This is a genomic window from Streptomyces sp. NPDC047017 (genome assembly GCF_040644175.1).
Classification (GTDB): Bacteria; Actinomycetota; Actinomycetes; order Streptomycetales; family Streptomycetaceae; genus Streptomyces.
In genome coordinates, this window is the sequence record NZ_JBEYVW010000014.1 from 56,468 (window position 1) to 113,233 (window position 56,766).

The 56,766-nt window shown below is 72.8% G+C and carries 50 protein-coding genes and 4 pseudogenes (2 of these 54 only partly in view); 35 read left to right on the forward strand and 19 right to left on the reverse strand.

The window, feature by feature from the left end; all coding sequences use genetic code 11:
• The 13 genes from ABZ858_RS23220 to ABZ858_RS23280 all read left to right on the forward strand — a co-directional run.
• Positions 1-450: the final stretch of a beta-ketoacyl-[acyl-carrier-protein] synthase family protein gene (locus tag ABZ858_RS23220; protein ID WP_361381684.1), read on the forward strand. 816 nt of this gene lie to the left of the window's left edge; only the last 450 of its 1,266 coding nucleotides appear in the window; its start codon lies off the left edge, out of view; it ends in the stop codon at positions 448-450.
• Positions 447-1,712, forward strand: a complete 1,266-nt coding sequence (locus tag ABZ858_RS23225) for a ketosynthase chain-length factor (protein ID WP_361381687.1) — start codon at positions 447-449, stop codon at positions 1,710-1,712. Before ABZ858_RS23220 ends, ABZ858_RS23225 begins: the two co-directional genes overlap by 4 nt.
• Positions 1,713-1,813: 101 nt before the next feature.
• Entirely contained in the window at positions 1,814-2,077 is a 264-nt protein-coding gene (locus tag ABZ858_RS23230; protein WP_361381690.1) for an acyl carrier protein, read from the forward strand.
• 143 nt (positions 2,078-2,220) lie between these two features.
• The gene (locus tag ABZ858_RS23235) at positions 2,221-3,768 is read left to right on the forward strand and encodes an AMP-binding protein (protein WP_361381693.1); all 1,548 of its coding nucleotides are present in this window, start codon (positions 2,221-2,223) and stop codon (positions 3,766-3,768) included.
• A 2-nt stretch (positions 3,769-3,770) separates the two neighbouring features.
• The gene (locus ABZ858_RS23240; RefSeq protein WP_361381695.1) at positions 3,771-4,031 is read left to right on the forward strand and encodes a phosphopantetheine-binding protein; all 261 of its coding nucleotides are present in this window, start codon (positions 3,771-3,773) and stop codon (positions 4,029-4,031) included.
• 2 nt (positions 4,032-4,033) lie between these two features.
• A complete protein-coding gene (locus tag ABZ858_RS23245; RefSeq protein WP_361381698.1) occupies positions 4,034-5,071 on the forward strand; it encodes a hypothetical protein in 1,038 nt (345 codons plus the stop codon).
• Entirely contained in the window at positions 5,064-5,903 is an 840-nt protein-coding gene (trpA, locus tag ABZ858_RS23250; protein ID WP_361381701.1) for a tryptophan synthase subunit alpha, read from the forward strand. The genes ABZ858_RS23245 and trpA overlap by 8 nt, the downstream gene beginning before the upstream one ends.
• A gap of 24 nt (positions 5,904-5,927) precedes the next feature.
• On the forward strand, positions 5,928-6,302 hold the full coding sequence (locus ABZ858_RS23255) for an ectoine synthase (RefSeq protein WP_361381704.1): 375 nt from the start codon (positions 5,928-5,930) through the stop codon (positions 6,300-6,302).
• Positions 6,302-7,441, forward strand: a complete 1,140-nt coding sequence (locus tag ABZ858_RS23260; protein WP_361381707.1) for an acyl-CoA dehydrogenase family protein — start codon at positions 6,302-6,304, stop codon at positions 7,439-7,441. The genes ABZ858_RS23255 and ABZ858_RS23260 overlap by 1 nt, the downstream gene beginning before the upstream one ends.
• Before the next feature lie 100 nt (positions 7,442-7,541).
• Positions 7,542-8,246 (forward strand): transglutaminase-like domain-containing protein, encoded by a 705-nt coding sequence (locus ABZ858_RS23265; protein ID WP_361381710.1) that lies wholly within the window; start codon positions 7,542-7,544, stop codon positions 8,244-8,246.
• Entirely contained in the window at positions 8,246-8,914 is a 669-nt protein-coding gene (locus tag ABZ858_RS23270; RefSeq protein WP_361381713.1) for an N-(5'-phosphoribosyl)anthranilate isomerase, read from the forward strand. The genes ABZ858_RS23265 and ABZ858_RS23270 overlap by 1 nt, the downstream gene beginning before the upstream one ends.
• Complete coding sequence (locus ABZ858_RS23275) at positions 8,911-9,600, forward strand: indole-3-glycerol-phosphate synthase (protein ID WP_361381716.1); 690 nt, start codon at positions 8,911-8,913, stop codon at positions 9,598-9,600. Before ABZ858_RS23270 ends, ABZ858_RS23275 begins: the two co-directional genes overlap by 4 nt.
• Positions 9,601-9,779: 179 nt before the next feature.
• Positions 9,780-10,640, forward strand: coding sequence for a methyltransferase domain-containing protein (locus ABZ858_RS23280; RefSeq protein WP_361381719.1), 861 nt, complete (start codon positions 9,780-9,782; stop codon positions 10,638-10,640).
• A gap of 113 nt (positions 10,641-10,753) precedes the next feature.
• Here ABZ858_RS23280 and ABZ858_RS23285 read toward each other — a convergent pair whose 3' ends face one another.
• Positions 10,754-11,518, reverse strand: coding sequence for an SDR family oxidoreductase (locus ABZ858_RS23285; protein ID WP_361382160.1), 765 nt, complete (start codon positions 11,516-11,518; stop codon positions 10,754-10,756).
• 8 nt (positions 11,519-11,526) lie between these two features.
• A complete protein-coding gene (locus tag ABZ858_RS23290; protein ID WP_361381722.1) occupies positions 11,527-12,552 on the reverse strand; it encodes a serine hydrolase domain-containing protein in 1,026 nt (341 codons plus the stop codon).
• Between the two features lie 248 nt (positions 12,553-12,800).
• Here ABZ858_RS23290 and ABZ858_RS23295 point away from each other — a divergent pair, with 248 nt between their 5' ends.
• Positions 12,801-13,220, forward strand: coding sequence for a nuclear transport factor 2 family protein (locus ABZ858_RS23295; RefSeq protein ID WP_361381725.1), 420 nt, complete (start codon positions 12,801-12,803; stop codon positions 13,218-13,220).
• A 160-nt stretch (positions 13,221-13,380) separates the two neighbouring features.
• Positions 13,381-14,325, forward strand: coding sequence for an MBL fold metallo-hydrolase (locus tag ABZ858_RS23300; RefSeq protein ID WP_361381728.1), 945 nt, complete (start codon positions 13,381-13,383; stop codon positions 14,323-14,325).
• A gap of 24 nt (positions 14,326-14,349) precedes the next feature.
• On the opposite strand, the gene ABZ858_RS23305 is transcribed toward ABZ858_RS23300, so the two are convergent.
• Positions 14,350-15,354 (reverse strand): Gfo/Idh/MocA family oxidoreductase, encoded by a 1,005-nt coding sequence (locus ABZ858_RS23305; RefSeq protein ID WP_361381731.1) that lies wholly within the window; start codon positions 15,352-15,354, stop codon positions 14,350-14,352.
• A gap of 205 nt (positions 15,355-15,559) precedes the next feature.
• Between ABZ858_RS23305 and ABZ858_RS23310 the strand changes: the two genes are divergently transcribed.
• Positions 15,560-17,011 (forward strand): NDP-hexose 2,3-dehydratase family protein, encoded by a 1,452-nt coding sequence (locus ABZ858_RS23310; RefSeq protein ID WP_361381734.1) that lies wholly within the window; start codon positions 15,560-15,562, stop codon positions 17,009-17,011.
• Here ABZ858_RS23310 and rfbC read toward each other — a convergent pair.
• Positions 17,002-17,637 carry a dTDP-4-dehydrorhamnose 3,5-epimerase gene (rfbC, locus tag ABZ858_RS23315; protein WP_361381737.1) on the reverse strand — a complete coding sequence of 212 codons (636 nt, stop codon included), beginning with the start codon at positions 17,635-17,637 and terminating at the stop codon, positions 17,002-17,004. The two genes, ABZ858_RS23310 and rfbC, sit on opposite strands and share 10 nt — an antisense overlap.
• A gap of 199 nt (positions 17,638-17,836) precedes the next feature.
• Between rfbC and ABZ858_RS23320 the strand changes: the two genes are divergently transcribed.
• Together ABZ858_RS23320 and ABZ858_RS23325 are read left to right on the forward strand one after the other, a co-directional pair.
• Entirely contained in the window at positions 17,837-19,495 is a 1,659-nt protein-coding gene (locus ABZ858_RS23320; protein WP_361381740.1) for an FAD-binding protein, read from the forward strand.
• Positions 19,492-20,811 carry an activator-dependent family glycosyltransferase gene (locus ABZ858_RS23325; RefSeq protein WP_361381743.1) on the forward strand — a complete coding sequence of 440 codons (1,320 nt, stop codon included), beginning with the start codon at positions 19,492-19,494 and terminating at the stop codon, positions 20,809-20,811. Before ABZ858_RS23320 ends, ABZ858_RS23325 begins: the two co-directional genes overlap by 4 nt.
• Here the strand turns inward: ABZ858_RS23325 and ABZ858_RS23330 are convergent.
• On the reverse strand, positions 20,760-21,530 hold the full coding sequence (locus ABZ858_RS23330) for an SDR family oxidoreductase (protein ID WP_361381746.1): 771 nt from the start codon (positions 21,528-21,530) through the stop codon (positions 20,760-20,762). The two genes, ABZ858_RS23325 and ABZ858_RS23330, sit on opposite strands and share 52 nt — an antisense overlap.
• A gap of 183 nt (positions 21,531-21,713) precedes the next feature.
• Between ABZ858_RS23330 and ABZ858_RS23335 the strand changes: the two genes are divergently transcribed.
• Genes ABZ858_RS23335 through ABZ858_RS23345 form a run of 3 tightly spaced genes read left to right on the forward strand, consistent with a single transcriptional unit; the run spans position 21,714 to position 24,520 of the window.
• Positions 21,714-23,201 carry an MFS transporter gene (locus ABZ858_RS23335; RefSeq protein ID WP_361381749.1) on the forward strand — a complete coding sequence of 496 codons (1,488 nt, stop codon included), beginning with the start codon at positions 21,714-21,716 and terminating at the stop codon, positions 23,199-23,201.
• An 18-nt stretch (positions 23,202-23,219) separates the two neighbouring features.
• Complete coding sequence (locus tag ABZ858_RS23340) at positions 23,220-24,176, forward strand: EamA family transporter (RefSeq protein ID WP_361381752.1); 957 nt, start codon at positions 23,220-23,222, stop codon at positions 24,174-24,176.
• Between the two features lie 53 nt (positions 24,177-24,229).
• Positions 24,230-24,520 carry an antibiotic biosynthesis monooxygenase family protein gene (locus ABZ858_RS23345; RefSeq protein WP_361381755.1) on the forward strand — a complete coding sequence of 97 codons (291 nt, stop codon included), beginning with the start codon at positions 24,230-24,232 and terminating at the stop codon, positions 24,518-24,520.
• Between the two features lie 108 nt (positions 24,521-24,628).
• Here the strand turns inward: ABZ858_RS23345 and ABZ858_RS23350 are convergent, their stop codons facing one another.
• On the reverse strand, positions 24,629-25,717 hold the full coding sequence (locus tag ABZ858_RS23350) for a cytochrome P450 (protein ID WP_361381758.1): 1,089 nt from the start codon (positions 25,715-25,717) through the stop codon (positions 24,629-24,631).
• Between the two features lie 187 nt (positions 25,718-25,904).
• Between ABZ858_RS23350 and ABZ858_RS23355 the strand changes: the two genes are divergently transcribed.
• From ABZ858_RS23355 to ABZ858_RS23380, 6 genes and pseudogenes are all read left to right on the forward strand, one after another.
• A complete protein-coding gene (locus ABZ858_RS23355; RefSeq protein ID WP_361381761.1) occupies positions 25,905-26,936 on the forward strand; it encodes a thiamine pyrophosphate-dependent dehydrogenase E1 component subunit alpha in 1,032 nt (343 codons plus the stop codon).
• Positions 26,937-26,948: 12 nt separating this feature from the next.
• Positions 26,949-27,986 (forward strand): transketolase C-terminal domain-containing protein, encoded by a 1,038-nt coding sequence (locus ABZ858_RS23360; RefSeq protein WP_361381764.1) that lies wholly within the window; start codon positions 26,949-26,951, stop codon positions 27,984-27,986.
• A gap of 105 nt (positions 27,987-28,091) precedes the next feature.
• Positions 28,092-28,522: pseudogene (locus ABZ858_RS23365) on the forward strand (ATP-binding cassette domain-containing protein); the annotation flags it as partial.
• A gap of 185 nt (positions 28,523-28,707) precedes the next feature.
• The gene (locus tag ABZ858_RS23370) at positions 28,708-29,772 is read left to right on the forward strand and encodes an alpha/beta hydrolase (protein ID WP_361381766.1); all 1,065 of its coding nucleotides are present in this window, start codon (positions 28,708-28,710) and stop codon (positions 29,770-29,772) included.
• A 29-nt stretch (positions 29,773-29,801) separates the two neighbouring features.
• Positions 29,802-32,711 carry a DEAD/DEAH box helicase gene (locus tag ABZ858_RS23375; RefSeq protein ID WP_361381769.1) on the forward strand — a complete coding sequence of 970 codons (2,910 nt, stop codon included), beginning with the start codon at positions 29,802-29,804 and terminating at the stop codon, positions 32,709-32,711.
• Entirely contained in the window at positions 32,708-33,970 is a 1,263-nt protein-coding gene (locus ABZ858_RS23380; protein WP_361381772.1) for a hypothetical protein, read from the forward strand. Before ABZ858_RS23375 ends, ABZ858_RS23380 begins: the two co-directional genes overlap by 4 nt.
• Positions 33,971-34,024: 54 nt before the next feature.
• Here the strand turns inward: ABZ858_RS23380 and ABZ858_RS23385 are convergent, their stop codons facing one another.
• The 4 genes from ABZ858_RS23385 to ABZ858_RS23400 form a co-directional block, all read right to left on the reverse strand.
• Positions 34,025-35,500 carry a PDR/VanB family oxidoreductase gene (locus ABZ858_RS23385; RefSeq protein WP_361381775.1) on the reverse strand — a complete coding sequence of 492 codons (1,476 nt, stop codon included), beginning with the start codon at positions 35,498-35,500 and terminating at the stop codon, positions 34,025-34,027.
• A gap of 275 nt (positions 35,501-35,775) precedes the next feature.
• Positions 35,776-36,645: an NmrA/HSCARG family protein gene (locus ABZ858_RS23390; RefSeq protein WP_361381778.1), complete on the reverse strand. Its 870-nt coding sequence runs from the start codon at positions 36,643-36,645 to the stop codon at positions 35,776-35,778.
• Between the two features lie 41 nt (positions 36,646-36,686).
• On the reverse strand, positions 36,687-37,532 hold the full coding sequence (locus ABZ858_RS23395) for an NAD(P)H-binding protein (RefSeq protein ID WP_361381781.1): 846 nt from the start codon (positions 37,530-37,532) through the stop codon (positions 36,687-36,689).
• Positions 37,529-37,963, reverse strand: coding sequence for an ester cyclase (locus tag ABZ858_RS23400; RefSeq protein WP_361381784.1), 435 nt, complete (start codon positions 37,961-37,963; stop codon positions 37,529-37,531). Before ABZ858_RS23400 ends, ABZ858_RS23395 begins: the two co-directional genes overlap by 4 nt.
• A 254-nt stretch (positions 37,964-38,217) precedes the next feature.
• On the opposite strand from ABZ858_RS23400, the gene fabG reads away from it, so the two are divergent.
• The 6 genes and pseudogenes from fabG to ABZ858_RS23430 form a co-directional block, all read left to right on the forward strand.
• Positions 38,218-39,003, forward strand: coding sequence for a 3-oxoacyl-ACP reductase FabG (gene fabG / locus ABZ858_RS23405; protein WP_361381787.1), 786 nt, complete (start codon positions 38,218-38,220; stop codon positions 39,001-39,003).
• 228 nt (positions 39,004-39,231) lie between these two features.
• The gene (locus ABZ858_RS23410; RefSeq protein ID WP_361381790.1) at positions 39,232-39,576 is read left to right on the forward strand and encodes an acyl-CoA carboxylase epsilon subunit; all 345 of its coding nucleotides are present in this window, start codon (positions 39,232-39,234) and stop codon (positions 39,574-39,576) included.
• A 107-nt stretch (positions 39,577-39,683) separates the two neighbouring features.
• Positions 39,684-41,258: an acyl-CoA carboxylase subunit beta gene (locus ABZ858_RS23415; protein WP_361381793.1), complete on the forward strand. Its 1,575-nt coding sequence runs from the start codon at positions 39,684-39,686 to the stop codon at positions 41,256-41,258.
• 99 nt (positions 41,259-41,357) lie between these two features.
• Positions 41,358-42,425, forward strand: coding sequence for a glucose-1-phosphate thymidylyltransferase (locus tag ABZ858_RS23420; protein WP_361381796.1), 1,068 nt, complete (start codon positions 41,358-41,360; stop codon positions 42,423-42,425).
• A 7-nt stretch (positions 42,426-42,432) separates the two neighbouring features.
• Positions 42,433-42,626 (forward strand): annotated as a pseudogene (locus ABZ858_RS23425) (dTDP-glucose 4,6-dehydratase); the annotation flags it as partial.
• Positions 42,627-42,817: 191 nt separating this feature from the next.
• A pseudogene (locus ABZ858_RS23430) lies at positions 42,818-43,323 on the forward strand (IS5 family transposase); the annotation flags it as partial.
• Positions 43,324-43,458: 135 nt separating this feature from the next.
• On the opposite strand, the gene ABZ858_RS23435 reads toward ABZ858_RS23430, so the two are convergent.
• From ABZ858_RS23435 to ABZ858_RS23450, 4 genes are all read right to left on the reverse strand, one after another.
• Positions 43,459-43,614: a DUF6233 domain-containing protein gene (locus ABZ858_RS23435; protein ID WP_361381799.1), complete on the reverse strand. Its 156-nt coding sequence runs from the start codon at positions 43,612-43,614 to the stop codon at positions 43,459-43,461.
• A 72-nt stretch (positions 43,615-43,686) separates the two neighbouring features.
• Positions 43,687-43,968, reverse strand: coding sequence for a hypothetical protein (locus tag ABZ858_RS23440; protein WP_361381802.1), 282 nt, complete (start codon positions 43,966-43,968; stop codon positions 43,687-43,689).
• 574 nt (positions 43,969-44,542) lie between these two features.
• Positions 44,543-47,467, reverse strand: a complete 2,925-nt coding sequence (locus ABZ858_RS23445) for an AAA family ATPase (protein ID WP_361381805.1) — start codon at positions 47,465-47,467, stop codon at positions 44,543-44,545.
• 263 nt (positions 47,468-47,730) lie between these two features.
• Positions 47,731-49,512, reverse strand: a complete 1,782-nt coding sequence (locus ABZ858_RS23450; RefSeq protein WP_361381808.1) for a M4 family metallopeptidase — start codon at positions 49,510-49,512, stop codon at positions 47,731-47,733.
• Between the two features lie 949 nt (positions 49,513-50,461).
• On the opposite strand from ABZ858_RS23450, the gene ABZ858_RS23455 reads away from it, so the two are divergent.
• On the forward strand, positions 50,462-51,412 hold the full coding sequence (locus ABZ858_RS23455) for a helix-turn-helix transcriptional regulator (protein WP_361381811.1): 951 nt from the start codon (positions 50,462-50,464) through the stop codon (positions 51,410-51,412).
• Positions 51,413-51,616: 204 nt separating this feature from the next.
• On the opposite strand, the gene ABZ858_RS23460 is transcribed toward ABZ858_RS23455, so the two are convergent.
• From ABZ858_RS23460 to ABZ858_RS23475, 4 genes are all read right to left on the reverse strand, one after another.
• On the reverse strand, positions 51,617-52,498 hold the full coding sequence (locus ABZ858_RS23460; protein ID WP_361381814.1) for a hypothetical protein: 882 nt from the start codon (positions 52,496-52,498) through the stop codon (positions 51,617-51,619).
• Between the two features lie 5 nt (positions 52,499-52,503).
• Entirely contained in the window at positions 52,504-53,157 is a 654-nt protein-coding gene (locus tag ABZ858_RS23465) for a papain-like cysteine protease family protein (RefSeq protein WP_361381816.1), read from the reverse strand.
• Positions 53,158-54,066: 909 nt separating this feature from the next.
• Positions 54,067-54,366: a hypothetical protein gene (locus ABZ858_RS23470; protein WP_361381819.1), complete on the reverse strand. Its 300-nt coding sequence runs from the start codon at positions 54,364-54,366 to the stop codon at positions 54,067-54,069.
• 136 nt (positions 54,367-54,502) lie between these two features.
• Positions 54,503-55,330, reverse strand: a complete 828-nt coding sequence (locus tag ABZ858_RS23475) for a sugar nucleotide-binding protein (RefSeq protein WP_361381822.1) — start codon at positions 55,328-55,330, stop codon at positions 54,503-54,505.
• Positions 55,331-55,787: 457 nt separating this feature from the next.
• On the opposite strand from ABZ858_RS23475, the pseudogene ABZ858_RS23480 reads away from it, so the two are divergent.
• A pseudogene (locus ABZ858_RS23480) lies at positions 55,788-56,031 on the forward strand (Rid family hydrolase); the annotation flags it as partial.
• 98 nt (positions 56,032-56,129) lie between these two features.
• Here ABZ858_RS23480 and ABZ858_RS23485 read toward each other — a convergent pair.
• Positions 56,130-56,766 carry the 3' portion of a LysR family transcriptional regulator gene (locus ABZ858_RS23485; RefSeq protein WP_361381825.1) on the reverse strand. Its footprint extends 344 nt past the window's final position, so only the last 637 of its 981 coding nucleotides appear in the window; the start codon falls outside the window, past its right edge — the gene reads right to left on this strand; the stop codon is at positions 56,130-56,132.

Sequence of the window (56,766 nt, forward strand, 5' to 3'; positions counted from 1 at the left end):
ATGACCGGACTGCGCACGGACGGCGTGGAGATGGCCGAGGCCATCACCGCCGCCCTGGACGAGGCCCGGCTCGACGCCGGCGCCGTCGACTACATCAACGCCCACGGCTCGGGCACCAAGCAGAACGACCGGCACGAGACCGCGGCCTTCAAGCGCGGCCTCGGGCAGCGCGCCTACGAGGTGCCGATCAGCTCCATCAAGTCGATGATCGGCCACTCCCTGGGGGCGATCGGCTCCCTGGAGGTGGCCGCCAGCGCCCTGGCCATCGCGCACGGCACCGTGCCTCCCACGGCCAACCTGCACGAGCCGGACCCCGCGTGCGACCTGGACTACACCCCGCTCGTGGCCCGCGAACAGCGGACCGACACGGTGCTCACCGTGGGCAGTGGCTTCGGCGGGTTCCAGAGCGCCATGATCCTGACCCGCCCGCACCTGGGAGCCACTGCATGAGCGACGCGTCCACCCTCGCCCGCCCCCGCGAGGACGGCCGGAGCACCCCGGACCGCCCGCGGGCCGTGGTCACCGGAATCGGCGTCGCCGCCCCCAACGGGCTCGGCGCCCGCGCCTGGTGGGACGCCGTCCTGCGGGGCGAGAACGGCATCCGGCCGCTGACCCGCTTCGACGCCTCCGGCTACCCGGTCCGCCTCGCGGGCGAGGTGCCCGGCTTCGTCGCGGAGGACCACGTGCGCAGCAGGCTGCTGGCCCAGACCGACCAGGTGACCCGGCTGTCCCTGGCCGTCGCCCAGGAGGCGCTGGACGACGCGGCGGTCGACCCGGCGGCACTGCCGCGGTACGCGGCCGGGGTGGTCACCGCCAGCTCCGCCGGCGGCTTCGAATTCGGTCAGCGCGAGCTCCAGGCCCTGTGGAGCCGGGGCGGCCAGCACGTCAGCGCCTACCAGTCCTTCGCCTGGTTCTACGCCGTCAACACCGGCCAGATCTCCATCCTGCACGGACTGCGCGGTGCCAGCGGTGTACTGGTCACCGAACAGGCGGGCGGGCTCGACGCCGTGGCCCACGCCCGCCGCCAACTGCGCAAGGGTTCCTCGCTCGTGGTCACCGGCGGCGTCGACTCCGCCCTGTGCCCGTGGGGCTGGGTCGCGCACGTCGCCGAGGGCCGCATGAGCCCGCGCACGGACCCCGACCGTGCCTTCCTGCCCTTCTCCGCGGACGCCAGCGGCTACGTACCCGGCGAGGGCGGCGCCCTGCTCGTGCTGGAGGACGCCGGGAGCGCCCGCGCCAGGGGCGCCCGCGTGTACGGGTCGATCGCCGGATACGCCGCCACCTTCGACCCGCCTCCCGGGTCCGGCGGGACCAGGCTCGGCGCCGCCGCCGAACTCGCCCTGGCCGACGCCGGGGTGCGGCCCGAGGAGGTCGACGTGGTCCTCGCCGACGCCGCGGGCGAGCGCGCGGCCGACCGCGCCGAGGCGCGGGCGATCTGCGCGCTGTTCGGCGAGCGGGGCGTACCCGTCACCGCGCCCAAGAGCATGACCGGCCGGCTCTCCGCCGGGGGGTCCTCCCTCGATCTGGCCGCGGCGCTGTTCTCGCTGCGCGACCAGGTGATCCCCCCCACCACCGGCACCGGGCGCCCGGCTGACGACTGTCCCCTGGATCTGGTCACCGGTGCCCCGCGCACCGGGGTCCGGCTGCGCACGGCGCTGGTGCTGGCGCGCGGCCGGGGCGGTTTCAACGCCGCCGTCGTGGTGCGCGCCTGAGCCCTGCCGTGCCGTGTCCCCCCCCCCCGCCGCCGCGGGCGGACCGCTTCCCCACCCCGTGCACCGCACGGATTCCGAACTCCCAGAGACGAGGTATCGACATGACCCGGTTCGAACTCACCGACCTGACCGCCCTGCTGCGCGAGTCCGCGGGCGCGGACGAAGGCGTGGACCTGGACGGCGACATCAGGGACGTCCCGTTCGACGACCTCGGCTACGACTCGCTCGCCCTGCTGCAGACCACGGGCCTGGTCGAGCGGCAGTGGGAGGTGGTCCTGGACGAGGAGGCCGTCTCCGAGGCCCGTACGCCGGGCCAGTACCTGGAGGTCGTCAACCAGGCGCTGACCGCGCGCACCGCCGCCTGAGCCGGCTGCCCGGGGCCCGGCCACGGGCAGGCCGCGACCGGTGCCGCCCGTGCCCGGCCGCCCGGGATGCAGCGGGGCTCCATCCGGTCTCCAGAGCGGATCACCACCATCGGACGCATACGACATGGACAGAGGGAGGGGCTGTGGGCAGCAGCGTGAACACGGCGGGCGCCGCTCGGGCCGCCGCGCGCACCCGGGGCGCACCCGCGGGACACGAGTCAGGCCTGGCCGCGGGATTCCTCGCGCACGCCCGCCGCACCCCGGACGCGCCGGCCCTGGTCCGGCGCGACGGGGAGATCGACTACCGCACGCTGCTGCACCTCGTGCGGGAGCAGCGCGCCCGCCTGCGCGTGACGCCCGGCGACGCCCCGGTCGCGACCCCGGCCGTGAAGTCGCCCGGCACCATCGCGCTGGCCCTGGCCTGCCTGCTGGAGCGCCGCACCCTCCTGCTGCCCTCGGCCACCCTGGGCGCCGACGCCCTGGAACGGCTGTACGCCGAGGCCCGGGTGGGCGAGGTGCTGGACGCGGCCGCCGACGTACCCCCGACCGGGCACCGCGCGCCCACCGGCGCGCACGAGCCGCCCGCCGCCCCCACCGGGCAGCCCGCCCTGCTGCTGACCACCTCGGGCTCCACCGGAGTACCCAAGATCGTCCCGCTGGGCGTCGAGGGCGTCGACGCGTTCGTCCACTGGGCCGCCGGCGCCTTCGGCATCGGCCCCGGCACCACCGTCCTCAACTACGCCCCGCTCAACTTCGACCTGTGCCTGCTCGACGTCTGGACCACCCTCGCCCACGGCGGCCGGGTCGTCCTCGTCGACGCCGAGCAGGCAGGGAACGGCCCCCGTCTGCTGGCCCTGCTCGACGCCCACAGGCCCCAGGTCGTCCAGGGGGTCCCCCTGCTCTACCGCCTGCTCACCGACGCCGCCCGGGACACCGGGACGACGCTGGAGAGCGTGCGCCACGCGGTCTTCACCGGCGACGCCCTGCCCGGGCCGCTGCTGGCCCGGCTGCCGCACTTGATGCCCGCAGCCCGGCTGTACAACGTCTACGGCTGCACCGAGACCAACGACAGCTTCTGGTACGAGGTGCGCGACGCCCGCGCCGAGAGCGGCGCCCCGCTTCCGCTCGGCCGCCCCCTGGCCGGCGTGGAGCACTTCCTCGCCGACGAGCAGGGGCGCGTCGTCGAAGGAGCGGGAACCGGTGAACTCCTGGTCTCCACGCCCTTCCAGGCCGACCGCTACCTCGGCGCGGCCGCCGCCGCCCCGGCCTTCGTCCCGCCCGCGCCGGGCGGGGGAGCGCGCCGGTACTTCCGCACCGGCGACCTGGTGCGCAGGCACCCGGACGGCACGCTCACCCTAGAGGGGCGCACCGACCGCCAGGTCAAGGTGCGCGGGGTCCGGGTGAACGCCCAGGAGGTGGAGAGCGTCCTGCTCGCCCACCCCCACGTCACCGAGGCCGCCGTGCTGGCCGTGCCCGACGCCGACGCCGGACATCTGCTGCACGCCGTCGTGCGGTGTGCCGCCGGCTCCGGCCTCAACAGCCTGACGCTGCGCGGGCACCTGGCTCGCCGGCTGCCGCGCGCGGCCCTCCCCTCGGTCCTGCGCATCACCGACGACCCGCTGCCCAGGACCTCGACCGGCAAGGTCGACCGCGGCCTCGCCGTCCGGGCCCCTCTCACCAAGGAGAACTGACCATGATCCATGCGGCAGTGAAGGCGTTCATCGTCGAGGAGTTCCTGCCCGACGTGCCCACCGGCGACCTGGCCGACGACTACGACCTCCTGAAGAACGGCGTCGTCGACAGCCTCGGGCTGCTCAAGGTGATCGCCTGGCTGGAGGACCGCTACGGCATCGACGCCGACACCGTGGACCTCGACCCGGAGTCCTTCACCACCGTCGCGGCGATCACCGCGTTCGTCGAGCGGTCCGCGCCCCGCGACGCGGGGGCCGCGTAGCCATGCACGAGGCCGTCGTCTCGCTCATCGGCCGCGCCCCCGTGGAACTGCCGGTGTGGCGGTCGTTCTGGGACCGGCTGCACTGCGGTGGTCTGCTGCGGGGAGAGGCCGCGGCCCTCCTCGCCTCGCTGTCCACCGAGATGCCCGGCCGTGCGACCCTGCACGCGCTGCTGGAGTCGCTCGACGAGCGCCGGCCGCCGGTGCCCGCCGGTGCCTTCGACGGCGCCGTCAACATCGTCGGCACCGGCGGCGGCCCCGCCACCTTCAACATCTCCACCGCGGCCGCCCTCGTCGCCGCCGCCATGGGCGTCCCCGTCGTCAAGACCGGCTCCCGGGCGTACACGAGCCGCGTCGGCTCCCTGGACCTGCTCACCCGGCTCGGCATCACCCCGACCACCTCCTTCGCGCAGACACGGACTGTTCTTGAGCACTGCGGCATCGCCTTCGCCGGCCTGTTCGTCTACCCACGGGAGATCGCCCTGCTCGCCCGGGCCGCGGCGCCGCTCGACCTGCGCGTGCTGGCGCCCTTCGTCAACGCGCTCGGACCCTTCCTCGCCGGCGTTCCTACCGGCGCGCAGGTCACCGGTGTCTCCAGGCCCCGGCACCTGGAGGGACTGGGACACGCCGCCGCGTACGCCTCGCGGACCGGCCGGACCGTGTGGCTGGCCGTCAACGACGCCGGCGCCGACGAACTGCTCGGGTTCTGCGCCAACACCGTCCACGTCCACGGACGCGGCGGTGCCGGAGAGTTCACGCTGGCCCCCGGACCGCTCGGGCTGGGCGCCGGCCGGCTGGCCGACCTCGCCGTGCCCGCCGGAGGCGTGGAGCACAGTGCCGCGCTGTTCCTCGACGTGCTCGCCGGGCGGGGCAACGCGGCGGCACACCAGACGGTCTGCCTCAACGCCGCGGCGCTCGCCGTGGCGGGCCGGCTCACCGGCGACTGGCACCGGGCGCTGGCGGCCGCCGACGCCGCCCTGCGGGACGGTGCCGTCCTCGCCCGGCTGGAGCGCCTGCGGTCCCTGGAGGCCGCCCATGCCTGAGGCCCGGCCGGTCACGGCCCCGCATCCCGCCGCCCGGCCCGGCTTCTTCGCCGGGCGCGACCCGGGGCAGCCCGGACTGGCCGTGTTCGTCAACGCCGGTGACCCGCCCCTTGCCGCACTGGCGGAACTCACCGCGATGCTCGACGACCAGGGCGTCGACTGCCTGGAACTCGCCGTCCCCTTCCCCCGCTCGGCCACCGACGGGCCGGTGATCCGCCGCTCCGCCGACCGGGCGCTGACCGGCGGTGCCACCCTCGCGTCCGTGCTCGATGCCGTCGCCGCCGTCCGGCCCGGCCTGCGCCGGCTGCGCATCGCCCTGCTCGCCGACTGGAGCCACAGCGTCAAGGGCAGCGACCTGGGGGACTTCACCCGGGCCGTGGCCGGCGCGGGCTGCGACGCGCTGCTGCTGCACGCAGTGCCGCCCCGGCTGCGCGCCGCCCACGTCGAGTCGGCACAGGACGCCGGACTGCCGCTCGTCACCACCTGCTACGCCGTCTCCAGCCCGCAGACCGTCTCGGCGGCCGCCCGCGCGGCCTCCGCGTACGTCTATCTGGTCGCCCACTACGGCCGCAGCGGCACGCCCGCGACGGCAGGCCCCGAGCGGCTGGCCGCCACGCTCGCCGCGCTGCGCGCCGAGACCGCCCGCCCGGTCGCGGTCGGCTTCGGCGTGCGCACCGGCGCGGACATCGCCGCGCTGGCCCGTATCGGCGCGGACGCGGCGGTCGTCGGCAGTGCCGGCGTCGCCCGGATCGAACAAGCCTTCCATGAGGGGCGCGACCCCGTCGAGGAGTTCGCCTCCTTCGTACGGGAGCTGCGCCGTCCGTCTTTCTGACCCATCCGCGAAAGGAAGCCCGTCATGATCATCCGCAGGCTCGAGGACGTTCGCAGTGTCGACTGGGGCAACGGTCTCAGCCGCCGGTTCCTCACCGCCTCCGACGGTCTCGGCTACACCGTCACCGACACCGTCGTGCGGGCCGGCACCAAGTCCCGCCTGGAGTACCGCCGCCACCTGGAGGCCTGCTACTGCATCGATGGCAGCGGCGAGGTGGTCGACGCCGCGGGCGACGCGCACCCCATCACCCCGGGCACCCTCTACGCCCTCGACCAGCACGACGCGCACTGGCTGGTCGCCAGCCCGCACGAGGACCTGCGCCTGGTCTGCGTGTTCACCCCGGCGCTGCGCGGCGACGAAGTCCACCACCTCGACGCACCCGAGTTCTCCCAGTACTGATGACGACATGGAGCGAGGACCAGAAGCGGCTGCGGGAGAGCCTGCAGCCGCTGCTGGGCAAGATCAGCGAAGGGCACGTCGAACGCGACGGCCTGGCGGTCTTCCCCCGCGAGCAGTGGGACCTGCTGCGCGCCACGGGCATCCTCGGCCTGCCCTTCGAGGAGCGTTTCGGGGGGCTCGGCCAGGACCTGCCCACCACCGTGTACGTCCTGGAGGGCCTGGGGCAGGGCTGCCGCGACGCCGGACTGAACTTCTCTGTGACCAGCCACCTGGTCAGCACCGGCATCCCGCTGCAACGGTTCGGCTCCCAGGAGCTGAAAGCGCGCTACCTGCCGCCGCTGTGCACCGGGGAGCTGATCGGCGCACACGCCATCAGCGAGCCGGACAGCGGCTCCGACGCCCTGGCCATGCGCACCAGGGCGGTGCGCGACGGAGACTGCTTCGTCCTCAACGGCAGCAAGGCCTTCGTCAGCAACGGGCCCGTCGCCGGTCTGATCACCGTCTACGCCCGGACCAGCCGCCGCCCGGGCCCGCTGAGCATCACCGCCTTCCTGCTGGACCGCGACACCCCGGGCCTGACCGTCGGCCGGCCGATCCCCAAGATGGGGCTGCGCACCTCGCCGCTGAGCGAGCTGTCCCTCGACGACTGCCGCGTCCCCGCCTCACGGGTGCTCGGCCGCACGGGGGGCGGTTTCCTGGTCCTGGACCACGTGATGCGCTGGGAGATCCTGTGCTCCTTCGCCGTCAACGCGGGGGAGATGCGCGACCGGCTGGAGCGATGCGTCGAGTACGCCCGCACCCGCACCCAGTTCGGCCGGCCGATCGGCGCCAACCAGGCCGTCTCCCACAAGCTCGTGGACATGGAGATCGGCGTGGAGAGCGCCCGCCACTGGCTGTTCAGCGCCGCGCGCAAGCTCGCCGCCGGCGAGAACGCCGCCAAGGACGTGGCCATCGCCAAGCTCGTCACCAGCGAGGCGAACCTCGCCTCCGCGCTCGCCGCCGTGCAGATCTTCGGCGGCAACGGCTACATGGCCGAGTACGGCATCGAGAAGGAACTGCGCGACTCGGTCGGCGGCACCATCTACTCCGGCACCTCCGAGATCCAGCGCAACCGCATCGCCTCGATGCTCGGCCTGTGACACCCCTCCGGCAGCCCCCCGCGCACGGCCTGGGACACACATCCGGCAGAGCCCCGTGCACGGCCTGGGACACCGATCCGACAGAAACGGATGACGCCCCGTGAATCCCCCGTTGGGCCCCGCAGCCGTCACCGCCGAGGCCCTGGCCGCGACCGAGTTCATCGACCACGCCAGCGCCGAGGTCCGCGCCTTCGTCCGCGCCGCCGTCCCGGTCGGCGCCACCCCCACCGAGCAGGCGGTGGCGCTGTACTACGCCGTCCGTGACGGCATCCGTTACGAGGTGTACGGGGCGGACCTGTCCCGCGAGGGGCTGCGCGCCGGCCGGGTGGCGACCGCCGGCTCCGGCATGTGCATGCACAAGTCGGTGCTGTACGCCGCCGGTTTGCGCTCACTGGGCATCCCCGCCCGCCTGGTCCTCACCGACGTGCGCAACCACCTCGCCTCCGGCCGGCTCAAGCGGCTGCTCGGCGGCGACGTGTTCCACCAGCACGCCCTGACCTCCGTGCACCTGGAGGGCCGCTGGGTGAAGGCGACCCCGGTCTTCAACCGCACGCTGTGCCGGCTGTACCGGATGGCCCCGCTGGAGTTCGACGGCACGGCCGACAGCCATCTGCACCCCTTCGACGAGCAGGGCCGTCGGCAGATGGAGTTCCTGCGCGTCCACGGGGAGTTCGATGACCTGCCCTACGACTGGGTCATCGCCGATCTGCGGGCCTCGCATCCGGGACTCTTCCCCGGCGACGACCCGCGGTTCGCCGGCGGCTCCCTGGTGCAGGAGGCCCCCGACACGGCGGCGAGGTCCTAGTGTTCGTCAAGATCTGCGGCGCGACCACCGAGCGGGAGGTGCGGGCCGTCGCCGAGGCGGGCGCGGACCTCGTGGGCCTGTGGCACGGTGTGCCCGGCGGCCGCGCGGACCTGTCCGCCCAGCGCCTCGCCCGGCTGGCCGCCGAGGCCCGGGCCACCGGCCGGTTGCGCTCGGTCCTGGTCACCTTCGGCTCCCAGGCCCAGACCCTGGCCCGTACCGCCGCCGACAGCGGCATCGACTGGATCCAACTGCACGGCTATCAGCGCCCCGCCCTGGTCCGTGCCCTGCGCGCCCGGCTTCCGGCGCGGGTACGCCTGGTCAAGGTGCTGCACGTACGCGGCACCTCCTGCCCGGAGGCGAGCCTGATCAAGGCCTACGAACGCGCCGGCACCGACCTGTTCCTGCTGGACGCGGCCACCGCCGACGGACGGGTGGGCAGCACCGCGCACCCGCTGGACGACCGTACGGCCGCCGGCCTCGCCCAGAGCATGACCCGCCCCTTCCTGCTCGCGGGGGGCCTGCGCCCGGACAACCGGCACCGGTTCGGCCTGGTCCTCGCCCACCCGCGCTTCCGCGGCATCGACGTGGACTCCGCCGCCCGGGGCGGCACCGGCCTGGTCGACGGAGCCCGGACGGCGGACGTCGTCCGCGCCTGGAGGGCACCATGACCCTGGAGTTCACCCACGCGCTCACCTCCGCACGCCGCCCGGTGATCATGGAGGTCAAACGCCAGGACGCCGACGGCAACGACCTGTTGGGCGGCAGGTCCGTCGCCGAGACCGTCGCCCGCTACGAACGGGCGGGCGCCCCGTGCGTCTCGGTGGTCACCGGACACTGGTTCGGCGGCACCGAGGACCTGCTCGCCGAGGTCGCCGGGCTCACCGATCTGCCGCTGCTGCGCAAGGACTTCATCACCAGCCGCAGCCAGCTCGTCCGCACCCGCGAACTCGGCGCCTCCGCGGTGCTCCTGACCGCCAGGCTACTGCCCGCGGGCGTCCTGGCCCGGCTGGCCGGCCACGCGCTGGAACTCGGGCTGACCCCCTTCGTGGAGATCGCCGACGAGGCGGAGGCCGCCATGGTGGCGCCCGGGCCCCACTGCGTGGTCGCCGTCAACAACAAGGACATCGCCACCCGGGAACGGTTCCCAGGGGACCTGGGGCGCAGTACGGACCTGCTGCCCGCCGTCCTGCGGACCGGCGCCCGCCACGCGGTGAGCGCCGGCGGTATCACCGACCCCCGCCGCGCCGCCCTGCTGCTGGACGCCGGATTCACGGGCCTGCTGATCGGCACCGGGCTGCTCGGCACGCCCAGCCTGACCCAGTGGTGCGCGCGGCTGGACGAGGCCCGCGGCTGAGGTCCTGCGTCCGCACCCCGGCCGGACGGCGTACGCCCGGCCGGGCCCCCGGACCCGCGCGGCGTCGAGCAGGGCTGGACGGACGCTCCAGTGCGCCTTGTGCCGCGCTGTGCACGATGGCTCCAGCAGTGGCCGCCCGCCCCCGGGCGCCCGCCCCACCACGACCCCCGGAGTTGCCCGTGGACAGCGCCCTGTACAAGACGAAAGTCACCGACGCCTTCAACGAGGCCGCGGCGACCTACGACCGGCTGGGCGTGGAGTTCTTCACGCCCATGGGCCGCAGGCTGGTGGAACTGGCCGCCCCGCGACCCGGCCAGCGGCTGCTGGACGTCGGCTGCGGCCTCGGCGCCACCCTGCTGCCCGCCGCCGGGCTGATCGGGCCACAGGGCACGGCGCTGGGCATCGACATCGCACCGGCGATGATCGAGGAGGCCGGCCGCCAGGCCGAACGCCGCGGCCTGGGCAACGTCGACCTGCGCGTGATGGACGGCGAGCATCCCGATCTGCCGGCCCGCTCCTTCGACCTGGTGCTCGGCAGCTACAGCGTGATCTTCCTGCCGGACGCCCGGTCGGCGCTCGCCCGCTACGCCGAACTGCTGCGGGACGGCGGCCGCATCGCCTTCACCAGCCCCGTCTTCACCCGCGACACCTTCCCCTTCCTGCCTCCGATGTTCACCGAGCTGATCCCGATGTCCCTGCTGGAACACCTGCCGGCGGCCTGGCACCCCGATCAGCTGCACCGCCAGCTGCACTCCTGGCTGGAGGTGCCCGCGGATCTGGTGGCCGCCCTGGACACGGCCGGCTTCACCGACGTGGAGATCACCGACGAGAACGTCCGGATGACGGCGGCGTCCGGCGAGGCGTGGGTGGACTGGTCGCACACGCAGGGCATGCGGCTGCTGTGGCAGCACCTGCCCGCGCCGGAGGCCGCCGCCCTGCGCACGCGCCTGATCACCGCCCTCGAAGCGCTGCGCGAGGACGGCGGCCCCGTCCGCATCGACGTCCCGGTCCGCTACGTGCGGGCCACCGTCGCCCGCTGACGGAACGGCGGGCCGGGGGAGCGGACCACCGGTACCACGCAGTGCGCCCGGCCGGGACATCCCGGCCGGGCGCACTGCGTGAGGGCCCGGGTCCCGGGCTCCGACGGGCTTGCTCAGGTCACCGACAGGGCGCCGTCCACGGCCAGGACGGTGCCGTTGGCGTACGCCGCCTCGGGCCGTGCCAGCCGCACGATCCACCAGGCGATCTCCTCGGGACGACCCACTCGGCCGGCCGGGATGCGCGCGGCCATCTGCTCCAGGAAGCCCCGGTAGGCGTCCTGCGGCATCCCCGCCCGCACTCCGACGCCGGTGTCCACGACACCGGGCGCGACGCCCACGCAGCGGATGCCGCGCGGCGCCAGTTCCACCGCCCAGGTACGGGTGAGGAAGTCCAGGGCGACCTTGGCCATGCCGTAGACGGAGTTCTCCGGCCAGGCCCGGCGACCCAGCGAACCGGCCGAACTGACGTTGATCACCACGCCCCCGGTCTCCTCCAGGGCCTCCAGGGCGGCCTGGGCGAGGAAGAGGGGAGCGAGCAGGTTCGTGCCGATCTGGTCGCGGACGGAGTCGGGCTCCAGATCCCGCAGGCCCGCGAAAGAGGCGACGGCGGCGTTGTTGACCAGCACGTCGAGGCGGCCGAACTCCTCCAGTGCCCGCCGCACGACCAGACGGGGTGCGTCCTCGTCGTGGATGTCCACGGCCAGCGTGCTGATCCGTTCGCAGCCGGCCGCGGTCTCCTTCAGCCTCGCCTCGGTCCGGCCGACGACCAGTACCCGGGCGCCGTCCTCGGCGAACGCCCTCGCGCTGGCCGCGCCGATCCCGGTGCCGCCGCCGGTGACGACGACGGCCCTGCCCCTGTCCTGCGCGGCCTGTGCCATCTCCGGTCTCAGGAGCACAGGGCGACGTTGACGCCGCGGATGACGGCCTCCTCGGCCTCCGGGCCGAAGTCCTTGTCGCCGAGGGTGAACGACAGCTGGCAGCGGGCCGACAGGTCCCGGGTGGTGGCCGCGAGGGTGGCGTAGCCCGGGATGCCCGCGCCGTGGCCCCACAGGTCGAGGTCGTTGTCGTTGGCCAGCTTCATGATGCCCAGGCCGTAGCCGATGCCCATCGGGAGGTTCTCGATCATCTCCGGGGGCAGCGGCGTGGTCATCTCGGTGAACTCCGGCTCGTTCAGCAGCTTCCCGCTGAACAGGGCCGAGAAGAAGGTGTCCAGGTCACGGGTGGTGGAGATGATCTCGCCCGCGCAGCCGGCCTCGGAGGGGTTCATCAGCGTGACGTCGACGGCCTTGCCGCCGATCTGCATGTAGCCGCGTGCGTGCGGGCCGGGGATGTTCGGGTCGTGGCCCGGCAGCACCGTATCGGTCAGCTTCAGCGGCTCCAGCACCCGCTCGGTGATCTCGGTGCGGTAGGAGCGGCCGGTGACCTTGTCGATGAGCAGGCCGATGACGAAGTAGTTGGTGTTGCAGTACGCGAACTTGGTGCCCGGCTCGAACTCCAGCGGCTTGGCCGCGGCGATGGCGATCAGGTCGGCCGGGTCGTAGTCCTTGTAGCGGTCGCGCAGGAACCGGTCGCCCGGCTTCTGGAAGGAGTCCGCGTAGTTGTACAGGCCGCTGGTGTGCTGCAGCAGGTTGCGGATGGTGATCTTCTCGCCGTACGGCAGCAGGCCCGGCAGATAGCTCTCCACCGTGCGGTCGAGGACGATCTTGCCTTCGGCGACCAGCTGGAGCACCACCACCGAGACGAACGGCTTGGTGATGCACGAGATCCGGAAGCGCCCGTCGGCCGGCACCGGCCGGTCGGTGCCCAGCTCGGCGATGCCCGAGGTCACGACGAACTCCTCGTCGCCGCGTGCCACGCGGAACTGGACGCCTCCCGCGCCCGCTTCCACCAGGCGATTCGCCGCCTTCTGCACAGCCTCCCGAAGAGGCGAAACCGTCGGTCGGCCGATCGTTGTCTGCGTCATCTCGCGAAACCCCCATCGGGTAGCGGTCGTTACATCTCCGGTCGAGCCTCGCGGTGCTCCGTGGAGGTACGCCTGAGCCTCGCCTGAGCGCGGACGGCGCGGACGGCATCCGGAATGACCACCTACGTTTCCATCGCTGACTGTGTACGATCTGTCACTCAAGTAGTCAAAATTGAGCAGTACGCAGGAGTGTGAACATGATCCTTCCCGTCGATACCGGATACGCGGCGACCGCGGAGGAGCGCGCCGCTCTGGACGCCTGGTTCGCCGCCTACGACGACCACTGCACCGCCTGCCGCGTCGAGGAGATGGCCGACATGGCCGCCTTCCCGCTCAACCTCGTCAGCGACGACTCCCGGGGCGAGGGACGGTCGGCGCAGTGGGACCGCGGGCAGTTCGTCGAGACCATGCGGCACGTCATGGGTGCGGGCGCCTCCTTCGCCTCCACCCGCACCCCGGTCTTCCTCTCCGCCGCGCTGGCGGTGGTCTTCACCGACTGCACCGCGACCGTGGACGGTGAGAGGCACCGCATGCGCTACGCGGACGTCCTGATCAAGAAGGACGGCCACTGGGCCTTCCAGACCATGATCCAGGGCGGCTGGGGCGACCACCTCTGAGCACCGGCGGCTCCCCCCGACGCAGAGGTGGGCACACCCTCCCGGCCTGCCGCGCCGGCCGCCTGCGGGTCGACCGACCAGCTCAGCGGCCCTTCGACCGCGCTGCGAGCGGACGAGGCCAGACTCGGCGCGCCTGCCGCCCCGTGTGAGGAGACCCGCCGTGCCGCACCCCGCCCCCGACGTCGCCCCCGCGCCCCTGACCGAGCGCACCACCGAGGTCGCTGACGGCGTCCACGCCTTCGTCCAGCCGCCCGGCGGATGGTGCCTGAACAACGCCGGCGTGATCGTCTCCGAGGGCCGCAGCGCCCTCGTCGACACCGTCGCGACGGAGTCCCGGGCCCGCGCCCTGCGCCGGGCGGCGCTGCGGTTGAACCCGGCCGCCCCGCAGGCCGTCGTCAACACCCACTTCCACGGCGACCACGCCTTCGGCAACTTCCTCTTCCCCGAGGCACTGGTCGTCGGCCACGAGCGCACCCGGTCGGAGATGATCGCGTCGGGCCTGCACCTGACGGGGCTGTGGCCCGACGTGGACTGGGGCACCATCACACTGGTGCCACCGGCCCTCACCTACCGGGACGCCCTGACCCTGCACATCGGATCGGTCCGTGCGGAGGTGGTGCACGTGGGACCGCGTGCCCACACCTCCAACGACTCCGTCGTGTGGCTGCCCGGGCAGAAGGTCCTGTTCACCGGCGATCTGGTGATGCCGGGCGTGACCCCGTTCTTCCTGATGGGATCGCTCACGGGCTCCCTGGCGGCCCTGGAGCGGCTGCGCGCGTTCGGCGCGACCACCGTCGTACCCGGCCACGGCCCCGTCCGCGGCCCCGAGGTCTTCGACACCGCGGAGGGCTATCTGCGGCTGGTGGCGGAACTCGCCGCGCAGGGCCGCGCCGCGGGCCTCACTCCGATGGAGACCGCCCGGGAGGCCGACCTCGGTCCCTACGCCGACCTGCTGGACGCCGAGCGCCTGGTGCCCAACCTGCACCGCGCCTACGCGGAACTGGCCGGCACACCGGCGGCCGAGGCACTGCCGATGCCGGTCATGGAGAAGGCGCTGGGCGAGATGACGGAGTACCACGGCCGGCTTCCCCACTGCCTCGCCTGAACCGCTCCGCCCCCCACCAAGCCCTCAGAGGCCGGCCCCGCGGGCCGCCGTACGCCGGATCTGTGCGAGCAGGTCCGCCTGCGCGAGCAGGTCCGCCGCACCGCCCGCACCGCCCTGCCCGCCGCGCACGGCGCCGGCGAACGCCGTGAGGGCAGCGGCCGCCTGGTCCTCGGCAGGCAGGGTCAGCGTCTCGGTGCCGTCCGCCCGCTCCACCAGGAGCGCGGGACGGTGCCCGGCGGCCGGGGTGAACGCCCGGTCCACCGTGATCCGTCCCCCACTGCCCCACAACTCGTACCGCGAGCGGTAGGCGTGCTCCATGCCGAAGGCCAGCTGCGCCGTCACCCCGTCCGCCCGGCGCAGCAGCGCGGCGCCGGAGGTCTCCACCCGCTGCCCCGGCGCCGACGACAGCACCGCGCCGGCCACCTCGAGTCCGGTGCCGAGCAGGTGCACCGCGGCCCGTACCGGGTACAGGCCGATGTCGGCCAGGCAGCCGCCGCCCAGTTCGGGGTCGTACCGGATGTCTCCCGGCGCGGGCGCGGGCACCGTGAACGCGGCGTGCAGGGTGCGCAGTTCCCCGATCGCCCCCTCGGCCAGCAGCCGGCGTACCACCGCGTGCTGGCCGTGGTGGACGAACAGGGTGTTCTCGTGCAGCACCAGGCCGAGCGAGCGGGCCCGCGCCAGCAGCGCGCGGGTCTGCTCCGGGTCCGTGGCCAGAGGCTTCTCGGCCAGTACGTGCTTGCCCGCGGACAGCGCCGCCTCCACCCAGCGGGCGTGCAGCGCGGCCGGCAGCGGCAGGTACACGGCGTCCAGCGAAGGGTCGCCGAGCAGTTCCCGGTACCCGGTGAAGGGCCGGGCCCCGAACGGCGCCGCGGTGGCCGCGGCCCGCTGCGCCGACCGGCTGGCCACGGCGCGGATCTCCACAGCGGGGTGGGCGGCCATCGCGGGCAGCATCCGGCGGCGCGCGAACTCGGCGCAGCCGAGCACGCCCAGCCGCAGCGGCACACCGGCGGCCTCGGAGCGAACAGACACGGCCGTACTCCAGTCATCCTCGGTCGGGCCGGGGGATCGGGTCGATCACCGGGTCGCTCTGCCGGGCGAGTTCACCGGGCCCGGCGGCACCCCACAGTGGTCCGGGCGGCTCGATCCCTTCTCGATCCCGGATCGAGAAGGGGGCGAGCGGCATCGCCGAGGCTGTGCCGGCGGCCGTCGTGGCCGACCCGACGAGAGGACCCGCATGTTCTCCAGCACGGCGGAATTCCACCACTGGTTCGCACAGTCCTGCGCGGCGCAGGCGCACCGGGTGACGCGAGTCCCCCTGGACCGGCTGGAGGGCTGGTCGCTGCAGGAGGGGACCGGCAACCTGGTCCACCGCAGCGGCCGCTTCTTCTCCGTCCAGGGGCTCGACGTCACACGGTCGGGCCGTGCCGTGGACGCCTGGCAGCAGCCGATCCTCGTCCAGCCGGAACAGGGCGTGCTCGGCATTCTGGTCAAGGAGTTCCACGGCGTCGCACACTGCCTGCTCCAGGCGAAGATGGAGCCGGGCAACGCCGTCCCGGTCCAGCTCTCGCCGACCGTGCAGGCCACCCGGAGCAACTACACCGGAGTGCACGGCGGACGCCCGGTGCCCTACCTCGGGCACTTTCTCGACCCCGGCCGGGGCCGCGTCCTGAGCGACGCGCTGCAGTCCGAGCAGGCGGCCTGGTTCCTCACCAAGCGCAACCGCAACATGATCGTCCAGACCGACGAGGACGTCCCCCTCCTGGAGGGGTTCTGCTGGCTGACCTTTGACCAGATCGCCGAACTGCTGCAGATCGACGACCTGATCAACATGGACACCCGTACGGTGCTCTCGGGCGCCGTCGGCCTGCGCCCGCCCACCGAGCCCGCACCCGACCCGGACTCCTTCCACGGCGCGCTGGCCGCCTCCTGGGACCCGCGGGGCCGGCCCCTGCACGGCAGTGCCCTGCTGCTGCGGCACCTGGCACGGGCCAAGGAGCGCTGCACCCTCACCCGCTGGCTCGTTCCCCTCGCGGACACCGCGCGGTGGACGATGCGCGACGGGGTCGTCGCGCACGACACGGGCCGGCACTTCACCGTGCTCGGAGTGCGGGTGGAGGCCTCCCACCGGGAAGTGCCCGGCTGGTCCCAGCCCATGCTCATGCCCAACAGCCGGGGCGTGGCGGCCTTCCTGGCGAAGCGGGTGAACGGGGCACTGCACCTGCTGGTGCAGGCCCGCGTGGAGACCGCGGCGCTGGCCCGCGTCGAACTCGCCCCCACCGTGCAGTGCCAGCCCGCCGACTACGGTCCCGGCGCGCAGGACGGCCGGGGCCCTGCCCCCCGTCTGGAGTTCCTGGACACCGTGCTGTCCGCCCGGCCCGACCAGATCCGGTTCGACACCGTGCAGTCCGAGGAGGGCGGGCGTTTCTACCACGCCCGGATCCGCTACGCGCTCATCGAGACGGACGAGGACTTCCCGCTGGAGGTGCCGCCCGCGTTCACCTGGATGACGGTGCGCCAGCTCATCGGGTTCGTCCGGCACGGCGGCCATCTGAACGTGGAGGCGCGCACCCTGCTGGCCCTGCTGGGCTTCCTGCCCGCAGCCCTGCCGGCCGATCCGGCAGGGACGGGCGAGCCGGCAGGGCCGGCGGGGACGGGCGAGCCGGCACGGGCGGCGGCTCACGCGTAGCCGGCGGTCACCTTCAGGCAGTCCTCGTACCGCGGGAGCAGGCCCCGAGCGCGGGCCTCGGCCAGCGTGACGGCGCGAGTGTCCCGCTCGGAGAGCGTCAGCGCGAGGTCCTCGGGCCAGGGCAGGGCGAGCTCCGCGTCGAACGGGTCGAGGGACTGCTCCAGGCCCGGCCGGTAGGGGGACGACACCAGATAGGACATCACCGTGTCGTCCTCCAGCGCGACGAAGGCGTGCCCCACCCCGACCGGGAGGTAGACCGAGCGGAAGGACACGGTGTCCATCGCCACCGTGTCCCAGGCGCCGAACGTGGGCGATCCCAGCCGGAGATCGACCACGAAGTCCTGTGCCCGGCCCCGGGCGCAGTGCACGTACTTCGCCTGCCCGGGCGGGGTGGTCGTGAAGTGCACCCCGCGCAGCACCCCCCGCGCCGACCGGTTGTGGTTGGTCTGCGCGACGGGCAGCGGATGGCCCACCGCCCGGGCGAACTCCTCGCCCTGGAGCGGGGAGGTGAAGATCCCCCGCTCGTCGTGATGCACCCGCGGGGTGAACACGTGGGCGCCCTCGACCGCCAGCGCCCGCACGGTGATCGGGGCGGCGGCGGGGAGGTGGGTCCCGTCGGTCTTCATCTGGCCTCCTGGCAGGGACGGGCGGCGGTGCCGCGGACCGCCACAGTGTGGGCGACCCGCCTGGAGCCGCGGTCGACGCCGGGGCCCGCCCGGCGGCTCCACCGGTACCCGAGCAGTACTGCGGCAGCCGCCCCGACCATCGGCGGCAGTACGCGGGCGGGGCGCACCCCACCGACACAGCCACCGAGAAAGGTGAACGATGACCGTTCCCAGCCGCCGGAGTTTCGTCGCCGGCACTCTCACGGCGGGCGCCGCCGTCGGGCTCGCCGCCGCCGGAGCCGTCCCCGCCCACGCCCAGGACAGGCCCGCCCCCCACCCCACACCCGGGGCCGGGGGCGGGGGCGCGGTCGTCACCCCCGAGGACCCGCGATACGCGGCCCTGTCGACGCGCGGCAGCAACAAGCGGTTCACCGCGCACCCCGACGCCTTCCGGCTCGTCACCACCACCGAGGAAGCGGTACGCGCGGTCGGCGACGCCGTGCGGACCGGCCGGCGGATCGCGGTCCGCAGCGGGGCCCACTGCTACGAGAACGTCGCCGGCGACCCGGCCGTGCGGCTGGTCCTGGACCTCGGCGCGATGGACGCCGTCAGCTACGACGCCCGCCGCCGTGCCTTCATGATCGAGGCCGGCGCCCAGCTGATGGACGTGTACAGGAAGCTCGACGCGGGCTGGGGTGTCACCCTGCCCGGCGGCACCAGCGCGACCGTCGCCCTGGGCGGCCACATCGCCGGCGGCGGCTACGGCGCTCTCTCGCGCGCCCTGGGCCTGGCCGCCGACTACCTGTACGCCGTCGAGGTCGTCGTCGTGGACGCGGCGGGCCGCGCCCGGGCGGTGGTGGCGACCCGGGAGCGCACCGACCCCCGCCGCGAGCTGTGGTGGGCGCACACGGGAGGCGGCGGCGGCAACTTCGGCGTCGTCACGCGCTACTGGTTCCGTTCCCCCGACGCCCCCCGCCACTGCGCCGACCCGTCCCTGCTGCTGCCCCGCCCGCCCCGCGACATCCTGGCCGGCATGGTGGGCTTCCCCCGCGAGGACATGGACCGGGCGTCGTTCCGCCGGGTGATCCGCAACCACGGCCGCTGGCACGAACAGCACAGCGACGCCGACTCCCCGTACACCGGGCTCTACGGCGGGCTGGTCTGCTACGGCCGCCCCGAGAGCGGCGACCCGGGCCCGGCGGCCAACTGCTACGCCTACATGGACGGCACCCGGCCGGACGCCGAACGCCTGCTGCGCGCCTACCTGCGCGCCGTCGCCGACGGCGCCGGCGGGTCCCCGCAGTTCTCCCCGATCACCAGCCGGTCCTGGATCGCCGCGGCCGAGTATTTGGCCGGGGCCCAGGACAGCGACGTGGGCCGCCACAAGCTGAAGTCGGCGTACCTGCGCCGCGGTCACGACAACGCCCAGGCCGACGTCCTGTACACGTACCTCAACAGCACCGGCAACCGGCACGACCTGTCCAACGTGACCTTCCACTCCTACGGCGGGCGGATCAACTCGGTCGCGGGCGGCGCCACCGCCTCCTCGCACCGCGACTCGGTCATCAAGGCGATCTACATGAACACCTGGCAGGACCCGGCCGCCGACCGGGCGGCCGTCGACTGGCTGCGCCGGTTGTACCGCGACGTGTTCGCGGCGACCGGAGGGGTCCCGGTGCCGGGCCGCGACACCGACGGCTGCTACATCAACTACTCCGACATCGACCTGGCCGATCCGCGGTGGAACACCTCCGGCGTGCCGTGGCAGCGCCTCTACTACAAGGACGCCTACCCGCGCCTCCAGCGCGTCAAGGCCGCCTGGGACCCCCGCGACGTCTTCCGCCACGCGCTGGCCGTCACGCCGGAGCACGTCCGATGAAGGTCCTGTTCGTCTCCTTCCCGCACCACACCCACTACTTCTCGATGGTTCCGCTGGCCTCCGCGCTGCGGACCGCCGGGCACGAGGTGCGGGTGGCCGGCCATCCCGAGATCACCGACCAGATCACCGCGGCCGGCCTGACGGCCGTGCCCGTCGGCACCGGTCCGTGGTACGCCGACGACCCGTGGGCGCCCGACCTCTTCGGCCAGCTCCTGGAGGAGGGGTCCGGACTCGTCCAGGGCTTCGACTTCACCGGCGAGGACCGCTCCCGGTGGACCCACGAGTCGCTGCTCGCCCTGGAGTCCGTCGCGGTATCCGCCCTGTACGCCTCGGTGAGCAACGACGCCATGCTCGACGGCCTCGTGGACTACGCCCGGCACTGGCGGCCCGACCTGGTCGTCTGGGAGCAGCACACCTTCGCCGGGGCGGTCGTCGCCCGCGCCGTGGGGGCCGCGCACGCCCGCCTGCTGCACGGGATGGACATCACGGTGCGGGCCCGGCAGGAGTTCCTGCGGCTGAACGCGGCGCTGCCGCCGGGAACCGCCCAGGACCCCACCGCGGAGTGGCTCGGCCGGGTGATGGACCGGTACGTGCCCGCACTCGGCTTCGCCGAGGAGATGGTCACCGGCCAGTGGACCGTGGACATCACCCCGCCCGGCTCCCGCTTCGACCTGGGCCTGCCCACGGTGGGCGTGCGCTACGTCCCGCACAACGGCGCCTCCGTGGTGCCCGACTGGCTGCGCGCACCGGCCGAGCGGCGCCGGGTCTGCCTGACCCTGGGCGTCTCCGGCGAGCTGGACACCTCGTTCTCCTTCGCCGAGGGGCTCGACGCGCTCGCCGACGTGGACGCCGAGATCGTCGCCACGCTCGGCGGTGCGGCCCGCGAGACGCTCACCGCGGTGCCCGGCAACGCCCGCCTGGTGGACTTCGTACCGCTCAACGACCTGCTGCCCACCTGCGCGGCGGTCGTCCACCACGGCGGCATCGGTACCCGCTCCACCGCCGAGCTCCACGGCGTGCCGCAGATCCTGCTGCCCTACGGCTGGGACACGGTCGCCAAGGCCCGCCGGGTGGAGGAACTGGGGTACGGACTGTGCCTGCCCGCCCACGAGCTGACCGCGGACGGCCTGCGCGCCGCGGTGCTGCGGCTGCTGGAGGACCCTTCGTTCGCCGGGGCGGCCGCCGAGGTGCGCGCCGAGATCCTCGCCGAGCCGACGCCCAACGATCTCGTGCCGGTCCTGGAGCGGATGACGGTCGCCGCCCGTCAGACGACCGAGGCGGCGCCGTCGACCGCCACCACCGTGCCGCTGGTGTAGCCCGCCTCGGGCCGCGCCATCCGTACGATCCACCACGCCACGTCCTCGGGCCGTCCCACCCGGCCCGAGGGCGTGCGGGCGGCCGCCTGCGCCTGATGGCGGGCGATGTCCTGCTCGCTCCAGCCCATGCGCTCACCGATCCCCGTGTCGGTCTCGCCCGGCGCCACCCCCACCGCGCGGATGCCGCGCGGTGCCAGCTCCACCGCCCAGGTACGGACGAGGAAGTCCAGCGCCACTTTGGTGGCCCCGTACACGGACAGGCCGGGGAACGCCCGTCGGCCCAGCGTGGCCGCGGTTCCCACGCACACCACCGTGCCGCCGGCGGCCTCCAGGCCGCCCAGCGCCGCCTGCGTCAGGAACAGCGGGGCCAGCAGGTTCGTCTCCACCTGCCGCCATGCCGCACCGCGGGTGAGGGACCCGGCGGGCTCGGGCAGCACGGCCGCGGCATTGTGCACCAGCACGTCGACGCGGCCCCACGACTCCATGGCCGCGGCCGCGACCCGCCGTGCGGCGCCCGGCGCCGTGAGGTCCGCCGTCAGGGTCCGGATGCCGGGGCAGGGGGCGGCCGTCGCCGCGAGGGTCTGCTCGGTGCGCCCCACGATCAGGACCTCGGCACCTTCGGCGGCGAAGGCCCGCGCGGTCGCCCGCCCGATGCCCGTCCCGCCCCCGGTGACGACAACCGTGCGCCGTGCCGCACCACTGCTGGGGGAATGCGTCATGTCCACGGACGCTAGCCACCCGTACTCGAAGGCCGCTCTAGCGCCCGTTGGGAAGGTGTCCTGGCCGAAAGGCGCCAGCCGGACCACCCCTCGCGCGGCCGGTTCCTCAGAGCCCCGGCGCCCGTTCCACCCACGCTCCGCCGCACCGGCGGTCCGCTGTCGAACCCTTTCAGGAGGCCAGGCATGTCCGTGCACACGTCGAAGGTTCCGGCGCCCCGGCCGCTGCCCGCGGCACCCGGGCGCGGAGCGGTGCGCGCGGGCACCGCCCTCGCCCTGCTCGCCGGCTGCAACGCGATGGTGCTGCTCGACGAGTCGATGGTGCAGATCGCCCTGCCCGGCATGAGCCAGGGACTGAACCTCACCCCCGTCGGCCTCGGCTGGGTCATCAACGCCTATCTGCTGACCTTCGGCGGACTGCTGCTGCTCGGCGGACGCATGGGCGACCTGCTGGGCCGGCGCAAGGTCTTCCTCGTCGGGGTCGCCCTGTTCACCGTGGCCGCGGCGCTGCGCGGCGCCGCCACCTCGGGGGAGTTCCTGATCGCCGTACGGGCCGTGCAGGGGATCGGCTCCGCCCTCGCCGCGCCCAGTGCGCTGGCCCTGGTGCTGAGCATGTCCGGCGAGGAGGGCGCGCGCAAACGGGCGATCGCCCTGTACATGGCGGTCGGCGCCGCCAGCACCGCCGGCGGGCTGCTGCTGGCGGGCACGTTCTCCTCGCTCGGCTCCTGGCGGTGGCTGCTGCTGCTGAACGTCCCGCTGGGCCTGCTGATCCTGTTGCTGGCGCCGCTGGTGATCGAGGAGACCACACCCAGCCGCGGCCGGTTCGACCTGGCGGGCGCCCTGGTGTCCACCCTGGGCGCCGTCGCGCTGGTGTTCGGCCTGACCCGGGCCGCCGAACACCCGTGGACGGACCTGACCGTCGCCGCACCGATCGCCGCCGGGGCGGCACTGCTGTTCGTCTTCTGGCGCATCGAGCGGCGGGCCCGTCAGCCCATCGTGGTGCTGCGCCTGTTCGCCGACCGCAACCGCACCTGGGCGTACACCACCACCTTCGCCGTCCAGGGCGCCCTGATCGGCACCGGCTTCTTCCTCGTCCAGTTCCTCCAGCGGTTCGCGGGCTACAGCCCGATGCTGACGGCCGTGGCGCTGACTCCGGTCGCCGCCGCGATGATCACCATGTCCGGTGCGGCGCTCTGGCTGGAGCGGCGGCTCGGGCCGCGCACCCTGCTGCTCGCCGGCGCCGTCCTGCTGCTCGCCTCCAACGTGTGGCTGTCCCGCCTGAACCCGGCCTTCGACTACAGCGCGGACGTACTGCCGGCGCTGCTGCTGTTCGGCACCGGCATGGCGCTGTGCGTGGTGCCCTCCGTCATCCTCGCCACCTCCGGCCTGCACAGCGACGAGGCGGGCGCCGCCTCCAGCGTGCACAACACCCTGCAGACCCTCGGCGCCTCGCTGGGGCTCGCGCTCCTGGTCACCGTCGGCACCCAGGCCGGACGTGGCGCCGAGCAGTCCCTGCCGGGCGGAGCCTCGCCCGAGGAAACCCTGAGCCGGGTGTTCGTGCACAGCATGTCGGCCAGCTTCCTGGCCGGAGCCGCCTTCGCCGCGACCGCGTTCGTCACCGCCTTGTTCATCCGACCCTCCGGTGTCGCCGCCGCGCACACCTCCCCCTCGTGACAGACAGGAGAAACAGCCGTGCGGTTTGGCTCCCTGGCGCGTTTCGGCGCCGTCGGGCTGATGTGGGGCATCAGCTACTTCTGGATCAAGGTCGTCTTCCAGGGCCTGAACTCGGCGCAGTTCAGCTTCTTCCGGATTCTCGTCGGCGCCGTGGCCATGCTCGGAGTGCTGCTGTTCAGCGGCACCCGGCTGCCACGCCGCCCCGCGCTCTGGGGCCGGCTGGTGCTCATCGCCTTCCTGGCCAACGCGCTGCCCGTGCTGCTGGTCGAGCTGGTGGACGACGCCGTGGGCGCCGACGCGGGCATGGTCTCGGTGTTCAACGCGAGCGTGCCGCTGTGCGTGGTCGTGCTGTACCTGGCGCGCCGCCGCACCGGACGCCTCCCGGCCACGTTGCCGGCGGGCCTGCTCGTCGGTTTCGCGGGTGTCCTGGTGCTGTACGCGCCCTGGAACGCGGGCGCCCAGTGGCTCTCGGCGGCCGCGGCGGTCAACGCCGTCGCGGCGCTGGCCTACGGCTGGTCCATGCTGCTGATGGAGAAGCTGATGAAGCCGGCCGCCGAGGACGGCCAGGACATGCGCCCCCTGGTCCTGACCACCTCGCAGGCGGTCATCGGGGTGGGCTGGGCCGCGATCAACATGCCGGGCAGCGGCTTCGACCGCGCCCCGCAATTCACCCCGGCCGTCGTCGGCGCGCTCCTGGTGCTCGGCGTCCTCAACACCGGCCTGGTGTACCTGTGCTTCGCCTGGCTGATCCGCGACGAGGGCGCGGCCAGGGCCTCCAGCGTGCTGTACGTCGTGCCCGTGGTGCTCACCCTGGGCATGGTCGTGCTGGAGAACCACCGGCTCTCCGGTCGCGAGGTGATCGGCATGGCCGTCATCGCCCTCGGCGTGGTGCTCGCCCGGCTCCCGCGGCACGCCCCCGCCACCGGCAGCCACCCGGCGCGGCCCCTGGCCGAGCCGACGTCCACCACCCGCTGACCCGGTCCGGGCCCTCGCCGGGCCCGGCCGGGGACCGAGACAAGGACCACACCTTGATCACTTTCATCAACCGCTTCACGGTCACCGGACCGACCGAGCAGTTCGAGCGCGCCTTCGACGAGACGTCCGCGTTCTTCGCCGCCCAGCCCGGCTTCGTACGCCACCGGCTGATGCGGCACGCCCAGGACCCCGCCGCGTACGCCAACGTCGCCGAATGGCAGGACGAGGAGTCCTTCCGCAAAGCCCTGGACCAACCGGAGTTCACCGCCCACCGCGCCGCGCTGAAGGCGCTCAGCACCAGTGACCCGAACCTCTACGTCCCGCTGTACGAGCGCTCCGCCTGAGACCCGGACGCCGCGACGGGCGCCGTACCGCCCCGCACAGCACGACGCCCGGCCGGGAAACTCCCGGCCGGGCGTTCCGTGCCCGCCCCGCAGGCCCCGCGTCCCCCTTCAGAGCCGGACGGGGAGCGTCAGCAGCCCGCCCGTCACCGGGGTCCGCCGGCTGCGCACCGCGGGGCCGGCCGCCCGCAGCCGCGGACCGGCCGCCGCGAACGCCACCACCGTCTCGGCCACGGTCCGGGCGAACGGCTCCAGAGGCACCCCGTACGGCGCGGGGACCAGCGGCCGCACCCCGTCCGGCCGGGCCCGGCCGGGATCGAAGACGTCGGGCCGGTCGAAGACCCGCGGGTCGCGGTTGGCCGCACCGACCACCACCGCCACCTCCTCCCCGGCCGCGATCCGCTGCCCGGCGACCCCGGCGTCGGCCGCCGCGGTGAACACGTGCACCTTCACCGGCGCGTCGTGACGCAGCGTCTCCGCCACCACCTCCACCGCCCACTGCCGCTCCTGCCCGGCCGGCGGCCCCCACTCCTGCGGACCGGCGACCAGCGCGCCCAGCGCCCCGGCGGCGGTCTCCCGCGCGGCACGCACCTCCACCACCGCCCTCAGCACGGCCCCCTCGCCCAGCAGTCCGCGCAGGACGGCCACGGCGCCCGGCAGCCGGGCGGCCTCCTGGTAGGCGGGCGGCGCCAGCGCCGCGTCGAGCGCGCCGGAGGCCGCAGCCAGCGCCCCGGCCAGCCGCTCCCGGTCCGTCCCGGTGAGACCGTGCAGGTCCGCCAGCACCTCGGCGGGAACACGGGCGGCGACCTCCGACACCAGGTCCACCTCCGTGCCCAGCCCCGCCCACAGCCGCGCGCACGCCTCCCGGGCCAGGGCCCGCACCCGGTCGTCGCCGGGCCGCTGCGCCGGGTCCGGGGCGGGCAGCCCCGCGTCCCAGGCCACCGCCGTCCGCGCACCGCCGGGCGCCGCCGGCAGGGCCAGCAGTTCGGCGGCGACGTCGTACCGGGCGCTCACCCAGGTGCCCAGGCGGCTGCGCCACAGGGGCCCGGCCTCCCGGAGACCGGCGTAGTGCTCCTGCGGTCCCGCGCCGTCGTACCCGCGCAGCAGCGCGGCGTACCGGTCGCCCTGCGCCCCGCGCAACCAGTGGATTCCCTGGACGAGCTGGAGCCGGCGGCCCAGCTCCTTCTCCGCCACGACCATCGTCGAGCTCCCCTCTCCCTCGCGGGCACGTGCGCGCCGCGGGCAGGCGCAGGCTAAGCGGCCCCGGCGGAGGACCGGTCGAGCGCCGCAGCCGCCCGCCGCTCCGCCCCGGCTCCAGAAGAGCTCGACCGGACACGGCGACGATCACCACTCGGTCGTTGAGTCGAGCCTGGAGGTGGCGTCGGTCGTGCCGATCCCCAACACACCCGAGGACCCGGTGGCGCACCCGGCCGCGCTGCTGCGGGAGATGGTGCGCATCCGCTGCGTCGAGGAGGAGCTGGCCGACCTCTACCGCGACGAGCAGGAGATGCGCACCCCCGTGCACTTCTCGGTGGGCCAGGAGGCCGCCGCCGTCGGAGTCTGCGCCGCCCTGCGCGCGAGCGACCTCGTCTACACCGGGCACCGCAGCCATGCCGCGTACCTCGCCAAGGGCGGCGATCTCACCGGCATGGTCGCCGAGCTGTACGGCAAGGAGACGGGCTGTTCGAACGGGCGCGGCGGGTCGGTGCACCTGACCGACCGGGCCGTCGGCTTCGCCGGATCGGCCGCCATCCTCGGCGAGATGATCTCCGTGGCCACCGGTGCCGCGTGGGCCCTCGCCAAGCGGGGCTCCTCGCGGGTCGTCGTCACCTTCTTCGGCGACGGCGCCTCCGAGGAGGGCGTCTTCCACGAATCCCTCAACTTCGCGGCGGTGCACCGCGTCCCGGTCCTCTACGTCTGCGAGAACAACGCGTACTCGATCTCCTCCCCGCTCTCGGCCCGCCAGCCGGCGAACTCCGCGAACACGGGGATCACCGAGCGGGCCCGGGCGTACGGGATCGCCGCCGAGCGCCTCGACGGCAACGACGTCGCACTCGTCCACGAGGCCGCCCGGCGGGCCACCGCGCACTGCCGGGCGGGCCTTGGCCCCTACCTCCTGGAACTGGACACCTACCGCTGGCGCGAGCACGTCGGCCCCGGCTTCGACACCGGAATCGACCGCCCCGAGCCGGAGGTCGAGCAGTGGCTGGAGCGCTGCCCGGTCCGCCGCGGCACGGCGGCCCTGCGCGCACAGGAGCCGGACGCGGCGGAACCGGACGCCGGGGAACTCGTCGCCCGCTGGGACGAGCAGTTCCGGGACGAGACCCGCCTCGCGGTCGCAGCCGCCAAGGCCGCCCCCTACCCCACCGCGGACCGACTGACCGACGGGGCCTACGGGCGCCCGGCCGTCGCGAGCTGACAGGAGCGCACCATGAGCCGCACGCTCACCTACGCGCAGGCGATCGCCGAGGGCACCGTCCAGGCGATGGAGGCCGACCCGAGCATCCTGGTCGCCGGGCAGAACGTCGACGATCACAAGGGCTCCTACGGCACCACCCGCCCGGCGTTCGAACGCTTCGGCGCCCAGCGGGTCGTCGACACCCCCAACAGCGAGAACGCCGTGGCCGGCATCTGCGTCGGCGCCGCCGACCAGGGGCTTCGCCCCCTCGTGGTGCACACCCGGGCCGACTTCATGTTCCTGGCCATGGACGCGATGATCAACCTGGCGTCCAAGTGGCGCTACATGTACGGCGACAAGGGCGGTGTGCCGGTCGTCATGCGCGGCGTCGTCGGCCGCGGCTGGGGTCAGGGCGCCACCCATTCGCAGAGCCTGCACGCGACGTTCGGCCACTTCCCCGGACTGTACGTCGCCGCACCGGCCTCCCCGGCCGACGCCAAGGGCCTGCTGGCCGCCGCCCTGCGGGCGGACACCCCGGTGGTGCTGATGGAGAACCGCTCCCTCTACCCCCTTGAGGGCGAGGTGCCCGAGGAACTCACGCCCGTGCCCTTCGGAGCAGGCCGGCTGACCCGGCACGGCACCGACGTGACCGTGGTCGCCGCCTCCCTGATGGTCCACGAGGCCGAGCGTGCCGCCGACCTGCTCGCCCGACAGGGCGTCAGCGTCGAGGTGGTGGACGTACGCAGCATCCGGCCGCTGGACGAGGACCTCATCTGCGAGTCGGTCGCCCGCACCGGCCGCGTCGTGGTCGCCGACACGAGCTGGGCACGCTACGGCTTCTCGGCCGAGGTCGCCGCGGTGATCGCCGAACGCGTCCCGGGCGAGCTGCGCGCCCCGGTCCGCCGGATCACCCCGCCCGACTGCCCCGCCCCGGTGTCCTGGCCGCTGGAGGAGGCCTTCCACCCCAGCGCCGCGAAGATCGCCGGGGCCTGCCTCGACCTCGTCGGCTCCGACAGGAGCACCGTGCCCGTACTGACCGGGGTGGACGCCGGATTCAGCGGACCGTACTGACCGGGGCGGGTGCGGCGGACCGTACTGATCCGCACCCCGCCGCACCCGCCCCTCGTGCACCCGGCGCACCCCCGCGCCCACCCGAGCGAGCGAAAGGCACGAGACGTGGAACCGAGCAGGTCGGCCGTGGTCGCCGAAGGGCTCCGCAGGAGCCACGGCACCGCCAAGGTCCTCGACGGGCTCGATCTCCTCGTCCCGCGGGCCACGGTGCGCGGGCCGAGGCCGCGGGCTTCGACGTCGTCCGGCAGGCGGCCCAGGTCCGCCACCGCATCGGACTCGTCGGCCAGCACGCGGCCGTGGACGAAGTCCTCAGCGGCCGCGAGAATCTGGTGACGTCCGGGCGGCTCCACCACCTGTGCCCCGCCGTCGCCCGCCGCCGTGCGGACGCACTGCTGGAGCACTTCCGCCTCACCGGCACCGGCACCGGCGGCAAGCCGGTCAAGGACTACTCCGGCGGCATGCGCCGCCGCCTGGACCTGGCGGCGAGCATGGTGCTGGCCCCGCCGGTGCTCTTCCTCGACGAACCGACCACCGGCGCCTCGTGGATCGCGCAGCACGCGACCGTGACGGCCGTGCTCTGGCCCCTCGTACTCACCGCGGTCTTCTTCCCGCCGGCCGTGAACCGTTACCGCCCTCTCACGAGCTGACACGACGGGGGCCGGCCGGGCCCGCGCCCGCCCGCGGAACACCCCCCCCGCACCGACCCCCAAGGAGAAACCCGATGGCCCTGCGCCCCCGAGCCCTGGCGGCCGCCGCGGCGGCACTCGTGCTGCCCCTGCTCGTCGGCCCCGCGACCACCGCGACCGCGACCGCCCACAGGCCGACCGCGACCGCCCACAAGCCGGGCGAAGCGGCCTGCACGCCGTTCACCTCCCGGGTGGCCGTCGCCGAGGGAGCCCGCGCCGACCAGCGGATCTCCGGCACGCTCTGCACCCCGCGCGGTCCCCGTGCCACCACGGTCCACCTGCTGGTGCACGGCGGCACCTACGACCGCGGCTACTGGACCGTGCGCGGCCGCGGCGGCGGCCCCTCCTACATGGAGGCGGCCACCGCCGCCGGACACGCCGCGCTGGCCTTCGACCGGCTGGGCAGCGGCACCAGCTCCGCCCCGCACAGCTCCCGCTACACCGACACCACCCACGAACTGGTGACCCTCCAGCTCATTCGCACCCTGCGCGAGCGCGGCTACCGCAAAGTCGTCCTGGTCGGCCACTCCTTCGGCGCGACGGTGGCCCGCATGGTCGCGGCCAAACACCCCGACGCCGTCGACGGCCTCGTGCTCACCGGCGAGGGCGCCCCGCCCAACAACGCCTCCTTCGAGCAGATGCTGGGCCTGTACATGCCCGCCGGGCAGCACCCGCTGCTGGCCGGACGCCGCCTCGACGACGGCTACCTGGCCCTGCGCACCGGCGGCAAGGCCGACTGGTTCTACCACCGCGGGAGTGCCGAACCCCGGGTACTGCTGCACGACGAACTCACCACCGAACCCGGCGTCTACCCCACCGACCCCGCCTACGGCGACGTCGCCCTCAACCGGCACATCCGCGTCCCCGTCCTCGTCGTCGTCGGCCAGGACGACAGACTCATCTGCGGCGGTCAGGGCACCGACTGCTCCAGCACGGACTCCCTCAAGGCCGCCGCCGCCCCCCTGTACGGGCCCCGGGCCAAGCTGGAGGCCCTCGCTGTTCCGGCCACCGGGCACAGCCTCAATATGCACCGCACCGCTGCCGTGTGGTACGCCTACGCCCAGGACTGGACCAAGCGCCGGGTCGACGACGGGAGTTGACCGAACGGCCGGATCAGGAGGCGGAACAGATGGTGTGGATGTCGCGTGAGCAGGCAGGCCTGCTGGCGCAGTGCGCGGTGGTCTTCGAGCCGGGAGACCCGGCACGCACCGGACGACTCGCCTTCCGCAGCCCCGACGGCCCGCCCGGCAGCGGCCTCGACGCACTGCCCTTCGGCGACAGCGGCGAGGCCGACCTGGTCACCGACGAGAGCGGCACCCTGACCGTGCGCCGTTTCCCGGTCCTGCGGCTGACCGTGGCCGAGGCACTGCCCGCCCTCACCCTGGCCCGCCGGCTCCACACCCGCGGGGCGCACCCGGGCGACCCCGCGGACCCCACCCCCAGCGCGTCCGCCGCGTTCTGGGGCGCCGCCACCGCCGCGGGCCTGCACCTCGCCGCCCGCGGCCGGCTCCTCGCCGGCGTCTCCGCCACCAACCACGACACCTGGCGGGCCGGTCCGCTCGCCCCCGAGGACGTCCAGCACCTGCGCGAACTGGCCGCCGCCGCACCGGCCGAGGCGCTCGCCACCCCGCTGGCCGTCCCCGAGGACGGCCCCCTGCTGTTGCCGGACATCGCCGACCTGCTCCGCTCCTTCGTCGACGCGGTCGCCGACACCCTGCCGCGCACCGCCGCCGCCCCGGCCGCGGCCGGCCGGCCGGCCTTCGCCGCCATGGAACCGCAGTACGTCCCCCAACTGCGCGCCTGGGCCGAGGAGATCTCCCAAGGACTCGCCTCGGGCATCAGGCTCGCCCTGCGTGTGGACCTGATGCCCGCCGGCGACGGCGAGCCGCCCGCGCTGCGCCTGGTGCCCCAGGTCTCCAGCCCCGACGACCCCACCCGCAGCGCCGACGCCGACGAACTGTTCGCCTCGGTCGAGGCCGCCGGATTCGGACGGCGCGCCCAGGACAACACCATCGCGGCCGTACGGCGGGCCGCCGAGGTCTGGCCGCCCCTGTCGCGGCTGCTGCCGGTGCCCTCCGCCCTCGACCTCGCCGACCACGAGGTCCGCGACCTGCTCGGCAGCACCACCGACCGGCTCGCCGCCCAGGACGTCGAGGTGCTCTGGCCCACGGACACCGTCCGCTCCCTCGTCCCCCGCGCCGTCGTCGGCGGCGACCGCACCCCGCCCACCGACCTGCGGTCCTTCTTCGGCGGCGACGGCACGGTCGGCCTGCGCTGGCAGTTCGACCTCGACGGCCAGACCCTCACCGAGCAGGAGAACGCCGAACTGGCCGCCTGCGACCAGGCGCTGGTCCTGCTGCGCGGCCACTGGGTGCTGATCGGCACCGACACCGCCCGCAAGATCCGCGAACGCGACCTCGAACCGCTCACCGCCATCGAGGCACTCGCCGCCGCCCTCACCGGACACACTGAGATCAGCGGCACCCAGGTGAAGGTCGCCCCCAGCGCCTGGCTGCTCGCCCTCCGCCGCCGCCTGGCCGATCCGGACGGCGGCGGCGAACCCGTCGAGCCGCCCGCCGCCCTCCACGCCACCCTGCGCGACTACCAGCTGCGCGGCCTGCGCTGGCTGGACCGCATGACCTCGCTGGGCCTCGGCGGCTGCCTCGCCGACGACATGGGCCTGGGCAAGACCGTGCAGCTGATCGCCCTGCACCTGCTGCGCCAGGAGCACCCGGACAGCGCCGGCCCCACCCTCGTCGTGTGCCCCGCCTCCCTCCTGGGCAACTGGCAGCGCGAGGTGGGCAAGTTCGCCCCCGGCACACCCGTCCGCCGCTACCACGGCCCCCAGCGCACCCTGGAAGGCGCCACGAAGGGCTTCGTCCTGACCACGTACGGCACCATGCGTCTCGACGCGGAACGGCTCGGCGCGCACCGCTGGAGTGCGGTCGTCGCGGACGAGGCCCAGCACGTCAAGAACCCGCACTCCAGCACCGCGAAGGCACTGCGGCTCATCCCCTGCGACGCCAGGATCGCCCTGACCGGCACCCCGGTCGAGAACAACCTCTCCGAACTGTGGGCCGTCCTCGACTGGACCACCCCCGGGCTCCTGGGCGGCCACAGCCGCTTCCGCACCCGCTGGGCCGCCGCCATCGAGGCCGAACGCGCGGAGCGCGCCGAATTCGGACCACCACCGGGCGAGGAGGGGGTGCACGGCCCCACCGCACAGCGGCTGGCCGAACTGGTCCGTCCCTTCCTGCTGCGCCGCAGGAAGTCCGACCCGGGGATCGCCCCCGAACTCCCGCCGAAGACCGAGACGGACCACCCGGTCGCCCTCACCGCCGAGCAGCGCACCCTGTACGAGACCCACGTCCGCGAGACCATGGCGCAGATCCAGTCCACCGACGGCATCGCCCGCAGCGGCCTGGTGCTGAAACTCCTCACCGGCCTGAAGCAGATCTGCAACCACCCCGCACACTTCCTCAAGGAGGCGCAGGACACCCGCCTGGCCGGCCGCTCCGGCAAGCTGGAACTGCTCGACGAACTGCTCGACACCATCTCCGCGGAGGACGGCGCCGTCCTGGTCTTCACCCAGTACGTCACCATGGCGCGCCTGCTGGAGGCGCACCTGCACGCACGCGGCGTGCCCACTCTGCTGCTGCACGGCGGCACTCCGGTGCCGCGCCGCGAGGAGATGGTCCGCCAGTTCCAGGACGGGGAGGTGCCCGTGTTCCTGCTCTCCCTCAAGGCGGCCGGCACCGGACTCAACCTCACCCGCGCCGACCACGTCGTGCACTACGACCGCTGGTGGAACCCCGCGGTGGAGGCCCAGGCCACCGACCGCGCCTACCGCATCGGGCAGACGCGCACCGTCCAGGTCCACCGGATGATCTCCGAGGGCACGGTCGAGGACCGCATCGCCGCCCTGCTCGAAGCGAAGAAGGACCTCGCGGACGCGGTGCTGGGCTCCGGAGAGCAGTCGCTGACGGAACTGACCAATGACGAGCTGGCCAACCTGGTCGAGCTGAGGAGCGAGGCATGAGCGGCAACGACACGGACGCACGGGGCTTTCCGGCCTTCGCCGCGCGCCGCGGCGGCCGGGTACGCGGTCAGTCCTGGTGGGGCAAGGCCTGGGCGGACGCGCTGGAGGACACCTCCCTCGACGAGGACGCGTTGAAAAGAGGCCGCGCCTACGCGCGCACCGGCCGGCTCGGACCGATCACCGTCAGCCCCGGCCGCCTGTCCACCACCGGCTACGAGGACGGCGATCCGTTCCAGACGGTGCTCACCCTGCACGAGCTCGACGACGCCGCATGGGAGTCGCTCTGGGAGAAGACCGCCGCACTGCCGGAAGTCGCCGACGGCCTGCTCGCCGGTGAACTGCCGCCCGACCTGCTGGAAGCCGCCGAGGACGCACGGGTGAGCCTGCTGCCCGGCTACGGCGACCTGGAGGCCGACTGCGACTGCGACGCCTTCGAGTACGTCTGCACGCACGCGGCCGCACTGAGCTACCAGGCGTCCTGGCTGCTGGACAAGGAGCCGTTCCTGCTGCTTCTGCTGCGCGGACGCAGCGCGTCACAGGCTCAGGAGGAACTGCGTTCCGTCGTACTGATGCAGGCGATCGCGGGCGGTCTCGGCAGCGGTGGGAGGAGGCAGGAGACGAAGCCCGCCGCGGCGCCGCTGCCCGACGGCATCCCCGCCGAGGAGGTGTTCGGGCGCGCTCCGGCGGCGCTGCCCGCGCTGCCGCCGCTGCCCGCGCCTCCTATCACCGCGCACGCGTCCACCGCGTCGATCGGCACCGACCCGCTCGATCGGCTGATCACCGGCGCGGCCGTGCGTGCCCGCGAACTGCTCGCGTACACGCACGGACTGACCGCCGCGCCGCCGGCACCGCTGGACCTGTGGCGGGACTGCGTACGCATCGCGGCCACCGGACCCGACACCCGGGTCCTGGCCCGGCTGCGGGAGACCTCCGGCAACCCGCAGCGGTTCGAACGGGCGGTCGAGGCATGGCGATGGGGTGGCAGCACCGGGCTGGACGTGCTGGAAGAGGCATGGACGCCGCCGCGGCAGGACACCGCCCGCGCCCGCCACGCCCTGGCCGCGGGCTGGGAGCAGGACGAACTTCCCGAGATCGACGTGCACGCCAACCACTGGACGCTGACCGGCCGCGGACTCCAGCTCCGCTACGGCCGGGACGGCCGGTGGTACCCCTACCGGCAGGAGGACGGCCGGTGGTGGCCGGCCGCCGCACCGCACGAAGACCCGGCCGACGCCCTCGCCGACCTCCTCGACGGCTGAACCGCGGGACGCGCAGGGCCCGGGACGGCTCCGCTTCCGTCCCGGGCCGCACTGCTACAGGTCCACCACGACGCGCTCCCCACGGGCCCGCGAGACACACGGGTACATCACGTCCGTACGCCCGCGCTCGTCCGGCGAGAGCACATGGTCGCGGTGGTCGGGCGTGCCCCGCAGCACGCGCAGCTCGCAGCTGCCGCACAGCCCGTCCTCGCAGGACGCGGCGAGGCCGGGCGCCTCCTCCCGCAGCGCCTCCAGCGCCGACTGGCCGGCCCCCACGCGCACCACCGCGCCGCTGCGGCCGAGTTCGACCTCGAACGGCAGCTTCTCGCCCCCAGCACTGTCCGGGTCGGCCTCGAACCGCTCCAGATACAGCTTCCCCGCCGGGCAGGCGGTCTCCATCAGCCCTTCGACGGCCCGCATCAGCCCAGGGGGGCCGCAGCAGTACACGGCCGTGCCCACCGGGCCGGCCGACAGGTACGCGGCCAGGTCGGGACGGTCCGTCACATCCCTTGCGTACACGAGGACGCGCCCGGTTCCGTACCGCTCCAACCGCTCCAGGAACGCCATGGAGGCGCGGCTGCGGCCCACGTACACCAGCCGCCAGTCGGCGCCCCGCCGTTCCGCCTCCTCGATCATCGGCAGGAAGGGGACGATCCCGACGCCACCCGCGACGAACAGGAACGCGGGCGCCTCGACCAGCGGGAAGTGGTTGCGCGGACCGCGCACCGTGAGCCGGTCGTGCACGGTCAGGCCGTGGACCTCGGCCGAACCGCCCCTGCCCGCCGGGTCCCGCAGCACCGCCACCCGGTACGCCGAGCCGTCCGCGGGGTCACCGAACAGCGAGTACTGGCGCACCTTCCCGGAGGGCAGGACCAGGTCGAGGTGCGCACCCGGCCGCCACGGCGCGGTGGCGGCCCCCGAGACGGGAACCAGCCGCAGGGCCACGACGTCCTCGGCCGGCCTCTCGACGGCCTCGACGCGCACCGCCACGTCCCCGACGCGCGCCGAAACCGCACCGGAGCCCGGGGCCCGCGCGGGCACGACCGCCCGGGTCTGTGCGTACCGGCGCCCGCGACGGGTGCGCCCCCACGGCTTGTACACCGACAGCACGCCCGTGAACACCAGCACACCGAACACCGGCGGTACGGTCCAGGCGAGCAGGGTGCCCTCCGTGCCGGGCGTGTAGCCGCCGCCCTCGGCCGCGGCGGCCTTCTCGGCGGCCGTCAGCACCAGCGGATGGGTGTACACCCAGGCGAACACCGCGACGCCCAGGGTGAGCACCCACTTCACCAGCACCCACCAGTGGCGCATCAGGCCCCACGGCGTGCCGCACCCCAGCAGCACGCCACTGGCTCCGCAGATCAGGCTGACCAGGGAGACGGTGCTCTCGTCGAAGACGTACATGGCGTAGTACGCGCCCTCGGCCACCCCGGGGTCCGAGGTGAGGTAGCCGATGAGCGCGAGCGTGGCCATCGACAGGGACAGGCCCACCCAGCCGACCGACGACAGGATGTGCAGGGCGAGCGTCACCTTGCGCCCCCTGCCACTGAGCCGGAACGGCTTTCGCGCCCGTCCGGTCGGGGGAGCGTCCGGCGGCCCCTGGCTCCCCGGCACCTCCTGGGGCTCGTCCGGGGTCGAGGGGGACGGTTGCCGGGTCAGGGTTGCCAAGGCGGCCTCGCTTTCGTCTCGCGTGTCGTACACGGGGATGCGCGCCGCATGCGCCTGCCCACGGGCGCCCGGCGGCCTGTCCACCGTGACGGCCGGCGCTGGAGTCCCGCTCGCGCGCCCGCGTACAGACCGGACCGTCAGCCGACGGGCACCTCGATGCCGTCGAGGTACGTCGCGAAGGACCGGAGCCCCGGATGCCCGGAACGGAGCGCCTCGATGTCGGCCCGGTACCCGTGCTCCTGAAACCACTCGAACATCAGGGCGATGTCGGGGGCGTTGGGGAGGTGCGGGTTGTGCGCCAGCGCGTCCAGCGAAAGCTCCTCGAACCGGGCCGGCAGACCCGAACGCGCCGCGAACGCCTGCGCGACCTCCGTCGCGGTCAGGGCGTCACCGGCGATCTCCACCGCCCGCCCCACGTACGCCTCCGGCCGGTCGAAGGCCTCCGCGGCGAAGTACCCGATGTCGTCGACCGCGATGAACTGCACCCGGGTCCCGGGCTTCAGCGCCAGCCGCACGACCAGCGTGCCGTCCACCAGCTCCGGCCCGTGGGCGGCGAAGTTGTCCATGAAGAACGTCGGACGCAGGACGGTCAGCGGCACACCGGTGCCCGTGAGATACCGCTCGATGCCCCGCTTCGAATCGAAGTGCGGGACCCCGCTCTCCCGCTCCGCTCCGCCCACCGACGTGTACACCACATGGCCGACTCCCGCCGACTTCGCGGCCCGCGCGAGCGCCCGTCCCTGGCGGACCTCACCCCCCGGCCCGGCCGGGGTCATGAAGTTCTGCACGGCGAACAGACCGTGAAAACCCTCCAGCGCCGAGCGCAGCGAGGACTCGTCGTCCAGGTCGCCGCGGATCAGCTCCACACCCAGGTCCGCGAGCGCCCGCGCCCGCTCGGCGGCCGGGTCCCGCACCAGCGCCGACACCGGCCGGCCCCGGCGGACCAGCTCACGCGCCACCGCCCCGCCCTGCAGACCGGTCGCACCGGTCACCAGGATCCTGCTCATCTGCCACTCCTTCGGATGTGTATGTGCGGTGCCACTGCCGGTCAGCCGAACAGGGCCGCGTTCTCCACGGCCCACTGGCGGTAGGGGCGCGGCTCGCGCCCGGTCAGGTCACGCACCGCGCTCGTCGGCCTGGCCCACGGCACCTCGGGGCTGCGCAGGGCGGCCACGTCGGACTCGGCCGCCGCGCGGTCCCCGGTGATCCTGGTGAACACCTCCACGACCTCCTCGGGCGGCGCCACCGAGAACTCCAGCTCCCGTCCCAGCACCTCGCCCAGGATGCGGGCCTGCTCCTGCGAGGTCAGCGTCTGCGGACCGGTGAGCAGGTACGACTTCCCCCGGTGGCCGTTCTCGGTCAGCGCGACCACCGCGGCCGAGGCGATGTCGTACTCGTCGATCGGAGCACCGGGGTTGTTGCCGATCCAGCAGCGCACCGCACCCGACTCGCGGACCGTGGAAGCCCACCAGGAGGTATTGGCGTGGAAGGGACCGGGCCGCAGGAACGTCCACGGCACCCCGCACTCCTCGATCACCACCTCGGCGGCCCGGTGCTCCCGGGCGATGCCGTGCGGCAACGGATGCTCGACGCCGCCGGAGGACAGCAGTACGAGCCGCGAGGTGCCGGCCGCACGGGCGGCGGCCGCCACGTGCGCCGCCTGACCGCCCACGTCGCCCGAGAGCACCACCAGAGCCGCCGACACCCCGTCGAAGGCCGCCTTGAGCGAGTCGGGATCGGCAGGACTGCCCGCCACCACCTCCGCACCCCGGGGCAGACCCGCCTCCCCGGGCGTACGGCTCAGCGCCCGGACCGGGTGGCCCAGCGCGAGAAGCCGGCCCACGGCCTCCCGGCCGACCTTGCCGGTGGCTCCCGTGACCAGGAACATGCTCATGCCCTCCAGCCCTGCGGCTCCGGCCACGGGGAACCGAGCTGCCGGTACGTGCCCTGGTAGTCGGGCCAGTCGCGGTGGTCACGGATCTTGCCGTCGACGAAACGGATGAGGTGGATCTGCTCCCCGGAGAAGACCCGCCCGGTGGCGGCCATCCCGACGAGTTCGCCCACGTGGCGGCCGTACAGCACCAGAGAAGCGCGCACCCAGTCCCCCCGCTCCTCCAACTGCACCTCCTCCAGGCGGGCCTCCTGCGAGAACGTCATCCGCAGCCACTTGACGGCCATGGCGAAGGAGTCGGGACCACGCAGGTCCATGTGCTCCATCGAGGCGGGGTTCAGGTAGTCGGGGTGGATGTACTCCGCCACATCACCGGTTTCACCGGTGTTGTATGCCTGGATCATTCGGCGCACGGCGTCTATCTGACTGCTCATCGCATTCCTTCCGCGGGAAATGTTCTGGGCTCTCCGGGTCTTTCGCAATCCTGCTCGGAAAGAAGCCGGGCGGACAACCTCCCACAACATCCCGGGAAGGCAATTCGACACAGCATGCACCAGGAATCGAGCTGCGTTCGAGCGGGACTTCCGCGATACAGACGCGCACCCCCGCCCTCAAGCGCCGCTCGGGCAGCCGTCGAGCGCGCCGGGAAAGAGTCGGGCCCACCCATGCCCCTGACGGAGGTAGACCCATGACGACACAGACCCCCACGGTGGCCCTGGTCACCGGCGGCACCAGCGGGATCGGACTGGCCGTGGCACGCGACCTCGCCCGCCGCGGCCATCGGGTCTTCCTCTGCGCACGCACCGAGCAGCAGGTCAAGGAGAAGGTGGCAGAACTGCGCGCCGAGGGCCTGGACGTGGACGGCACCACCGCCGACGTCCGCGACCCCGCCTCGCTCCAGGCGCTCGTCGCATCCGCCGTCGCCGCCTTCGGCCCGATCGGCATCCTCGTCAACAACGCCGGCCGCAGCGGCGGCGGCCCCACCGCCGACCTCACCGACGAACTGTGGGAGGACGTCATCGCCACCAACCTCACCAGCGTCTTCCGGCTGACCCGCGAAGTCCTCAAGAACGGCGGAATGGAAGGCTCCGGCCGCGGTCGGATCATCAACATCGCCTCCACCGCGGGCAAGCAGGGCGTTGTGCTCGGCGCCCCCTATTCGGCCTCCAAGCACGGTGTCGTCGGCTTCACCAAAGCCCTGGGAAATGAACTCGCTCCCACCGGAATCACCGTGAACGCCGTCTGCCCGGGATACGTCGAAACCCCGATGGCCCAGCGCGTGCGCTCCGGCTACGCGGCCGCCTACGACACCTCCGAAGAGCAGATCATGCAGAAGTTCACCGCCAAGATCCCGCTCGGCCGCTACTCCACCCCCGAGGAGGTGGCCGGCCTGGTCGGCTACCTGACCACCGACACGGCCGCCTCCATCACCGCGCAGGCCCTCAACGTCTGCGGCGGCCTCGGCAACTTCTGACCCCGGAAGGCCCCCCGGGCCGCCCCGATCCCCGGGGAAGAACCCGCGAGGTCCACCGGGTGCGCACCACACCCGCCAGGGCGACCGGCGCCGTCCCCGCCGGAGCGGCCCGGTGCCCCGGCCGGCCACCGGTGCCCCCGCCGGGCCGGGCAAGGAAGCCGTACGACAGCACCCGGTCCTCCCCGGAACCCCACCGGGACCCGCACCGGGAGAACCGGAAGGGTCCGCATGAGCACGCGCCGAAGGACGGCCGCCGACAGCCGACAGCACCAGCCCGGCCCCCGCACCCCCGCGGACGCGCCGTCCCGCACCCCCGCCGGCCCGCCCCGGACACTGCCGCCCGGACCGGCCGGCACCGCCGGGACACCGCTCTCGGCGGCACCGGTGACGGCCTCGATCCGTATCTCCCGCGGAAACCCCACCTCCGAGGAGACAGCCGCCGTGGCAGCACTGCTCATCGCCGCACTGCGCCGGCTGCACGACAGCGGCCCGGCCACCGCCGGACCGCAGATCCCCAGACCGCCCCACCGCTCCCGGCCGACCTACCGCGCGCCGGACTCCTGGGCCTCCTGACCCCATCCGGCCCCACCAAGGACTCCCGAGGAAGGCCGGGTCCCCCTGGCCCCGGGGCCCCGGGGCCAGGGGGGCGACGAATCCGAACACCGTCCCGGAGGAACTCCATGACCCTCAGCGACGTCTCCCCCGCCCGCATCCAGGACCGCACCGCGGAACTGGCCGAGACCAAGGCCCGCGCCGTCGCCGGACCCGACCCCGAAGCCACCGAACGGCAGCACGCCAAGGGCAAACTGACGGCACGCGAGCGCATCGAGACACTCCTCGACGACGGCTCGTTCCACGAGATCGAAGCACTCCGCCGCCACCGGGCCACCGGATTCGGCCTGGAGGGCAAGAAGCCCTACACCGACGGAGTCGTCACGGGGTGGGGCACCGTCCACGGCCGGACCGTCTTCGTCTACGCGCACGACTTCCGCATCTTCGGCGGCGCCCTCGGCGAAGCCCACGCCCAGAAGATCCACAAGGTGATGGACCTCGCGCTGTCCGCAGGCGCCCCGCTGATCTCCCTGAACGACGGAGCGGGCGCCCGCATCCAGGAGGGAGTCACCGCCCTCGCCGGCTACGGAGGCATCTTCCGGCGCAACACCCGCGCCTCCGGAGTGATCCCGCAGATCTCCGTGATGCTGGGCCCGTGCGCCGGCGGCGCCGCCTACAGCCCCGCCCTCACCGACTTCGTCTTCATGGTCCGCGACACCTCACAGATGTTCATCACCGGCCCGGACGTCGTCAAAGCGGTCACCGGCGAGGACATCACCCACGACGGCCTCGGCGGCGCCGGCGTCCACACGTCCGTCTCCGGCGTGGCGGCCTTCGCCTACGACGACGAGGAGAGCTGCCTGGAGGACGTACGCTTCCTGCTGTCGCTGCTGCCCTCCAACAACCGCGAAACCGCGCCCCGCGAGCACACCGGCGACCCCGCCGACCGGCGCAACCACAACCTCCTGAGCCTCGTCCCGGCCCACCCCCACCAGGCCTACGACATCCGCTCGGTCATCGAGGAGATCGCCGACGACGGCGAGTACTTCGAAGTCCAGCGGGCCTGGGCCCAGAACGTGGTCTGCGCGCTGGCCCGCTTCGACGGTCACGTGACCGGAATCGTGGCCAACCAGCCCGTCGCGGCTGCCGGAGTCCTCGACATCCACGCCAGCGAAAAGGCTGCCCGCTTCGTCCAGTTCTGCGACGCCTTCAACATCCCGCTCCTCACCCTCGTCGACGTGCCCGGTTTCCTCCCCGGCGTCGACCAGGAGCACAACGGCATCATCCGGCACGGCGCCAAACTGCTGTACGCCTACTGCGACGCCACCGTCCCGCGCATCCAGCTGATCCTTCGCAAGGCCTACGGCGGCGCGTACATCGTCATGGACTCACGTTCCATCGGCACCGATCTCTCCCTGGCCTGGCCCACCAACGAGATCGCCGTCATGGGCGCCGAAGGCGCCGCCAATGTCATCTTCCGCCGCGAGATCGCGGCAGCCGAGGACCCGGACGCCGAACGGGCACAGAAGATCAAGGAATACCGAACCGAACTGATGCACCCCTACTACGCGGCCGAGCGCGGCCTCGTGGACGACGTCATCGACCCGGCCGAGACGCGCTCCGCGATCATCGGCGCACTCACCATGCTGCGGAGCAAATACGCCGAAACCCCCGCCCGCAAGCACGGCAACCCGCCGCTGTGACGCGATGGGCGACACACGGCGGCACCTACGCAGCACACACCGCGCGGGGTCGTCCGACGTCCCAGCCAGGCTTGAGCGAGCCCGCCTACGGTGGGACGCATGAAGGCTCTTGTCCTTTCCGGAGGGTCAGGCACCCGTCTGCGGCCCATCACCCACACATCGCCCAAACAACTGGTGCCGGTGGCCAACAAACCCGTCCTCTACTACGTGCTTGAGGACATCGCCGCCGCCGGACTCACCGAAGTCGGGATCGTGGTGGGGGAGACCGCCGACGAGATCCAGGACGCGGTCGGCGACGGCTCGAAGTTCGGACTGCGGGTGACCTACCTGCCCCAGCAGCTCCCGCTCGGACTCGCGCACGCCGTACTGATCGCCAGGCAGTTCCTCGGCGACGACGACTTCGTGATGTACCTCGGCGACAACTTCATCGTCGGGGGCATCACCGACCTCGTCGACGAGTTCCGCACCGAGCGGCCCGACGCCCGCATCCTCCTCACCCGCGTCCCCGACCCGGTCGCCTTCGGAGTCGCCGAACTCGACGCCGCGGGCCGCGTGGTGAGCCTCGAAGAAAAACCGCAGCAGCCCAAGAGCGACCTCGCCCTCGTCGGCGTCTACCTCTTCAGCTCCGCGGTGCACGAAGCGGTACGTGCCATCAAGCCCTCCTGGCGCGGCGAACTGGAGATCACACACGCCGTCCAGTGGCTGATCGACCACCAGCACGACGTCCGCTCCACCACCATCCGCGGCTACTGGAAGGACACCGGAAACGTCACCGACATACTTGAGGTGAACCGGCTCGTCCTCGAAAGCATGGAGGGACGCGTCGAGGGAAGCGTCGACGAAACCAGCGAAGTGATCGGCCGCGTCCGGATAGAAGCCGGCGCCGAGGTCCGGGGCTCGCGCATCGTCGGCCCCGCCGTCATCGGTGCGGGAACCCTGATCAGCGACTCCTACGTCGGCCCCTACACCTCCATCTCCGAGGACTGCCGGATCGAGGGCACCGAGATCGAATACTCGATCGTGCTGCGCGACGCCCGCCTGGAAGGCGTGCGCCGGGTCAGAGCCTCCCTCGTCGGCCGCAGCGCAACCGTCACCTCCGCCCCACGAGTCCCCTCCAGCAACAAACTCGTACTCGGCGACCACAGCGAGGTGCAGATCGCGTCATGAGCTCCACATCCTCCACATCCTCCTCGTGACCGGCGGCGCCGGATTCATCGGCTCGCACGGCACCGACGACGTAACCATCACCGTCCTCGACAAACCCACCTACCCCGGACACCTCCACGAAGACATCCGCGACGCCCCCTGGTGCACGATCTGATCGCCACCCACGACCAGATCGTGCACGTCGACCGGTCCATCACCGGCATGAAGATCACCGAGGAGCCCGGACACCACCTGGCCAAGGACTTCCGGACGGGCCTCGCAGAAACCGCCGCCCAGTACCGCGACAACGGGGCATGGTGGCAGGACACGGCAGGCCAATTGCGGCTCACCTCCGCCGGCGCGGACAAGACGTCTTCACCGCCCTGCTCGCCGAGGCCGGCGTCGAAGGTGACCTGGACTGGCTCGTCGCGGTCGACTCCACGATCGTGCGGGCTCATCAGCACGCCGCCGGAGCCCGTGAGAAGGACTCCGGCTGGCCCTGCCCTCGGTCGTTCCCGTGGCGGGCTGACCACGAAGATCCACCTCGCTGCCGACGGCCGCTGCCGACCACTCGCTTTCGTCATCACGCCGGCCAAGCCGGCGACGCACCCGCGATCGGGCAGGTCATGTCCCGAATCCGAGTGCCCCCGTCGGACGAGCCGCCCCCGAGGTCACATCCGAGGCGGTCCTGGCCGACAAGGCCTATTCGTCCCGTGCGGTCCGCCGCCGTCTGCGGCGGTGCGGGCTCCGGACGGTGATCCCGCAGGCCGCCGACCGGGCCGCCAACCGCAAGCGGCTCGGCCGCCGAGGTGGCCGACCGCCGGCCTTCGACCGCGAGGCCCGCAAGCAGCACAGCACCGTCGAGCGGTGCGTCGACAAGCTCAAGTGGTGGCGCGGTCCGGCCACTCGATACGACAAGACCGTCACCCTCTGCACGGCCGGACGCCACGTCGCCGCCGCCTTCATCTGGTCGGCGAGGTGATCCGGAGGAAAGGGCCTGGTCCAGGGTGCCGAGGGCTGTGTCAGGTCGACAGTGGATGCACGGCGGTACCTGTTACCGCAGGGCGTCGAGTGCCTCCTGCCGGATTGCCGGGCGGCACCGGCCGCTCTTGGCCGCCGCCCAGCAGTCGCCGGTGTGCACCGCGTCCGCGCCGGTGCGGTTGAGGCCGTACCGGATCAGCCAGTCCGGCGGGGCCGGCCGCCTCTCCATGCCCCGGCGCTGCCCGGCCTCACGCCGTTCCTCGACCGCGATCCAGCCGTCGATCTGGGCGAGGGCTGTGGGTCAGCTGGAGTCCGCGCCGTTGCTCCGGAGGTCACCGAAGTAGGTCGTGACCCGGTAGGCATAGCCACCGGGAGTGAGGTAGACCGCGTGGGTGGTCGCCCCACGGGGGTCGCCGGGAGGCACGTCCACCCACCCGAGGAGGACCGACTGGGGGATCGGCACCCTGACCTCGGCGAGCTTCGCTATCACCTTGGGGTCGATCGGCACGGTGCTCAGCTCGAACGGCGCGCCGGTCTCGGACAGTTCCTCGGTCCGCGGGCGGTAACTCGTCGCGTTGCTCATGACGTCTCCTGCCGATCAGTTGGGTTCCGGTGGGCTCGGGCCTCCACGCCGGTTCCGGAAGCCCGAGGTGACGACCTCGTCCTGCGCATGGCCGACCGCCATGGACCGAAGACCAAGCGATTGCCACGTCTTGACCTTACCTTTGCCAGCCGTAAGCACAACATCAGGAAATGACCCTTTGTCAGCACGCTCTCCTGGCTGATTTCGGCGGTTGCCGCCGGTCTTCGGCCCCTCGGGGCCGACCGCGCACCGGCGCCACGAGCGCACAGCCGAACACTTCCAGCCTCCCGATCGCGGGTACCGGACCGGAGCGAGGCCGGCGCGTGGGACCAGCTGCGCCTGCTGCTGAGGGGGCTGCGGTCGGCGAGGCAGCTCCGACTCCGCCGACACCGGCGGCCCGCTCGATCGCCGAGCGGCCGGCCGGCCTGCGATCCCACCCCGGAATCGCGGACAGCCGTACCCATACGCAGGGGTTGCCGCGGTCGCCCGCCAGGCCCTCCGGCGGGCTGCTGATGCTTCGCGATGCGCCGCCCCGACGTCGTCGGCGCCCCCAGGCGCGCGCCGTCCTTGCAGGTCAGGCAGTAGGGCCCCGGCCTTCATCGACATCCAGCCCGAGCAACTCGGTCCGCGAGCGGACACCGAGCTTGCGGTAGGCGCGGGTCAGCGTCGCTTCGACGGTCTTGGCGGAGAGGACCAGGCGGGAGGCGATCTCTCGGTTGGTCGCCCCGGTCCGGGCCAGAGCCGATACCCGCCGCTCCCCTTCGGTGAGTGCCTTCCAGCGCGCCGCCGTACCGGCTTCGTGGCCTTCTGGGTTCACGGCATGAGTGAATCTGGTCATCTGGGCATGGGTTCGGCTGAGCCAGGGTTCTGCCTGGATCTCGCGGAACACCGCGGCGGCGTCACGCCAGGAAGCGAGCGCCGCCGTGATGTGGCGTCGCCGCTGCCTGACGGTGCCGAGGGCCAGAAGATCCCGGCCTCGCTCCAAGGGGAGTGCCAGCACTTCGTGACGTTCGGCGGCGTGCTGCAGGGCGGCCACGGCTCCGTCGTAGTCGGCGCTCTCCGCCAGCAACAGGGCTTCGGCCCGCAGGAGGGAGGCGCACACGCCCCAGCGTCCGAGCCGTGAGGCGTTCTCCCGTTCCGACTCGGCCATGTGCCGGGCCCGTGTCCGCTCTCCGGCTGCCGTCAGAGCTTCGACCAGTTCGCCCGCCCAGGGGACGGGGGCCGGATCGATGATCCCTCTGCGCCGGGCGATCGTGCGCGCGCTGTCCAGGCTGGCCGCGGCGGCAGGTGCGTCGCCCAGACGGAGTTGGACGTGTCCGAGCTGGCCAAGGGCGAGCGGGAGATACACCAGATCACCCTTACGGCGGGAGATACGGGCACTCTCCTCGGCGAGGGCGGCGGCTCGGCCGAGATCGCCGCCTGCTGCCTCGGCGACTGCGGCGGAGTAGCAGGCGTGCTCCAGGCCGATTCCCAGACGCCGGGCGAGATCCAGTGCTTCCCCAGCGAACTTGAGCGCCCGATGACATCGGCCCGCCCGGACATCGGTTTCGGCGGCCGAGCACAGCAGGTACAGGGTGTCCTGAGCATCGTCGGCCGCGCGCGCCCGATCCAGCAGCACTGTGAGCCGTGCGTCGGCGTCGACGAGCCGGTCCGCGAAGAAGTCGAGCCGCGCTCTGACGGCGTCGGGAGCGAGGTGCGCCTGGCCCGCCCGAACCGACACGGACAGCGACAGGCCCTGGTCCAGAAGAACGTCGGCTGCTTCGTGCTCACCGCGCAGTGTGCCGACGAACGCCTGGAGGGAGAGGGAAAGGGCCTCGGTCGACCGGTCACCGCTCTGCCGGGCCAGCGCCACCGCCTGCTCGGCCTCCGACCAGGCCAGGACCGGATCACCGTCGGCCATGTGCGCCTTGCAGGCTCGTAAGTAGTGCAGGTAGGGCTGGTCGTGAGGGGCGTTGTGCAGGTGCGCGAACGCCTCGGCGAAGACATGGCCCATCCCGGACATGGCCTGATCGGCTGCGGCGATGAGGAGCATCCGCCCCTTCACGTGCCGGGCGGGTGTGTCCGCGATGTGCAGGGAAGCGGTGGCCAGTTCACGGCAGAGTTCGTGGTCCGCCGCTGTCAGTGCCTGGTCGGCTCCGGCCAGAAGGCGGTCGCACCGCGGTCCGGCAAGGCGGTCGGGGGTACGTGCGACTGCCAGCCGGATGAGTTCGGTGGCCGTACCGGGCGCACCTTCCTGTGCCGCCTGCTGAGCAGCTTTCATCAGCGCCTCGGCCAGTTCCTCGTCAGGACCGGTTGTGGCAAGAGCACGTTGCCGGGTCCGTTCCCATCCGCTGGGCAGTACGGCGCAGAGGCGTGCGTGTGCTGTGCGACGCCCGGTGGGACCGGCCGCCGCGTACAACGCGTGGGCGAACAGCGGTTGCGTGAAGTGCACGCGGTCCTGGTCGTCGTCCATCTCCAGCACGCCGGAGAGCAGAGCGCCGGCCACCAGCGCATGAGCCGCCGCGTCGTCCTGTGTCGTCCGGGTCTCGCCACTGGGCGCCGCCCTGTCCGAGTCGTCCGACGCCGGCGGCCCGTCACTCCGACGCGAGAGCCACGGCCGACCCGCGCTGTGCTGCCGGAGGATGTCCTGAGCGGCGGCGTGCAGCAAGGTCACGTCGGGGCACTGGGCGCAGGCCGCGGTCTGGAGGAGGGCCCGCACCTGCGGACCCGTACCTTCGAGCCGGGCGGCGAGGGAGTGCCGGACGCGCTCTGGTACCGGCAACAGCTCGCCGCGACCGGGTAACGCGGCGCCCTCGTGCAGCAGTCGCACCATCTCCAGCGCGTCTGCGACGTTTCCGGCGGAAGCGGTGTGCACGGCGCGCAGTAGCCAGTCAGGCAGTCTCCGCTCCGTGTCACCCTGCGCCATCTCCCGCAGCTCGGGCAGATCGGCAGGTGGGAGGAAGAGGACGCGCGCCTTCCCCGGACATGATTCCGTTGCCCGGCCTGCCCGCCGGGCGGGCCCGGGAGTCACGGTGACCACTGCGCGCACCCTGGAGTCCACAAGGCGCCGGGCCGCATAGGCGAGTACCGAGGCGCTGGGCTCGTCGATATGGCAGGCGCCGTCGAGCGCGAGCAGCACATGATCCCGGTCAGCGAGACGGCGCAGCAGATTCAGGACGGCCAGGCGCAGCGCGAGCGGGTCTGAGCACTCGCACTGCGCCTGGCGGCCCAGCGCGCCCAACAGCGCGGTCCGCTGAGGCGGCCGGAGCGCCCCGAACTCCGTGTCCGGTATCGAGTCGAACAGGTCTGCCAACAGGCTGAACGGGACCTCGCGCTCCGCCGGCGCGGTTGTCGCCAGGAGAACGGTCTTTCCGCACCCGCGTGCCGCCGCCACCAGCTTGTGCAGGACATGGGACTTACCCATACCGCTCGGCCCATGGAGGACGACACTGTCGCCTCCTGCCAGGTACCGGAGGGCGGCTGACTCGACGTCGTGTCGGGTGACGAGCACTGTGCGCATGCGAGCTGGGCCTCCCTCTGTCCGCACGGCCGCCTGCGTCGAGACGGCGCCTTGCGTCATTCCCCCATGCAGCGTCATTCCCCCGTGCAGCGTCATTCCCCCGTACAGTCCGCGATGCGCAGCCGATGGCTTACAGGACAGAGGGCCGCCCAAGGCACTCTCGCGAGGTGCGGCCCTGCGCCCCTGCGGCCCTGCGGCCGTCCGTGCCCCGTCGAATGGCTTCGGCGGGGCACAGGCTTCCCACGTGGCTGTCAGCGGGACGGTCAGCCGTTGGCGGCGGTGACGTTGACCGCGGCCCACGCCTTGTTGACGGTCTGGTACTCGGTGCTGTTCGCGCCGTAGAGGTCCTTGGCGGCGTTGAGGGTGGCGGTGCGGGCACCGTGGAAGCTGGTGCTGGAGACCATGTACCGGGTCAGAGCCTGGTAGAAGATGGCCAGTGCCTTGCTGCGTCCGATTCCGGCCACGGTGGAGCCGTCGTAGGTCGGCGAGTTGTACGACACGCCGCCGATGGTCTTGCGGCCGCTGCCCTCGGCGAGCAGGTAGAAGGCGTGGGAGGAGACACCGGAGCCGGCGTGTACCTCGGTGTTGGTCGTCGACGGCGACCAGTAGTCGATGGTGCCTTCGAGGCGGTCCTGCGAGGGCTGGTCCAGGCGGCGCAGGAAGCCCTGGGACAGGCCGAGCTTCTCGCCTATCAGGTAGTTGGGCGGGTTGTTGGGGTTGTTGGCGGCGAACTCCATGCCGCTGCCGAAGATGTCGGCCAGCGACTCGTTGAGCGCGCCGGGTTCGCCGTACTGGTGGCCCTGGCTGTCGACTCGGGTGGGCTGGAGGCCGGCGGTGGCGCCGACCACGCCGTGGGTCAGCTCGTGCCCGGTGACGTCCAGCACGACCAGCGGCTTCTTGAAGGTGCTGCCGTCCCCGTCGCCGTACAGCATGCAGTCGCAGTCCGGGTTCCAGAACGCGTTGCCGACGTTGCTGCCCCAGTGGACCATGCCGTGCGCGCCGTTGCCGTCGTTGGCGATGCCGTTGCGCCCGAAGGTGCTCTTGTAGAAGTCGAAGGTGCTGGTGATGCCGTACATGGCGTCCACGGCGGCGCTGTTGCGGTCGCTGGTGGTGCCGTTGCCGAAGGTGGTGCTGGTGCTGGCGGAGAGGTAGCCCTGGCCGAAGTCCTGGATCTGCTGGCCGTCGGCGTCGCGGACTTCGGTGCTGCCCCGGGAGGGGTCCCGCAGGATGTAGTACTGGCGGCCCTGGTAGGTGTAGGGCGAGGCGGTGAGGCCGACGGTGCCGACGTACAGGGAGTTGCCGGTCGCGGCCGTGCCCGCGGCGGCAGGGGACGCCGCCCGGATCAGCGGCGCCGCGGTGCCCTGCCGGGTGGCCGTCGAGCTCTTGGCCGCGGCCTCGCCCTGCGGTGACACGCTTTCATCGCGGCGGCGCAGCTCGGCGATCACCTGGGGAGAGAGGAAGGAGTCCTCGACGGGCACGTTGCTGAGGACGGCACCGGTGGTGGCGTCGACCACCACGAGCCGGTCACCCTTGTCCTCGGTCGTCGCGCTGCCGGCTACCCGCACCTGATAGGCGAGCACGGGTGCGTGCCCGGCGAGGGCGCTGACGACCAGCTGGGCCTTGCCTGCCGTGCCCTTGCCCGCGGCAGCGGCGGCGGCCTGCGCGGTTTGGGCGGTCTTCTTCGGTGTGGTGCTCGTGACGTCGACCTTGTCCGTCGTCGCCCGTGTGACGCCGAGGTACCGGTTCTTGGCGTCCAGGTGGATGATCAGGTCGGCGCCCAGTACCGGCAGGCCCCTGTGGGTCCGGTCGAAGTGCACGTGCTTCTTGCCGTCGGAGTCGACCAGGGCCTCGGTCGCCTTCAGGGTGTCGTGTTCGCCGACTCCGGTGGCGGCCGCGTGGGCGTGCGCGGCGGTGCTCGCAGCGGCTATGTCCGCAGGGGAGGCGGTGCGGGAGGCGGAGGCGGAGGCGGCGGACGCCGGAGCGGCGTGAGGAGCGGCCACGGCGGTGCTGAGAGCGCCGGCGGTCAGTGTGGCTGTCGAGGCCATGACAACCATGATCGCCAGCTTGCGTATCGGGGATCTACGCATGGGGTGCCTTTCGAGCTGTGGGGAAACGGCCGAGCGGCCGCGGTCCAGCGGCGGAGGTATCGCAGAACCTTGTCGGCTCCGGGGCGGAACTTTTCCCCGAAAGCCACAGTGAATGGAAGGCGAAGAAGGAAGAAACACTTCTTCTTTGCCGTACATTTACTTTCGCGGAACTCGCCGTGCCTGCGTCACAGACCGAGAACGCGGGTGGCGGGCACGGACGCGTGAGCCGTGCCCGGGGAAGAGCCGGACGTGCGAGTCCGGAAGACTCTCGGGGCGCAGGATCCACCGTCGCATGCCCGATCTCTCATTAACTGAGCGATCTGTAACTGTTAATTTCTGGCAGTCCGAAACCCCTTGCAGATGACTGCGAGCCGGGAGAGGATTCCGACGGCACCCCGGTCCATGCAGTGCGACGCCGGCCGCTCTTTCGCGAATTTCATGATGGGCTGCTCAGTGTCGCAATTAAGGGCTTTCGTGGAATTTCTCTCCGGATTTCCTTGTGCAGGACCCGTGGCGCGCAGCCGGTGTCGTATACCTCGGAGGCGTCGCACGGCACGATCGCCCTCGCCGACGAGGCGACCGCGTCCGACAGCGACATGCTCACAGCGGTGATCAAGCTGCTCCGGGCGGGTCCGGTGGTCGGTCGACGCGCCTGGGCGGCCTGGTATGACGCGTCGCCGGCCGCTGCGGCCGGCCGGCCCATCCAGCGAGCCTCACCGCCTGCTGCGTACGCACGGGCGACGAGCAGCGCGTCGATGTCTCCCGCACGCGGCACGTCCCCTCGGTGGGAAGTTCCGCCGGGGCGAAGGCGCGGCCTCGGCGCGGGCGGCCTCCAGTGGCACCTCGTGACCGGAGGGCCGCGGGAGTCGTGGCTCTAAACTGCGCGGATCAGCTGCCAGGAGGGGCCATGACCGACCAGTACGACGATTTCATCGCCCCGGAATCACCGGCGTCGGGAGAACCGGCCTCCTCGCCGCCCGCCTTCGGGCCGACGCTGCGCCGGGCGCTGGAGCGCAGGGGGCTGAGCCTGCAACGCCTGCGAGATCACCTCGCCGCCCGCGGCATACGGGTCAGCGTCGTGACGCTGAGCCACTGGCAGCGAGGACGGAGCCAGCCTGAACGCGCGGACTCCCTGCGGGCGGTGGCGGAGATGGAGGCGATCCTTCACCTGCCCGCCGGAGCGCTCCAGGGCCTGCTCGGCCCACGACGTCCTCGTGGCCGGTCCCTGCCGACTCCGCCGGAACGCACGCAGACCGCACGGCCGGTCTACGGACCCAAGCACCAGCTCGTCCAAGCGCTGGGAGAAGAGGCGTTCAACCGGCTCAACGCGGGCACAGTGCCGCTCAGCATCCATGACACCCTCTCCCTGGACAGCACGGGGCGAGCGCACTGCACCGTGACCCAGGTCGTCAGGGCGACACACGACGGGGCCGATCACGTCATCGCCTACCTCGAACTGGACGAAAGCTCCGCACCGTCCATGACGGCGTCCGTCCAGTGCGGAACCCTCATCGACCAGCGGTACACCCCCGAACTCGGCCTGCTCACCATGCACATCGGGTTCGGGCGGCCCCTCACCCGGGGTGAGAGCGCCGTCATCACGTACGACATCGAGATCGGGCCCCAGCAGGGCGAAGACACCCGCTATGAACGCGTCCTCCCCTGCCACCTCCGGCAGTACTTCCTGCATATCCGCTTCCATCCTCAAGCCCTCCCCGCGTCGCTCTTTGGTTATTACCGCGCACGATATGGAGCACCGCGGCAGGACATCCGCCCCCTCTCGCTGAGCGCCTCCGGTACGGCCCACATCATGCCCACCGACGCCGCGGCCGGAGTCCACGGCATCTCCTGGACGTAGGCATGCCGGGGTGACGGGCTCCGACGGCGTGCTCGGGGGCGCGGACGATGGCCGAGTCGATCGGGTCGGCCGGTCGTCGTCGCCGGCCGCGAACATGCAGTGGTACCGCACCGGCTTGGTCGGCCGGTGCGGTACCCGGCGGCAGAGGTGCTCGCAGTCCTGTGCCGTCGTGTCGTGTCAATCTCTGCGGGCGCTGATCCGGTGTCAGCCCTTGGCCACGGCGCGGCGGTGCGAGAGGTGAATGCCTGCTCCCGCGAGGAGCGCGAGGGCGGTCGCCGAGGCGGTGATGAGGATCGCCGGTGAGTTCTCGGTGTCCTCAGCGGCGGTGGTGTGCGGAGTCGAGGCCCTGGCGGTGGTGTCCGGGGAGAAACCGCCGAGCTTGCCGGAGCGCTGGTAGGCGGAGCCGGGCAGCTTGTCGGCGTACCGGTCGTGCACCAGTTTCTGGTAGGCCGCCACGGTGACACCGGATGCGCCGACCGAGCGTCGTGCGGTGTCGTTGAGGGGCAGGACGCGGTCGTCGTCGATCTTGTACCAGGCGGCTATCTGAGGTTCGGTGAAGACTTTGGCTCCGGCCGCCTCGCGGCTGTAGGTGAGGTCGTCCGCGCCCGAGAGGATCGTGGTCATGTTCCACCGCTTGGTGTGCGCGTCTCGCTCCACCTGGACGGTGGCGGTCTGGCCGGTGGACGAGTGGGCCTCGGTGGCGAGGTAGGCGAGCCGGGCCACGGGGGAGGAGGTGCTGCTGCCGCGTACGAAGTCAGGGCTGAGCGAGTAGACGGCCGTCGGTGCACCGATCAGGCGCGGTGCCTCGGCGGCTGCCTCCTGCGCGCTGACGGGGGTGTCGGCCGCCATGGTGCGCGAGCCGTCCTGGTGCCGTTCGAACCGGACGAAGAACGCGGCTAGCCGGTCCTTCGCGGCAGCGTTGTGCATGGCGGCCCCCGCGGCGCCGCGGTCGGCGTCACTCACGCTGCCGGCCAGTGACGCGTGAGAGGAGCCGGCGGCCTGGGCCGCGGGAGAGGCCAGGACGCTGAGGGCGACACCGGTGACGAGAGCGGCGGTGCACAGCCCGGTGGGGATCGTGTTCTTCATGGCGTTCACCGCTCTCCGTACAGGGACTGACCCCAGTTGAAGCTGCTGTTGCGGACGTAGGAGTTGTAGGTCATCTCTCCGTAGCGGGGGTTGCTCGGCCACGGGTCGCTGAAGGAGAGGGTGGAACGCGTCGAGTCGTAGCCGTACAGGACGTTGGCGTGGCCGCCACCGGCGGTCCAGTAGATGCCGACCTCGACCGGCGAGCCGGCGTCGATGGCGGAGGCCACCGTGGAGAACGGCAGGACACCGGTGACGGAGCCCGGGCTCATGCCGAGCTGGGACCAGGCGCGCTGCACGTCCTGCAACTGCCCCGGCTGATTGGGGCAGAAGGAACTGGTGGGGAGACCCCGAGCCAGGTCGCAGAAGGTGTTCTGGCTGATGTTGGTGCCGCGGCCCAGGTACTGGGCGATGGAGAGACCGGTCGCAGCCCAGCACCACTGGTTCTGTGTCTGCGTCTGCTCGGTGAAGCGAAGCGTGGTACGGGCCGCGGCGGCGGGGCGCGCATCGGCCCGGCCCGGGGCGGCGGACGCCGTGCCCAGCGAAGCAGTCAGGCAGGCGGCGGCGCCGGCGGCGACGAGCGCCACGCGCCACGGGCGCCGGGAGCCGGCCGGCGAGGCATGCCCGCCGCTTCCGGGTGTCCTTCGATTCCGCTGCGTCATCGGAACTCCTTCATGCCTGATGGCAGGCTGAGGCGGGGGTGGCCATGCGGTTGACCGGACCTGACCAGTGGTGTGTGGGGAGTCGGCCCGTCCGGACGGCTGGGTCGGACACTGACCAAGGTGAACGGAGGATGACCCGGCCGTGAACCCCCTTGAGGAGGAAGCAAGGGTTTCACCGGAACCCCCTCATGCCCGGTCGCCACCGCGTCAGCGGTACGCCATGAGCGGTGATGCGCGACAGGGGCCGACCGCCTCCGTACCGGGCTTCCCTCTGAAGGGCGGATCGGGTACGGGACCGGGTGCGCCCTCTATGGTCCGGACCAGACTGCCGAGGGCCGTCAGCGACCGGTGACACGCTGCTCGTAGACATCGAGCTGGAGCGGTTCGGCGAGCTGCGGGTCGCGGCGGCCACCCGCGTGCTCGCCCCTCACACCGCGCCCGCCGGCTGATCAACCCCGCGCAATGGCGCCCTTCGCGCACCGCAGCAGGCAGGAAGCCGCCCGGTACGGGACCGGGCCCGCGGAGCCCCTTTCCGAGTTCCGGCCGCGTGCTGAGGGGCCCGCAGTCACCCGGGCAGCAGCGGCCGGACGGTCTCCCACTCGGTATCGGTCAGTTCATGACGACGTATCACCCGACCGTGATCCACGGGGTCGGCGCAGCGGTCCGAAGGCCGCTGGTGGATGTTCTGGTGCGAGGGCCGGGGGCGGGGGCACCCAGCTGCGCGGGTCATTGATCGATGACGACCACGGGAGCGTTCACCGGACAGGGCCTGTCCGACCATTGCGGTCATCACCCGGAGGGCGGCCGCGTGGGAGACCGGCGGACAACGCGGCGCCGTGGGGCGTCTGCCGGCAGCAAGGAGTAGCACCTGTGCAGGAGGACAGAACGGCGCCGGTCGGCGTGACGGCCTCACTGGCCGCCGAGGACACCACGCCGAGCTGGGAGACGCGCAGGGTGGCCGCCCGTTTCATGGCTTACGTCGATACGGTGGCGGTCGATACAGGCGACTGCCCGCTCCCCGGCGGTGGCCGCACCCGTGCCCGGTTCGATGCGCTGCGCGCGGTGGCCCGCGACGACCTGGCCGTTTCCAGGCTGGTGGAGGGCCACCTCGACGCCGGTGGCTTCCCGCCCCTGGACACCGGCGAGGACCGCACGCTGATCGACGCCCTGGAACGCAGGAACCACCGGGCACTGCGCAGCAACCAGCACCCGGTGCTCACCTCACCAAGGCTGCACGCCCGCGCACAGCCGGCGCTCGCCACGGCCCCTGCACGCCCCCACCATGTGCCGGGACACACCCCGGCGTGCGGGAGCGCGGCTTCACCTCCCGCCGGGGCCGCCCTCTTCAGTCCTTGGCGAGGAAGTCGCGGGCACCGCGCAGCCTGGTGTGCAGCCGGCGTTGCGTGGCGTCGCTGTCCAGACGCACGTTCAAGCCCCCCAGGAGTTGGGTGTCCGCCCGGCGGCCGGCGGGGAGCAGGGACAGGGCGATGTCATCGCGGCGGGCGATGAGCACGCCGAGGTCGTAGCGGCTGAGGGCATCGGTCCCGGCGAGGTGGACGACGCCGGCTACCTCGGACTCGGCGAGTTCCCAGAGCGCGGCGGCCAGGTCGGCGACGTGCACGGGGCAGCGGATGTCGTCGGTGAACAGCGCTCCCGGGCGCGCGCCGGCGGCCAGGTCGTGCACCATCCGTTCGTGGACGGAGCCGCCATCGCCGATGATCAGCGAGGTGCGGGCGACGACCGCGGCGGGGTGAAGCAGCCGCACGCCGGTCTCGGCGGCGGCTTTCGCGGCTCCGTACGGAGTCACCGGATCGGGGAGAGCGCCCTCGTCGTAGCGGGAGCTGCGGCTCCCGGAGAAGACCGCGTCACTGGAGACGTGCACCAGTCGGATGCGACGGCGCGCCGTGGCCTGAGCGAGGCGGACGGGCCCGTCGGCGGTGACCGTCCAGTCGGCCTCACCACTGGACGCGTTGATCACCAGGCTGGGCTTCACCGCGTCGATGACCTCGTCGGGAGCGCGGGGATCACGGAAGTCCAGCTGGTGCCACGAGGCGCCAGGGGCGCTACCGGGGCCGGAGTTGTACGTCGCGGCCGTGGTACGGCCAGCGGAGAGCGCCCGGCGTACCAGCTCGGCTCCCAGGAATCCACTGCCACCGACGATCAGCACCGTCATGCCGGTACACGCTAGTTCAGCCGCACGCCACCCGCGGCGGAACGCGAAAGTCGGGGCTTGCCCCCGGAACCTTGGCTCGACGGCGACCGGTCGGCTTCCAGGCGGCGTGGGACGACGCAAGGGCGAGCACGACCCCTTGACCAGGCGTCTCCGGCCAGGCGGACGTCCTCCACCTGTGCGATTGATCTCCGGCTGGAGGGTTTCCACTGGTGCGGCGTGACTTCATGGCCGGGATGGCGTCAAGCCAGTGACGCGGGTGCTGGTCTGGCGTCCCACGGCGGACTGGCACCGTCCGCGACCCCGATGCCCCGCCCGGCGTCGGGGCCATGTCACAACCGGCAGATGGCGGGGTGGCCTGCGGGGCCATCGGCTGGTCGTCTGAGTCGGTCATTCTGCCCAGATGACTTGCGAGGCGTTCGAGGATCTCGTCCGCGGTCTTCGTCCGGACGTAGGGCCGGCCCAGGTGGACATGGCCTTCGAGCGGCTGCGCTCGGCGTTGGACGGGGCCGGTCCCGGATACGAGCAGGTGGTCCGGCTCGGCACCTTCGTGGTCGATCACGACCTCGGCAAGCTGAAAGTCCTCGGCAAGGCGCTGCACGCCCGCTTCGGGGACAGCCTCCCGGCCCAGACGCCGAGCGGGGTGGCCTCGCTCGCCCTGCCCGATGCTGTTCGAGGTGGACGCGGTGGCGGTGCGGCCGTGACGCCGGCTTGCCGCCGCTCGTACCGGCGCTGCTCACGCCAGGTGTGCTCGGCGGACCACTTGCCGTACCGCGAGCCCCCGCGCACGGAGGTCCCGCACCTACGACGGCCGTGCGGCGGAGGCCGGGTCCGGCCGCCACACCTCCCGCACCCGGTCCCGCAGCCAGCGGTGGCCCGGATCGGCGTCGTTGCGTGGGTGCCAGGCCATGGCGATGTCCAACGGCGGCAGCGGCAGCGGGACTTCGAAGGTGCGCAGCCCCAGTGCGGCCGGGCAGTGTTCGGCGATCCCGACGGGGCTCAGGCAGACCAAGTCGGTCTCCTGGCACAGGAACAGCGCGGCGGTGTAACTGGGCAGGGTCGCCACCACCCGCCGCCGCAGGCCGAGTTCGGCCAGCCGCTCGTCGATCGGGCCGTGCACCCGGCCCTTCCGGGACACCCCGATGTGGTCGGCGGCGGCGAAGGCGCGTGCCGCGTGCCGCCCGCCCCGCCCGACCGCGTCCAGCAGTGGATGTCCGTGCCGGACCACGCCCGACAGCCGCGTACCGCCCAGGGGTTCCACCAGGACCTCCGGCTCGGCGGCCGGCGCGAGCACCCCGATCTCCAGGTCCAGACGGCCGTCCCGCAGCGCCGCGGTCTCCTGCGTCGCCTCCGGCAGGAACCGCAGCACGACACCCGGTGCCTGTCGCGCCACGGTCCCGATCAGCCGGGCCGCGAAGGCGGTGAGGATCATCTCGTTG

Bases quoted from the DNA above. Each gene is read 5' to 3' on its own strand.
- ABZ858_RS23460 (WP_361381814.1), bottom strand. From the start codon at position 52,498: ATGAAGAACACGATCCCCACCGGGCTGTGCACCGCCGCTCTCGTCACC.
- ABZ858_RS23310 (WP_361381734.1), top strand. From the start codon at position 15,560: ATGTTCTCCAGCACGGCGGAATTCCACCACTGGTTCGCACAGTCCTGC.
- ABZ858_RS23360 (WP_361381764.1), top strand. From the start codon at position 26,949: ATGAGCCGCACGCTCACCTACGCGCAGGCGATCGCCGAGGGCACCGTC.
- ABZ858_RS23390 (WP_361381778.1), bottom strand. From the start codon at position 36,645: ATGAGCAGGATCCTGGTGACCGGTGCGACCGGTCTGCAGGGCGGGGCG.
- ABZ858_RS23455 (WP_361381811.1), top strand. From the start codon at position 50,462: ATGACCGACCAGTACGACGATTTCATCGCCCCGGAATCACCGGCGTCG.
- ABZ858_RS23350 (WP_361381758.1), bottom strand. From the start codon at position 25,717: ATGGTCGTGGCGGAGAAGGAGCTGGGCCGCCGGCTCCAGCTCGTCCAG.
- ABZ858_RS23255 (WP_361381704.1), top strand. From the start codon at position 5,928: ATGATCATCCGCAGGCTCGAGGACGTTCGCAGTGTCGACTGGGGCAAC.
- ABZ858_RS23325 (WP_361381743.1), top strand. From the start codon at position 19,492: ATGAAGGTCCTGTTCGTCTCCTTCCCGCACCACACCCACTACTTCTCG.
- ABZ858_RS23435 (WP_361381799.1), bottom strand. From the start codon at position 43,614: ATGGAGAGGCGGCCGGCCCCGCCGGACTGGCTGATCCGGTACGGCCTC.
- ABZ858_RS23320 (WP_361381740.1), top strand. From the start codon at position 17,837: ATGACCGTTCCCAGCCGCCGGAGTTTCGTCGCCGGCACTCTCACGGCG.
- ABZ858_RS23420 (WP_361381796.1), top strand. From the start codon at position 41,358: ATGAAGGCTCTTGTCCTTTCCGGAGGGTCAGGCACCCGTCTGCGGCCC.
- ABZ858_RS23395 (WP_361381781.1), bottom strand. From the start codon at position 37,532: ATGAGCATGTTCCTGGTCACGGGAGCCACCGGCAAGGTCGGCCGGGAG.
- ABZ858_RS23225 (WP_361381687.1), top strand. From the start codon at position 447: ATGAGCGACGCGTCCACCCTCGCCCGCCCCCGCGAGGACGGCCGGAGC.
- ABZ858_RS23230 (WP_361381690.1), top strand. From the start codon at position 1,814: ATGACCCGGTTCGAACTCACCGACCTGACCGCCCTGCTGCGCGAGTCC.
- ABZ858_RS23295 (WP_361381725.1), top strand. From the start codon at position 12,801: ATGATCCTTCCCGTCGATACCGGATACGCGGCGACCGCGGAGGAGCGC.
- ABZ858_RS23275 (WP_361381716.1), top strand. From the start codon at position 8,911: ATGACCCTGGAGTTCACCCACGCGCTCACCTCCGCACGCCGCCCGGTG.
- ABZ858_RS23440 (WP_361381802.1), bottom strand. From the start codon at position 43,968: ATGAGCAACGCGACGAGTTACCGCCCGCGGACCGAGGAACTGTCCGAG.
- ABZ858_RS23245 (WP_361381698.1), top strand. From the start codon at position 4,034: ATGCACGAGGCCGTCGTCTCGCTCATCGGCCGCGCCCCCGTGGAACTG.
- ABZ858_RS23380 (WP_361381772.1), top strand. From the start codon at position 32,708: ATGAGCGGCAACGACACGGACGCACGGGGCTTTCCGGCCTTCGCCGCG.
- ABZ858_RS23400 (WP_361381784.1), bottom strand. From the start codon at position 37,963: ATGAGCAGTCAGATAGACGCCGTGCGCCGAATGATCCAGGCATACAAC.
- ABZ858_RS23335 (WP_361381749.1), top strand. From the start codon at position 21,714: ATGTCCGTGCACACGTCGAAGGTTCCGGCGCCCCGGCCGCTGCCCGCG.
- fabG (WP_361381787.1), top strand. From the start codon at position 38,218: ATGACGACACAGACCCCCACGGTGGCCCTGGTCACCGGCGGCACCAGC.
- ABZ858_RS23370 (WP_361381766.1), top strand. From the start codon at position 28,708: ATGGCCCTGCGCCCCCGAGCCCTGGCGGCCGCCGCGGCGGCACTCGTG.
- ABZ858_RS23410 (WP_361381790.1), top strand. From the start codon at position 39,232: ATGAGCACGCGCCGAAGGACGGCCGCCGACAGCCGACAGCACCAGCCC.
- ABZ858_RS23375 (WP_361381769.1), top strand. From the start codon at position 29,802: ATGGTGTGGATGTCGCGTGAGCAGGCAGGCCTGCTGGCGCAGTGCGCG.
- ABZ858_RS23450 (WP_361381808.1), bottom strand. From the start codon at position 49,512: ATGGCCTCGACAGCCACACTGACCGCCGGCGCTCTCAGCACCGCCGTG.
- ABZ858_RS23285 (WP_361382160.1), bottom strand. From the start codon at position 11,518: ATGGCACAGGCCGCGCAGGACAGGGGCAGGGCCGTCGTCGTCACCGGC.
- ABZ858_RS23475 (WP_361381822.1), bottom strand. From the start codon at position 55,330: ATGACGGTGCTGATCGTCGGTGGCAGTGGATTCCTGGGAGCCGAGCTG.
- ABZ858_RS23260 (WP_361381707.1), top strand. From the start codon at position 6,302: ATGACGACATGGAGCGAGGACCAGAAGCGGCTGCGGGAGAGCCTGCAG.
- trpA (WP_361381701.1), top strand. From the start codon at position 5,064: ATGCCTGAGGCCCGGCCGGTCACGGCCCCGCATCCCGCCGCCCGGCCC.
- ABZ858_RS23330 (WP_361381746.1), bottom strand. From the start codon at position 21,530: ATGACGCATTCCCCCAGCAGTGGTGCGGCACGGCGCACGGTTGTCGTC.
- rfbC (WP_361381737.1), bottom strand. From the start codon at position 17,637: ATGAAGACCGACGGGACCCACCTCCCCGCCGCCGCCCCGATCACCGTG.
- ABZ858_RS23465 (WP_361381816.1), bottom strand. From the start codon at position 53,157: ATGACGCAGCGGAATCGAAGGACACCCGGAAGCGGCGGGCATGCCTCG.
- ABZ858_RS23415 (WP_361381793.1), top strand. From the start codon at position 39,684: ATGACCCTCAGCGACGTCTCCCCCGCCCGCATCCAGGACCGCACCGCG.
- ABZ858_RS23240 (WP_361381695.1), top strand. From the start codon at position 3,771: ATGATCCATGCGGCAGTGAAGGCGTTCATCGTCGAGGAGTTCCTGCCC.
- ABZ858_RS23445 (WP_361381805.1), bottom strand. From the start codon at position 47,467: ATGCGCACAGTGCTCGTCACCCGACACGACGTCGAGTCAGCCGCCCTC.